Here is a 57,671-nt window from a genome sequence, read left to right on the forward strand (position 1 = left end):
CACGGCCGGACTCATCTTCCTCATCAGGGTGGTTCAGTTCGGCCGGGGCCGGACTCCCGTCCGTGACCTCGATCCGAAGCTCGTCCTCGCAGTGCCGCATCCGGAGGCTCACGATCCCGTGTCCGTGCTTGATGGCGTTCGTGACCAGTTCGGAGATGACCACCCGCACATCCTCCGCAAGCGTGTCGGCGATTTCCCACAGCCGGAGGAGCGCGGCGGCGATACATCGTGTCTGGGCGACACAGAACGGGTCTGGGGGCATGACGACTTCTAAGGCGCGCGTGGCCTCGGCGGCAGTCGTGACGACAGGCCCACCGGAATGTTCGAGGGCCGGACGCACGGTGCCCGCCGCGTCGGATGTGCCAACGGAGGAGTTCATATGAGTGCTTCCGCTCGTCGAGTGACTGACTCGATGAGCGAACAGGGTCACGGGAACGATCGACATGGGGTCGGTGGTCCCGAGGTGGTCAAGGTGGTCAAAGATCGTCCGAGTAGTGCACCGACCGGCGAGCGGATTTGCCCAACCGGGTGACGTTGCGCTACTTACTGCACACCATCCGTCAGTTGGGCGCTAGGTTGGCCCTGTTCGTGCCCGAGGCCATCGACCAGATCGGGCCGGACGGCGTGGTCGGATATCGCTTACGTGGCGGGGGCGCACGATGACGCGGGAGCGGAACGAGCGGCTGGTCGCCCTCCTTCAGGAAGCCGACTGGTCACGAGCCCAGACGGCGGCCGCGTACAACCGTGTCGCCGTCGAGACGCTGAACGGCGAGGTCCGTGAGAACTCCAGGATCGGTCGCTCTCATGTGAGCATGTGGGTGAGCGGGGTCCAGCCATCGGGGATCGCGCCCGCCATCCTGTGCCAGACGTTGTCCCGTCGTCTGAAGCGTGAGATCACGTACCGGGATATCGGGATCGCAGCCAGCACCTCACCGGCTCATGGGACGCTGGACTGGCGCATCGATCCGTTGATCGCGCTGAGTGATTTGGGGAGTGGCGTGGACTCGGACCGGCGTCAGCTGCTGGCGGACGGGGTGTACTCCGCAGCGGCCTTGGTCCTGCCGGACGAGACGTGGTGGGATGCCATGTCCCGGCCCCCGTCGAAGGAGTCGGTAAAGGCACACCGCGTCGGTCGCGGGGACGTCGAGACCGTACGGGAGCTGACTCTGGGCTTCTCACGTATGGACCAGCGGCGCGGAGGCGGCCACGGCAGGCGGGCAGTCGACGCGTATCTCCGGCATGAGGCTCACGACTTGCTCCAGGGGCGGTTCACCGACGACGCGACTCGGCGCGCGATGTTCGCCGCGTCCGCCGAGCTGGCATATGTATCGGGCTGGATGGCCTTCGACAACAGCGAGAACGGGGTGGCGCTCCAGCGCTTCAACACCGCCGTGAAGCTGGCCGCCCGGTCCGGTGACGCACCGCTGAGTGGGCACATCCTGCGTGCCATGGCGCATCAGGCGCTCGACATGGGTTTCCGGCGCGAAGCCCTGCAGATCGCACAGGCTTCGGTACGTGGTGAGCGGTACGCGGCCGCGACGCCGCGCGAGCGAGCACTCCTCGGGGTGGTGCATGCGCGGACCCTGGCAGCGACCGGACAGCGGCACGCCGCGGTACGGGCCCTGCTGCGCGCGAATGACGACTTGTCCCATGCCCACGACGGGATCAGAGAGCCGGACCGGACGTTCTTCTTCGGCGAGGCGTCCTTGGCACATGAGACCGCGTGCACCCTCCGAGACCTTGGCGATCACCAGCGGGCGATCAAGGAGTTCCGACGCTCGGTGCGCACGCGTGGTGCGGCCTTCCGGCGGACTCATGCGATCACCCTCGGCTACCTGGGTGCCACGCAGATCGCCCAGGGCAGCGTCGAGGAAGCGTGCGCCACATGGACCAGTGTCCTGGACGCCATGGAAGATGGGATCCATTCCGGCCGGGCCCGGCAGCGGGTCGTCGAGATGCGCTCGCTGCTGTCGCCCTACCGCAAGCGGGGCATTCCCGCAGTAGGTGCGCTCGACGCCCGTGCGGCCTCGTGCCTGATGCACCTGGCGTGACCGCATGTGTCGTGGGGACCGAGGCGAAAGGCTGAGGCAATGGTGTTGGAGATCAGGGCGATCGGGAAAGTCGTCGAGGGCCGCACCGAGGTCGCCGACGACTACTGGGGCGGGGTCGAGTCGGTGATTCAGCTCGACGAGGGTGAGTTCCCGCCCGATGCCGTGCGGGGCTTGGAGGAGTTCTCCCATCTCGTTGTCGTGTGGCACTTCGACCAGGCGTCTCCCGATGACGTCGAGTACCACGCTCGCAGCCCACGCGGGAACACCCGATGGCCCGCGACGGGGACATTCGCCCACCGGAACCACCGGCGCCCCAACCAGCTCGCGCAGAGCTTCCCGCGGCTGGTCAAGGCCGACGGGCTGAGGCTGCACGTGGCCGACCTGGACGCCGTCGTCGGCACCAAGATCTATGACCTCTCGCCGTACTTCGAGGAGATGGGTCCCCGCGGTGCGTTGCACCAGCCCGCATGGCCGGGCGAGATGCTGAAGGACTACTGGGCGCACAGGCCCTGATCCACGAGTCCGCGGCTGACGGGGAGAGAGATGGCATCCATGGGCAGGGACAGCGGACGCGGGCGCCGGTACGGGTCGTGGCGCGTCGTCGTGCGGGGCGGGTGCGGGGGTGCGGCGGGGCTGGCCGTGGTGGGCGGGGTGGCCGTCGGGGACGCGGCCGGATGGGTGGCCGCGTTATCGATGGTGGTGGCCGTCGGGGCCACGCTGGTGACGGTCGGCTGGTGGCCGCGGACCCGGGCGCGGCTCGGGGTGGTGGCGGCGGTGGTGGCCGTGGTCTCCGGGGTGGCGACGGTGCTCACCGGGGACGCCGGGGAGGACTCGCCCGTCGGGGTGCTGATGCTGGTGGAGTTCGCTGCGGTCACGGCGCTGGTGTTCGTGGTGGCCCGGTTCGCGCCCGCCCCGCAGGGGGTGCCGCTGGTGCTGCTGCTGTCGGCCGCCGGGTCCACGGTGATCCTGCGGGTGGGGGCGTACGGGTCGTTCCTGGAGGCGTTCGGGCAGTGCGCGTTCATGGGGCTCGGGGCGATCGGCGCCGTCCTGGTCGGGGGGTATCTGCGGGCGCTGGACGTGCGGCGGCTGAACTCGGTGCGGGTGGCGCGGCGCAGCCAGCGGCTGGAACTCGCCCGCGATCTGCATGACTTCGTCGCCCATGACGTCTCCGGCATCGTGGTGCTCGCGCAGGCGGCGCAGCTCGTGGGGGCCCAGCAGCCGGACCGGCTGATGCCGCTGCTGCGGCAGATCGAGGAGGCCGGTCAGCAGGCGCTGCGGTCGATGGACCGCACGGTGCGGATGCTCGGCGACAGCGACACCGCGGGCGGCGAGGCGGCGGAGGACCGGCCGCGGGCCTACGGTCTGGAGGACATCACCGACGTGGTGGAGCGGTTCCGCTCCTCGGGGCGGGCCGAGGTGCGGCTCGAACTGGAGCTGACCGCCGAGGCGATCGGCCGGGTGCCGCGCGAGGTGGCGAGCACCGCGCACCGGATGGTGGTGGAGGCGCTCACCAACGTCCGCCGGCACGCCCGTACGGCGGCCAGCGTCCGGGTGCGGATCGCGCTGGAGCGAAGCGGCAGGGCGCTGTCCGTGAGCGTGGTCAACGGCGCCGAGGCGATCAGTTCGGGCTCCGGCGGCCATGTGGCCGAGGACGGCCGCCGGGGCGGCACCGGGCTGCTGGGGCTGACCGAGCGGATCGAGGCGCTGGGCGGCACGCTCAGCGCGGGGCCGGAGCCGCGGGGTGGGTGGCGGACGGCCGCCGTTCTGCCGCTCGCCGACGCCGGTAGTACGCCACGGTGACGAAGCCCAGCAGCGGGCCCCAGGCCAGCAGCGGCGCGTAACAGGCGGTCTGGAGCCAGTAGAGCGGGCCGTACGGATCGCTGATCTCCGCCAGGTTCTCCGGCGCGTTCCAGGTGAACGCGCCGAGGATGGTGATGGAGGTGACCGCGAGCGCGCCCAGCGAGGCCGGGATCACCGCGCACAGCACGGGGATCCGCCGACCGCCCAGGAAGGGGATCCAGCGCGGCACCGTCTCGCCCCACGGCTGGATCAGCCCCAGGGTGAGCAGTCCGAGCGCCTCCGCGAACACGCTCAGCGCGATGACGTACAGCGTCATCCAGCCCGGGAAGTGGCTCTCGTGCAGGTCCGAGGTGGAGGCGAAGCCCAGGGGTACACCGAATCCCATCGCGCACCGCCACAGCCCGGTGGGCAGCAGGGTGAACGGCACGGTGTGCGCGGCCCAGCGGGCCGGCCGGGAGGGCCGCGAGGGGCGGGGGGACGGGGCGCCGTCCGCGTCGGCGCGGGGCGGCGGGGACGCCAGGTCCCGTTCGGCGCTCATCGTCATGGTGTCCTCCGTCGTTCCGCCGGTCCGCGCTCAGCGTGACGGAGCGGGACGGGTCGGCACATCCGCCGTTCGGCAGGTCACGGCGGGCCGGGGACGGGGACCGGATGTGCCGTTCGGCAGAGCCCGTTCCGGGCACGGCGCACCGGATTCGGCCACGGAATTCCACCCGTATTTCCGTCGTCCGGCCGCTCGACCCGTGGCCCCGAATAGCACGGCTTTCCGCACCCGGCAATTCCACTTCGACGTCTGTGATAGCCCCGCCCCGGGGCGCAGAACGCCACCTACCGTATATCCGGTGGACACGATGATGATCGACGTCTCGCATATCTCGAAGCGATTCGGGACGATGACCGCGCTCGACGATGTGAGCCTCGCGGTGCCGCGGGGCTCGGTCCTGGGTCTGCTCGGCCACAACGGTGCCGGGAAGACCACCCTGGTCAGCATTCTCGCCACGCTGACCCGCCCCTCCTCCGGACGGGCCCGGGTCGCCGGGCTCGATGTGACCGGACGCGCCGAGGAGGTGCGCCGCCTCATCGGACTCACCGGCCAGTACGCGTCCGTGGACGAGACGCTCCCCGGGCGCGCCAATCTGATCCTGCTGGCCCGGCTGCTGGGCGCCACGCGCGCGGAGGCGGCCGGGCGGGCGGATGAACTGCTGGAGCTGTTCGACCTCACCGGCGCCGGACGCCGCAACGCCAGGAACTACTCCGGCGGGATGCGGCGGCGGCTGGACCTCGCGGCCAGTCTGGTCGGCCGCCCCGAGGTGATCTTCCTCGACGAACCGACCACCGGACTGGACCCGGTGGCCCGCCGCGGGCTCTGGGAGATCGTGGAGCGCCTGGTGAAGGACGGCACCACGGTCCTGCTGACCACGCAGTACCTGGAGGAGGCCGATACGCTCGCGGACTCCATCACCGTCCTGGCCGAGGGCCGGGTCATCGCCTCGGGCACCGCGGCCGAGCTGAAGGAACGGGTGGGGCGGCGCAGCGTCTCCGTCACCCTGCGCCGGGCCGAGGACCGCGCCCGTACCGTCGAGGCGCTGCGCCGGGCCGCCCTGGTACCGGCCCATGACGAGGACGGGCTCGTCCTCACGGTGCCGGTGGCCGACTCCACGGACATCGCGGTGGTGGTCCGGGCGGTCGACGAGGCCGGTACGGACATGGCGGGGCTCGCGTTCTCCGAACCGACCCTCGACGACGTGTACCTGGCGCTGAACCACCCCACGGCCGCGCACCACGCCACGGCCGCCGCCACCGCCGCCACCACCGGCCATCCGACCGAGGCAGGGACGTCCTCATGAGCATCACCGCCGACCATCCGCGCTCCCCCGCGAACGCCGGGACGACGACGGGGTCCGGGGCCGCGCCGCCGCGCTTCCGCGGTTCGAGCGCGCTACGGCAGATCCAGGTGCTCTCCGGGCGGTCGCTGCGGGCGCTGCGCGAACCGGCCCTGGTGCTGCCGGGCATCCTGGAGCCGATCCTGATGCTGACCGTCTTCAGCCAGGTGTTCCGGAGCGTGTCGCAGACGCAGTCGTTCCCGGCGGGCGTCAGCTATATCGACTACCTGCTGCCCGCGTTCCTCATCACCAGCGCGGTGAGCGCGGGGCTGAAGTCGGGGGTGGCGCTGACCACCGAGCTGAACAACGGGATCGTCGCCCGCTTCAAGTCCATGCCGATCCACACCGGCACCATCCTTATCGGCCGCAGCATCGCCGACACCGTGCTGAACGCGGTGAACATGGTGGTGATGCTGGTGGCCGGAGCCCTGGTGTTCGGCTACGGCCCGGCGGGCGGAGTGCTGGGCTCCCTGGGGGCGCTGCTGGTGGCGGTGGTCCTCGGCTGGTCGCTGGGCTGGGTGTTCATGGCGCTGTCGGCGTGGCTGCGCAAACCGGAGGCGATGCAGCCGGTGGGCGGCATGGTCAACATGGTGCTGCTGTTCGCCTCCAACGCCTTCGTGCCGACCGATGGACTGCCGTCCTGGCTGCGGGCGTTCGCCGAGGTGAACCCGATGTCCCATGCCATCACCGCGGCGCGGGACCTGGCGCTGGGCGATCCGGACGCCGGTACGGTGCTGGCCACCTTCGGCATCTGCGCGGTGGTCGTGGCCGTCATCGCCCCGCTGGCCATCCGCAACTTCCGCCGCGCGAGCTGAGCCGGGAACTTCAGGGAAGGTCCGTGAGCCCCGGACGGCCGCCGACGCGGTCATCCGGGGCTCATGGCCGTTGGAGGGGCTCACAGCCGTCCGCAGCGCTTGCAGCGGCCCCGGCGGCGCAGGTGGTAGGCGAGGGTGGCGGCGGCCAGCGCGGCCCCCCACAGCGGCCAGAACATCTCCGGCACGGTGGTGCCCCAGTCCTCGCTCTGGTTGTCGAACTTCCCCTGGATCTCCAGCCGGATGTACATCACCCCGGCGATCGTGATCAGCAGCGCCACCAGCGAGGCCGGGACGATGGCCAGCAGCGGCGGCACCCGCTTCCCCCGCAGCCCCACCATCCAGCGCGGGAACACCTCGCCCCAGCGCCGCACCAGGCCGAGGGTCAGCAGCGCGCCGAGGGCGCCGAGGGTGGCGAGACCGGCCCCCCAGTACCAGAGGTGGTCCTCCTTGCCCTCCTCCCACAGTTCGTCGGAGATGCCCAGTGGAATGCCCAGGGCCCAGGCCCAGCGGGTGCTGGCGTACACGAACGGGACGATCACGGCGATCCGTACGGCCTTGCGGCCCCAGCGGGCCGCCGCCTCCGGGCTGGTCCAGCCCGGCTCCCCGTCGGTGCGCCCGCACGAGCCGCAGGCGTCCCGCAGCCGCCGCTGATAGGCCAGCGCCGTGACCGCCATCAGCCCCGCACCGGCGACCAGGAAGAACTGGTTGAGCACCGTCCAGTTGATGGCACCGAAGCGGAGCATCAGCGCATAGGCGACATTGCCCAGCAGCCGGAAGTCGGCGAACGCGGCGAGCGCCACGGCGACGAAACACCAGGTGTAGCCCAGCAGCAGGTTCCGCGGCACCCGGCGCCGGCCCGGGAGCGCCATCAGCAGCGCCACGGCCGCGCTGGGCAGCAGCAGCGCGGCCAGTACCGGGGCCAGGGTGGACGCCGGGGTGTGCTCGAAGGCCGAGTACTCCGGGTTGGCGTCCTCCGCGCCGAACGGGAAACCCCCGCCGCCCAGCGCCCAGTAGACGTTGGCCAGGCCGTAGAGGAAGAGCGCGGCCGCGGCCGCGTAGCCGACCCGCTCCGGCCGGCGGAAGCGGGAGCGGGCGGTCGCCCGGACCTCCGGCGGCCCCCCGTCCCTGTTCGCCACCTGGGTCATGCGCTGTCCCTCCACTGCCGAATGCCCGATTACCCGGTCAGGATCGCCGTCCGGAGCGGCCTTCCACATCTGCCGATCGGGAGATTTCCTCCCGGCCGCTCCACACCGGAACCCCGGAAAAGGAACGGTGCTCCCGGGCATACGCCCGGGAGCACCGGCCAAAAGGGGGAAAGGCCCGCCGTGGGAAGCGATCTCAGCAGGTGACGAGGCCCTCGTAACGGCTTGCCTGGAAGATGGCCGCGTTGGCGTGGCCGACCTGCCCCGGCGCCAGGGTCATACAGCTGCTGAAGTAGTTGTTGTTGAAGTCGACCTTGACCTTCTGGGTGGTCGAGCAGTTGTTGGTGACATCCACCATGATCGTGACCAGGTAGGTGACATCGGCCTTGACGCAACTGGGGGCCGCGGCACGGGTGGTGGACGGGGCCGCCTGGGCGGCGCCCTGGGTGGCACCGACGAGGGCCATCGCGCTGATCGCGGTGGCGGCGGCAGCGGCTATTTTCTTCATGATTTCTCCTGGGGAAATGAATGGGTCAGGGAATGACGTCCATTGACCCGAAAGCTACCCGAACGAATACTCGAAGTAATTCCTGGTTCAGGAAATTCGATCCAGGATCTCCCGCACCACACGGCCGATTTCGGCCAGCGGTCCGGGCTGGAGGAGCTGCCGGTGTTCGCAGTCCACCTCATGGGTCGTCATCCCCCCGTCGACGTACGGGGTGAGCCGGTCGGTCCAGCTCGCCACCTTGCCCGCGGGGTCACCGGGGAAGTCCTCGGACTCGGTGGCCACGAACAGCGTCACGTCGCCGTCGTAGACCCCGGGCTCATGGCCGAGCGTCAGCTCCCAGTTGTTGTTGTTGACCCGGCCGATACGGAGGATGTCCCGCTCCTCGAAGGTGGCCAGGGCGCTGCCCTCGGCCCGCAGCACCTCCATGACCGCCGCGTACTCCAGCGGGCCGGTCCCGAACGCCCTCGGGTCGTGTCCGGCGAAGTCCAGCAGCACCGCCAGCACCTTCTGTTCGTCCGCCGCCACGAACGCGTCGTCGAACTCCTCGCGCGGCATGGGCGGCTGGTCGAGGTTGGCCAGCAGTCCGACCTCCTCGCCCTCCCGGCGCAGCCGGACCGCCATCTCATGGGCCACCAGCGCCCCCATCGACCAGCCCAGCAGGTGGTACGGGCCGTGCGGCCGGATGGCGCGGATCTGCTCGACGTAGTCCGCCGCCATCTCCGCGATCGAGCCGGGCAGTGGCTCCTCGCGGGCCACACCACGGGCCTGGATGCCGTAGACCGGCTGGTCGGCGGGGAGGTGGCGGAGCAGCCCCGCGTACATCCAGCTCACACCGCCGACCGGGTGCACACAGAACAGCGGCGGCCGGTCCCCGGCGGTGCGCAGCGGCAGCACCACCTCGAAGCCGGTGTCACCGCCCGCGGAGTCCCCCTGGCCCATCAGCGCGATCAGTTCGGCCACCGTGGGGGCCTGGAAGACGGCCCGGTTGGAGACCTCCGCGCCGAACACCGCGCGGATCCGGCTGACGAGCTGGATGGAGACGATGCTGTCGCCGCCGAGCTCGAAGAAGTTGTCGTCGATCCCGACCCTCGGCACCCGCAGCAGTTCGGCGAAGAGCGAGCACAGCAGCTCCTCACGGGGGGTGCGCGGTCCGCGGCCGGCACCGGCGGACGATCCGAAATCGGGCACCGGCAGCGCCGTACGGTCCACCTTGCCGTTGGGGGTGAGCGGCAGCGCGGCGAGGGTGACGAAGGCGTCCGGCACCATGTACTCCGGCAGCGCCGCGGCCACCCGCTCACGCACCGCCCGGACGTCCACCTCGCCCCGGCCCGCCGTGGGCACCAGGTACGCCACCAGCTTCTTGGCGCCCGGCCGGTCCTCCTGGACCACCACCGTCACCTGGGCGACCTCCGGACCGGCGGCCACCGCGGCCTCGATCTCGCCGAGTTCGATCCGCAGACCGCGGATCTTCACCTGGTGATCGGCCCGGCCGACGAACTCCACCCGCCCCCCGTCGTCCCAGCGCACCAGGTCACCGGTGCGGTACATCCGGGAGCCGGGCGGTCCGTACGGATCGGCGGTGAACCGCTCGGCCGTGAGGCCGGGCAGATCCGCGTAGCCGCGCGCCACTCCGGCGCCCGCCACGTACAGTTCGCCCACCACGCCCGGCAGGGCGAGCCCCAGCCGCTCGTCCAGGACATAGACCCGCATCCGGTCCATGGCCCGGCCGATCGGCACGGTCTCCCCCGTCCGGTACGCATCGCGCACGGGATGGCAGGTGGCGAAGGTGGTGGTCTCGGTGGGTCCGTAGACATGCACCAGACCGGTGTCCGGGCAGGCGTCCAGCACCCGCCGGAAGGCACCGGGCGACACCTGCTCACCGCCGGTCCACACCTGCGCCAGACCGGCGAAGCAGCCCGGGTCCTCCTCGGCCATCAGGTTGAACAGTGCGGTGGTCAGGAACACCGCGGTCAGCCCGTCCCGTTCGGCGTGGCCGCGCAGCCGGGCCGCGTCGAGCTGCCCCGGCGCGGCCACCACGGCGGTACCACCGCCGAGCAGCGGCGCCCACAGCTCGTACGTCGAGGCGTCGAAGGCGTGCGGCGAGTGCACCAGCACCCGGTCGTGCGCCCCGCCCCGCCACCGGCCGTCGGCGGCCAGCGCCACCACGTCCGCATGGCTGACGGCGATGCCCTTGGGCCTGCCCGTGGAACCGGAGGTGTACATCAGATAGGCCAACTGGCCCGCCAGCAGTGGTACGTCCGGGTTGTCCGCGCCACCGCCGGCCGCACCGTCCGGCCCGGCTCCGTCACCGTCTCCGTCCACCACCAGCACCCGCGCGGTGTGGGTGAACTCCACCCCGGCCATGGCCCGGTCGGTCAGCAGCACGCCCGCGCGGGTCTCCGCCACGATGGTCTCCAGCCGCGCCCTCGGCGCGCGGGAGTCCAGCGGTACATACGCCGCTCCCGCCTTGAGCACGGCGAGCGTGGCGACCACCAGCTCCACCGAACGCTCCTGGAGGAGTGCCACCCGGTCGTCGGGCCGGACCCCCAGCGCGATGAGGCGGTGGGCCAGGACATTGGCGCGGGCGTTGAGTCCGGCGTAGTCGAGACTCACCCCGTCCGCGATCACGGCGATGGCCCCAGGGGTGTTCACCGCACGTGCCTCGAAGTGCGAGACCACCGTGCCCGCCGGAACCGTGTCCTCCTCCGTCCCGGGCAGCAGCCGCGCCCGCTCGTCGGCCGACATCAGCCCCAGCCGGGCCAGCGGCCGTTCCGGATCGGCGACCGCCGCCGTCAGCAGCCGCACCAGCCGCCCGGCCATGGTCTCGACCGTCGTCCGGTCGAAGAGCGCGGCGTTGAACTCGATCCCCGCGCCCAGCACCGGACCTGAGCCATCCGTCCCCGGCTCCTCGCTGAAGCCGAAGGTCAGGTCGAACTTGGCGCGTGCGGAGTCCAGCGGGTACGGCACGGCCGTAAGACCCGGCAGCTCCAGATCGGCGCTCTCGTTGTTCTGGTAGCTGATCGCCACCTGGAACAGCGGGTTGCGGGACAGCGAACGGACCGGGCTCAGCTCCTCCACCAGCCGCTCGAACGGCACGTCCTGGTGGGCGAAGGCCGCGAGGTCCGCCGTCCTCACCCGCTCCACCAGCTCCCGGAAACCGGGGTCGCCGGAGGTGTCGGTGCGCAGCACCAGCGTGTTGACGAAGAAGCCGACCAGATCCTCCAGCGCCGCGTCGGTCCGGCCCGCCACCACCGTGCCCAGCGGGATGTCCGTCCCCCCGCCGAGCCGGGTCAGCAGTGCGGACACCGCCGCCTGGAACACCATGAACAGACTCGCCCCGGTGCGCCGGGCCAGCCCGGTGAGCCCGGCGGCCAGCCCCTCGGGCAGGACGACCGGCACCGTACCGCCGCTCGCCCCGGCCCCGGCGGTGCGCTGCCGGTCCAGCGGCAGGCCCAGCTCCTCGGGCAGTCCGGCCAGGGTCCGCCGCCAGTGGTCGAGCTGCCGCCCGACCGCACTGTCCGGATCGTCCTCGCTGCCCAGGGTCCGCCGCTGCCACAGGGCGTAGTCGGCGTACTGGACGGGCAGCGGCGGAAACTGCGGCGCCCGCCCCTCGCACCGGGCGCGGTAGCCGGTGCCCAGGTCGCGGACGAGCGGGGCCAGCGATCCGCCGTCCCCGGCGATGTGGTGCAGCACCAACAGCAGGACGTGCTCGTCGGGCGCCAGCCGCAGCAGCCGGGCCCGCAGCGGGATGTCGGCCGCCAGGTCGAAGTCCCGCCGCGCCTCGGCCTCCAGGGTCCGGTCGAGCCCCGCCCGGCCGGTGTCGGTCACCTCCAGGGCGAGGGTCACCTCACCGGGCGCCAGGACGTGCTGGGACGGTACGCCGTCGGACACCGGGAAGACGGTCCGCAGGCTCTCGTGCCGGGTCACCACGTCCGCGAGCGCGGCGCGCAGCGCGGCGGCGTCCAGCTCGCCCCGCAGGGTCACCGCGAGCGGGATGTTGTAGCCGCCACCGCCCTCGACCTGGTTGATGAACCACAGCCTGCGCTGGGCGTAGGACAGCGGGACCACCGACGGCCGGTCCACCGGGCGCAGTTCCTCGCGTGCCCCGCCGGCCCCGGCCAGCCGTCCGGCCAGGGCGGCGACGGTCGGCGCCTCGAAGACGGCCCGCACCGGGAGTTCGGCGGCCAGCTCGGTGCGGATCCGGTTGACCAGCCGGGTCGCCAGCAGCGAATGGCCGCCGAGGTCGAAGAAGCCGTCGTCGATCCCGGGCGGCTCGATCCCCAGCACCTCCGCGAAGAGTCCGCACAGGGTCTCCTCGCTGGGGTCGCGGGGCGCGCGCCGCTCCCCGGCCGCGCCGTACTCCGGCACCGGCAGGGCCTTGCGGTCCAGTTTGCCGTTCGACGTCAGCGGCAGGGCGTCCAGCACCACGACGGCCGCGGGGACCATATAGCCGGGCAGTTCATCCGCGAGGTGGCCGCGCAGCGCGGCGGGGGTGACGGACGGACCGGCCACCGCGTAGCCGACGAGCCTGCGGTCACCGGGACGGTCCTCCCGGACCACCACGGCGGCCTGCTCGACGGCGGGGTGTCCGGCGAGCCGGGTCTCGATCTCGCCGAGTTCGATCCGGAAGCCCCGGATCTTCACCTGGTCATCGGCGCGGCCCACGAACTCCAACTGACCGTCCGCCCGCCAGCGCGCCACATCCCCCGTGCGATACATCCGCGACCCGGACGGGCCGAACGGATCCGCGGTGAACCGCTCCGCCGTCAGCGCCGCCCGCCGCAGATAACCCCGCGCAAGACCCGGACCCGCCACATACAGCTCACCCGCCACCCCCGGCGGAGCCAGCCGCAACGCACCGTCCAGCACATAGGCCCGGGTGCCGGGCAGGGGTGTGCCGATTGGCGGAAGCCCGGTGTCGGCGCTCAGCGCACCGCTGGTGGTCACCATGACGGTGGACTCCGTCGGGCCGTAGGCGTTCACCATCCGGCGCCCCGGCGCCCACCGCTCCACCAGCTCCGCCGGGCACGCCTCACCGCCCACCACCAGACACCGGAAGTCCGGCAGTCCGGTGGCGGGGACGGTCGCGAGGGCGGCCGGGGGGATCAGGGCATGGGTCACCCGACGGGAGGCGAGCACGTCGGCGAGGGGTTCACCCGCGAGCGGACCGGGCTCCGGAACGACCAGCGTGGCACCGGCCGTCAGCGCCATGCACAGCTCCAGCACCGAGGCATCGAAACTCGGCGAGGAGAACTGCAACACCCGGCTCTCCGCCGTCACCACGAACCGCTCCCGCTCAGCCGCCGCAAAAGCAGCGAGCCCACGGTGCGAGACCACCACACCCTTGGGCACACCCGTCGAACCCGAGGTGTAGATGACATACGCCGGAGCGTCGAGCGCCACCGCCACCTCGGGCGCGGCGACCGACAACTCCTCGTCCCCATCGAGCAGCACGACGGTGTGGCCGTCGGGCACCACACCCGCATACGCCTCCGTGGTCAGCACCACCACCGGACGGGCGTCATCCAGCATGAACGCCACCCGCTCCGCCGGATAATCCGGATCCACCGGCAGATACGCCGCACCCACCCGCATCACCGCAAGCGACGCCACCACCGACTCCACCGAACGCCCCAACACCAGGGCCACCACATCCTCCGCACCCACACCCGCCACGGCCAACCGCCCCGCAAGCACCCCCGCACACGCATCCAACTCCGCATACGACAACGCCACCCCGGCCGACTCCACCGCCACCGCATCCGGCGACACCGCCACCCGCTCCGCGAACAACTCCGGGAACGTCGCCGGTGCGACGGCGCCACCGGTATCGGTCCACCGTGCCAGCCGGTCCCGTTCCTCCGCCGACAGCGGATCGACGGCGGCCACCGGTCGCTCCGGGTCCTCGGCGAACGCCTCCAGCAGCCGTACCAGCCGCTCCCCGAGCGCCCGTGCCTCCGTCGCGTCGAAGAGGTCGGGGCGGTGGTCCAGTTTGAGGGTGAGGGCGTGCGCGGTGTCGGTGACGGCGAGCTGGAGCGGATAGTGCGTACCGTCCTGGATCTCGGCGTCCACGACCCCGAGTCCCTGGGCGGCCTCGGCAAGACCGCCGGAGTCCACCGGGAAGTTCTCGAAGGCGGTCGAGGTGTCGAACAGCGCCCCGCCGACGTCCACCAGCCGCTGGATGTCGGTGAGCCCCAGGTACTTGTGCGGCATCAGGTCGAGCTGCCGGTCCTGGAGCCGGGTCGCCACGTCCAGCAGGGTGTCCCCGCGCTCGACGGTCACCCGCACCGGGAGGGTGTTGATGAACAGGCCCACCATGGTCTCGACGCCGGGGAGTTCGGCGGGCCGGCCGTTCACCGTCTCGCCGAACAGCACATCGTCCCGGCCGGTGGCGGAGCACAGCAGCAGTCCCCACGCGGCCTGCACCACGGTGTTCTTGGTCAGCCCGTGGCGGCGGGCGCGCGCGGTGAGCGCCGCCACGGCCTCCGCCGTCAGCGCGCCCTCCCACGCCTCGGACCGCACCGGGCGGCGGCCCGGGTCGGCGGGGGCGACGAGGGTCGGCTCGTCCACCCCGGCCAGCGCGGTGCGCCAGGCGTCCTCGGCGGCCGGCCGGTCCTGTGCGGCCAGCCAGGCCAGGTGGTCGCGGTACGGGGTCACCTCGGGCAGCCCCGAGGCGTCACCGCGCCGTCCGTACAGCTCGAACAGCTCGGCCATCACCAGCGGTCCGGACCAGCCGTCGAGCAGGATGTGGTGGTTGGTGAAGAGCAGCCGGTGGGCGTCCTCGCCGAGCCGGACCAGGGTGAACCGCAGCAGCGGGGGCCGCCGCAGATCGAACCGGGCGGCCAGGTCGTCGGCGAGCAGCCGGTCCAGCGCCGCGGCGCGTCCGGCCTCGTCCAGTCCGCTGAGGTCCACCTCGGTCCAGGGCGGTTCCACCGTGTGCGGAATCGTCTGGAGGGACTGTCCTCGGGCACCGGTGCGGAAGGCGGCGCGCAGGTTGTCATGGCGGCGCAGCACCGTGCGGGCGGCGTCGCGCAGGACGGCGGGGTCCAGCTCACCGCGCAGGTCCAGCGCCATCTGGACGTTGTAGACATCGGCCCCGCGCTCGTCGTAGAGGGCATGGAAGAGCAGCCCCTCCTGGAGCGGGGAGAGCGGGAGGACATCGGCCAGACCGCCGGGGTGCGCGGCCTCCAGCCGGTCGATCTCGTCCTGGCCGAGGTCGGCCAGCGGCAGATCGGATGGGGTGAGTCCACCGCCCTCGGGGCGTCCGGCGTGTGCCACCAGGGCGCGCAGCGCGCGGAACCAGGCGCGGGCCAGCTCCCGTACGTCGGACTCCTCCAGCAGCCGGGTGGGATACACCCAGTTGGCCACCAGGCGCGGGCCGTCGGGGTGACTGACGGCGGTCGCGGTGAGGTCGAGGGTGTGCGGCAGAGGCATGGCCGCGTCGGCGACGGACGACAGGTCGCCCGCGGCCTCCGGCTCCTCCAGGACCTCCGTGTCCGGTGCCTCGCCCAGCCGTCCCAGGTAGTTGAAGCCGATCTGGGGTTCGGCGAACCGGCCGAGGGCGCGGGCGGTCTGCGGGTTGAGATGGCGCAGCAGACCGTAGCCGACGCCGTTGTCGGGGATGGCGCGCAGCCGTTCCTTGACCCGTTTGAGCGCACCGCCGACGGCCGGGCCGGCGGCGGCGAGCTCCGCCGCGGTGAGCTCGCCCGCGTCCAGCCGTACCGGGTAGAGGCTGGTGAACCAGCCGACCGTACGGGACAGATCGGCGCCCGGCACGATCTCCTCGCGGCCGTGGCCCTCGAGGTCGATCAGCACCTCCGGGCCCGCTCCGCGTCCGGTGGCGCGCCGCCATCCGGCGACGGCGAGGGCGAGCGCGGTGAGCAGCACGTCGTTGACCCCGGCGCGGAACGCGGCGGGCACCCGGCCCAGCAGCGGTCCGGTCACCTCGGCGGGAAGGGTGAAGCGCAGCATGGCCGCGGTGCCCATGGTGTCGCGGGCCGGGTCCAGCGGTTCATCGGTCAGCAGGGGGTCGGGGCCGGTGAGGGTCTGCCGCCACAGCGCCACCTCGCGCATCCGCTCCGGCTCCCCGGCGGCCTCGGTGAGCTGCCGGGACCAGCGGCGGAAGGAGGTGCCGACGGGGTCGAGGGCGACCGGACGTCCCGCGCGCAGCGTGTCCAGGGCGGCCTGGAGATCGGGCAGCAGGATCCGCCAGGACACCCCGTCGACCACCAGGTGGTGGGCGATGACGGCAAGCTGGCCGGGGGCGTCGGGTCCGGCGTCGAACCACACGGCCCGCACCATCCGGCCCTCGTCGGGGGCGAGTTCGCCCTGGGCGGCGGCGATCTCCTCGGCGGCCCGGGCGTCGAGCCCGTCCTCGGTGAGCCCGGCGCGCACCAGCGCGGCGGCGTCCACCCGGCGCAGACAGTCCCCGGCCCGTACGGCGCCGGGCGGCGCGGTCTCCAGCGACCAGCCGATGTCGTCCGCGATCCGGGTCAGGGTCATCCGCAGCGCGTCATGGTGGTCCAGGACCGCCTGGAGCGCGGTGCGCACGGTGTCCAGGGTGGTGCCGGACGGTACCGGCATCGACATGGTCTGGTTGAACTGGTCGATGGTGCCGCCGCGTTCACGCAGCCAGTGGATGATCGGGGTGAGCGGGACCTCGCCGACGCCGTCGGAGACGGGCGCCCCGGCGGCCGCTCCCCCGGTGGTGTCGGGCACGGCGACGGCCGCGGCCAGCGCGGCCACCGTACGGTGCGCGAACACATCGCGCGGGCTGAACCGCAGCCCCTCCGCACGGGCCCGGCTGACGAGCTGGATGGAGATGATGCTGTCGCCGCCCAGCTCGAAGAAGCTGTCGTCGACCCCGACCGACGCGACGCCCAGCACCTCGGCGAAGAGCGCGCACAGCGTCTCCTCGGCCGGGGTGCGCGGCGCCCGGTCGCCCTCCCCCTCCGTGCCGAACTCCGGTGCGGGCAGCGCCCGGTGATCCAGCTTGCCGTTGACGGTCAGCGGCAGCGCGTCGAGGGTGACGAACGCGGCCGGGACCATATGGTCCGGCAGCGCGGCGGCCGCGTGGTCCCGCAGCGCGCCCGCGTCCGCCGTACGGCCCGCGGCGGGCACCACATAGGCGGCCAGCAGCCGGTGGCCCGGCCGGTCCTCGCGGACCCGCACCGCCACCTGGCCGACCGCCGGATGTCCGGCGAGCACGGCCTCGATCTCACCGGGTTCGATACGGAAGCCGCGGATCTTCACCTGGTCGTCGGCGCGCCCCAGGTATTCGAGCTGTCCGTCCGGACCCCGGCGGGCCAGATCGCCCGAGCGGTACATCCGGCTCCCGGGCGGGCCGTAGGGGTCGGCCACGAAGCGGCCCGCGGTGAGGTCCGGGCGGCCGAGGTAGCCACGGGCCGGTCCGGCCCCGGCGATGTACATCTCGCCCGGCGCGCCGGGCAGCACCGGCCGCAGCGCGGTGTCCAGGAGGTGCACCCGCAGATCGGGGATGGCCTCGCCGATGACACTGCCGGCCGCGGCGGCGGCGCCCGCCCGGTCCAGGGCGGCATGGCTGACGTGCACGGTGGTCTCGGTGATCCCGTACATGTTGACCAGCCGGGGCGCGGTGTCGTCGTGCCGCCGGTACCACTCCTCCAGCCGCCGCGGGTCCAGCGCCTCACCGCCGAAGACGACGGTGCGCAGGGCCAGTTGGTCGCCGAGGGCAGGGTTGTCCCAGTCGGCGGCCATGAGCTGGTGGAAGGCGGACGGCGTCTGGCTGAGCACGGTGACCCGCTCGCGGACCAGCAGTTCCAGGAAGGCTTCGGGGGAACGGCTGACGGCGTGGTCGACCACGACCAGCCGTCCGCCGTGCAGCAGCGGGCCCCAGATCTCCCACACCGAGAAGTCGAAGGCGTAGGAGTGGAACATCGTCCACACGTCGTCCGGGCCGAAGCCGAACCAGGGGTCGGTGGCGGTGAACAGCCGCACCACATTGCGGTGCGGGACCACCACACCCTTGGGGCGGCCGGTGGAACCCGAGGTGTAGATGACGTACGCCGGGGAGTCCGGGGTGAGGGCCGCGGTGCGGTCGGCGTCGGTGGGGTCGGTGGCGGGGCGCCCGGCCAGCTCCGCCCGGACCGCCGGGTCGTCCAGGGCCAGGACCGGCACCCCCGCGGGCAGCGTCTCCGGTGCGGCGCCGGTGGTGGTGACCACCAGCGCGGGCGCCGCGTCGCCGACCATGTAGGCCAGCCGGTCGGCCGGGTAGTCCGGGTCGAGCGGCAGATAGGCCGCGCCCGACTTGAGGACGGCCAGCAGCGCCACGACGGTCTCCGCCGAGCGCGGCAGCGCCAGCGCCACCAGCCGCTCGGGTCCGGCGCCATGGGCGATCAGCTCGTGGGCCAGCCGGTTGGCGCGCGCGTTCAGTTCGGCATAGCCGAGCGCGGTGTCCCCGTACACCACGGCGGTGGCGTCGGGGCCGGCCGCGGCGGTGGCCTCGAAGACCTCGGTGAGGGTGCGCGCCCCGGCCTCGGCGACGAGCGCCCCGGCCTCGGCGAGAGGTTCGCCGGACTCGGCCGTCCGCTCTTCTGCGGTGCGCAGATCGATCCGTCCGACGGGCGTGGCGGGGTCGGCGGCGAACGCCTCCAGCACCCGCAGATACCGCCCGGCCAGGGTCCGGACCTCCGCCGCGTCCAGCAGGTCGGGGCGGTGGGACCAGGTGAGGGTCAGTTCGTCCCCGCGCTGGGCGGCCAGCAGCCCCAGCGGGTAGTGCACCGCGTCCCGGACGTCGGCGTCGACGACCCCGAGGTCACGGGCGGTGGACTCCAGGGTCTCCGCGTCCACGGGATAGTTCTCGAACACCACCAGGGTGTCGAAGAGTTCACCGGTGCCGGTGAGCTTCTGGAGGTCGGCCAGGCCCAGGTACTGGTGGGCCAGCAGCCCGGACTGCCGGGTCTGGAGCCGGGTGGCCGCCTCGGCGAGGCTCTCCCCGGGCCGGGTGTCCACCCGTACCGGCAGGGTGTTGATGAACAGCCCGATCATGGATTCCACACCGGGCAGCTCCGGCGGGCGTCCGGACACCGTCGAGCCGAACACCACGTCCTCGCGGCCGGTGAGCGCGCCGAGCACCACACCCCACGCGGTCTGCACCAGGGTGTTGACGGTCAGCCCGTGCGTCCGGGCGGCGGTCAGCAGCCCGGCGCTCAGCTCCGCGGGCAGCTCCTGGGTCCAGCGCTCCGGCGCGGCGGGGGCACGGTCCGCGGGGGCGTCGCCCCGCAGCAGCGTCGGTTCGGTGACCCCGTCCAGCGCGGCCCGCCAGGCATCCTCGGACACCGTGCGGTCCCGCGCCGCCAGCCAGGCCAGATAGTCGCGGTACGGAACGGCCGGGGGCAGCCCGGTGTCCTCGCCGCCGCGCCCGTACAGCTCGAACAGCTCCCCGATGAGCAGCGGCATCGACCAGCCGTCCACCGCGATGTGGTGCACGGTGAGCACGAAGCGATGCCGGTCCGCGCCGAGCCGGACCAGGGTGCAGCGCAGCAGCGGGGGCACGGTCGGATCGAACCGCTCGGCGCGGTCGGCGGCCAGCAGCCGGTCCAGTTCCGCCCCTTGCGCCTCGCCGTCGAGACCGCCGAGGTCCACCTCGGTCCAGGGCACCTCGGCCTCGCGGGGCACGACCTGGAGGGCGTGGCCGGACGCGGAGGTGAGGAACGCGGCGCGCAGATTGGCGTGGCGGCGCAGCAGGGTGCCGGTGGCGGTGCGCAGGGCCGCCACATCCAGCGGGCCGTGGAGTTCCAGGGCGGACTGGATGGTGTAGACGTCGGGCGCCGACTCGTCGTAGACGGAGTGGAACAGCAGTCCCTGCTGGAGCGGGGAGAGCGGCAGGACGTCGGCGAGGCCACCGGGTGCCGCAGCCAGCCGGTCGATCTCGTCCTGTCCGATGGCCACCAGCGGCAGATCGGAGGGGGTGAGCCCGCCCGCGTCCGGCCGATCGGCGGCCACGGCCAGGGCGCGCAGCGCGTCGAACCACAGCCGGGCGACCTCGCCGACCTCCGCCTCGGTGAGCAGTTCGGCGGAGAAGGTCCAGGAGGCCACCAGCCGCCGGCCGTCGGGGTAGTCCAGGGCGGCGGCGTTGACCTCCAGGGCGTAGCCCAGGGGCATCGCGGGGTCGCCCGCCCCGGTGAGGTCGCGCACCGTCACGGTGTCGGCGGCGGCCGCGTCACCGGCGTCCGCCTCGCCCATCCGGCCCAGGTAGTTGAAGCCGATCTGGGGTTCGGCGAAGGCGGCCAGCTCCGGGCCGGTCCCGGGGTTGAGGTGGCGCAGCAGCCCGTAGCCGAGCCCCTTGCCGGGGATGGCGCGTAGCTGCTCCTTGACGGTCTTCAGGGCGGTGTCCAGGGCCCGGCCGCCGGTCCACAGCTCGTCCTCCGGCAGTGCGCCGGGGTCCAGGGCCACCGGGAAGAGGCTGGTGAACCAGCCGACGGTACGGGAGAGGTCGATGCCCTCGGCGATCTCCTCGCGGCCGTGGCCCTCCAGGCCGACCAGCACCGCCGAACCGTCGCCCCGGCCGCGCTCGCGCCGCCAGCGGGCGACGGCCAGCGCGAGACCGGTGAGCAGCACCTCGTTGATCCCGGTGTGGTACGCGGCGGGCACCCGGCCCAGCAGCGGTTCGGCCACCTCGGCGGGCAGGGTGAGCGTCAACTGCCGTGCCGCGCCGATCACATCGCGGACCGGGTCCAGCGGCCGGTCGGTGAGCGCGGGGTCCTCGGTGGCGGCGATCGCGCGCCACAGCGGGAGTTCGGCGACACGCTCCGGCGTGGTGGCGTTCTCGGCCAAAGCCTGTGTCCAGCGGCGGAACGAGGTGCCCACCGGCTCCAGTTCGGGGGTCTTGCCGTCGGTGAGCGCGTCGAACGCCGCCTCCAGATCGGGCAGCAGCACCCGCCAGGAGACCCCGTCCACGACCAGGTGGTGGGCGATCACGGTGAGCCGTCCCGGGGCTGCCCCGGCGTCGTACCAGACGGCCTGGAGCATCCGGCCGTCCTCCGGGGCCAGCCGCCCCATGGCGGCGAGCAGTTCGTCCGCGTCGTCGGGGTCCTCGGTGCGGCGGACGCAGTCCTCCGCCCGTACGGCGCCCACCGGGGCCACGGTGAGGGCCCAGTCGGCGCCGGGGGCGCGGGTGAGCCGCAACCGCAGCGCGTCGTGCCGGTCCAGCAGCGCCTGGACGGCGGCCCGTATCCGCTCCTCGTCCAGCCCGGCCGGGACCGGCAGGGTCATGGTCTGGTTGAACGCGTCCACCGGACCGCCGCGGGCCTGCTGCCAGCGCATGATCGGGGTGGGCACGACCTCGCCGACACCGTCCTCGGCCCGCACGGCGGGCTGCCGGGGGCCGGGGTCCAGGGCGGCGAGCCGGGCCACCGTGCGGTGCTCGAAGATCTCCCGCAGGGTGATCTCCACACCCGCCTTGCGGGCGCGGTGGGCGAGCTGGATCGAGGAGATGCTGTCCCCGCCCCGTTCGAAGAAGCTGTCGTGGACACCGACCCAGTCCACCCCCAGCACCTCGGCGAACAGCCCGCACAGCGCCCTCTCGCGCTCGGTGCGCGGTGCGCCGCCGCCCTCCGCCGCCACGGACTCGGGCATGGCGGGCCGGGCGGTCACCAGCCGGGCCCGGTCCTCGGGGGTGAAGGCCGGTACGGACCCGGCGGGCCGCCCCGGATCCTCGGCGAACGCGGCCAGGACGGCGAGGAAGCGGTCCAGGATCTCCCGTCCGGCGCCGTCCGCGAACAGGTCGGGGCGGTGGTCCAGCCGGACCGTCATCCGCTCGCCGCGGACCGTGCCCTCCAGGTTGAGGGTGTAGTGGGTGGCGTCCACGGTGGTGGCGGCCACCGCCCCGATGCCCTCGGCGGAGTTCTTCAGGGTGTCGGTGTCGATCGGGTAGTTGGCGAAGATGGTGATGGCGTCGAACAGCTCGCCGCCGCCGACCAGTTGCTGGATCTCCGCCAGCCCCAGGTGCTTGTACGCGATGAGTTCGCTCTGCCGGTCCTGGAGCCCGCGCATGAGCTCGGCCAGCGGCCGCTGCGGATCGATGCGCAGCCGCACCGGCAGGGTGTTGATGAACAGCCCCACCATGGACTCCACCCCCGGCAGCTCCGGGGGCCGGCCCGAGACGGTCTCGCCGAACACCACGTCGTCCCGGCCGGTCAGCCCGGCCAGCACCAGCCCCCAGGCGGTCTGCACCACGCTGTTGAGCGTCAGCCCGTGGGCGCGGGCCCGCCGCGCGAGTCGCGCCGACAGCTCCGCGTCCACCTCCTCGATCAGCGTGGCGGGCAGCGCCGGGCCGCGCGCCGGATCGGGCGGCGCCACCAGCGTCGGCCCGTCCAGACCGGCCAGCGCGTCCCGCCACGCCTCCTCCGCCTCACCCCGGTCCTGCCGGGCCAGCCAGGCCAGGTAGTCGCGGTAGGGGGCGACCGGCGGCAGCGCCGTCTCGTCGCCGCCGCTGGTGTAGAGGGCCATCAACTCGCCCAGCACCAGCGGCATGGACCAGCCGTCCAGCAGGATGTGGTGGGCGGTGAAGACGAACCGGTACTCGGCGTCGGCCAGCCGCACCAGCGAGAACCGCAGCGGCGGACGGGCCAGGTCGAACCGGCGGGTGCGGTCCGCCTCCAGCAGCCGGGCGAGCTCCGCCTCCCGGTCCGCGTCGGCGACCTCGCGCAGATCGTGCGCGGACCAGTCGGGTCCGGCCTCGCGCAGGATCACCTGCACCGGCTCCCCGCTGGTGCGGTTGCGGAAGCTGGCCCGCAGGTTGTCATGGCGCCGCAGCACCGTCGCCACGGCGTCGCGCAGCCGTCCGGCGTCCACGTCCCGGCGCAGGTCGAGGGCCATCTGGATGACGTAGACATCCGCGCTGTGCTCCTCGTAGAGGGCGTGGAAGAGCATGCCCTTCTGGAGCGGGGACAGCGGCCACACGTCCACGAAGCCCGGCTTCGTCACTTCGCTGTGTCCTTTCATCTCTAGAGCCCACTCTCGAACGCGTCGATCTCGTCCTGCGACAGCGACAGCAGGGAGAGGTCGGACGGGGTGAAGCCGCCCGCCTCGGGGCGTTCGGCGTGTGTGACCAGGGCGCGCAGCCCCTCGAACCAGTAGTCGGCCACTTGGCGGACCTCGTCCTCCGCCAGCAGGTCGCCCGGCCAGGACCAGATGGCCACCAGCCGCACCCCGTCGGGGCGGTCCTGGGCGACGGCGCTGACACCGAGGGCGTGGGCCAGCGGCAGGGCGGGGTCACCGCCGGAGCCGAGGGTCTCGGTGGCCTCCGGCGGTGCGGCCCAGTCCTCGGCCCGTACCGCCGCGGGGTCCACCGCCGGGAACCGGCCGAGGTAGTTGAAGCCGATCTGCGGGGCGGGGAGCGCGGCAAGCTCCGGACCGTGCTCGGGGTGGAGATGGCGCAGCAGCCCGTAGCCGAGCCCCTTGTCGGGCAGGGCTCGCAACTGCTCCTTGACCGCCTTGAGCGCGGTGCCCAGCGCCGCGCCCCCGGTGCGCAGATCCTCCCCGGACACCGGCCCGGGGTCGACGGCGACCGGGTACAGGCTGGTGAACCAGCCGACCGTACGGGACAGGTCGAGCCCCTCGGCGATCTCCTCGCGGCCGTGGCCCTCCAGACCGATCAGCACCGCCGACCCGTCGCCCCGGCCGCGCTCCCGCCGCCAGCGGGCCACCGCCAGCGCCAGACCGGTCAGCAGGACGTCGTCCACCCCGGCGTTGAAAGCGGCGGGCACCGTGCCCAGCAGCGGTCCGGCCACCTCGGCCGGCAGCGTCACGGTGAAGCTGCGGGCGCTGCCCACCACATCGCGGGCCGGGTCCAGCGGACGGTCCGCGAGCGCCGGGTCGTCGGTGGCCAGCACCGCACGCCACCGCTCCAGTTCAGCGGTGCGCGGCCCGGCCGTGGCCTGCTCGGCCAGCAGCCGCGCCCAGCGGCGGAAGGAGGTGCCCACCGGGGCGAGCCGGACGTCCTCCCCGGCGGTCACCGCCCGCCACGCGGTCTTCAGGTCCTCCTGGAGGACCCGCCAGGACACCCCGTCCACGGCCAGGTGGTGCACCACGAGCAGCAGCCGCCCGGGGCGGTCATGCCCGGCGTCGAACCACACGACCCGCACCAGTTCGCCGTCCTCGGGGGACAGTTCGCCCTGGACCCGGGTCTGTTCCGCGGCGACCCGTCCGATCAGCTCGGACGGCGCCACTCCGGTGATGTCCACCCGGCTGGTCAGCTGGGCCGCCTCCACCGCGCCCTTGGGCGCGATCTCCAGCCGCGGTCCGGCCCCGCCACCCGCGGGCAGCACCCTCGCCCGCAGCATGTCGTGGTGGTCCAGGACGGCCTGGAGGGCGGCGGCGAGCAGGCTCTCGGAGCAGTCCGCGGGCACCTGCACCAGACTCGCCTGGTGCACGGTGCCGGTCGGCCCGCCCCGTTCGTAGAGGTCCAGCATCACCGGGGTGAGCGGCAGTTCACCGAGGGCGTCCTCGGGCGCCTCACCGGGGGCGGCGGCCGTCTCCTCACGGGCGACCCGGGCCAGCGCCCGGACCGTCTTGTGCCGGAACACCTCCCGCAGGCTGATCAGCAGCCCGGCCTTACGCGCCTTGCTGGCGAGCTGGATGGAGACGATGCTGTCGCCGCCCAGCTCGAAGAAGTCGTCGTCCGGACCGACCTCCTCGACACCCAGCACCTCGCGGAAGAGCGCGGTCAGCAGCTCCTCGCGGGAGCCGCCGGTGTCCTCCCCGACGCCGGTGTCCTCCCTGACGCCGATGTCCTCCGCGGCCCCGGCCACGGCCCCGGTGCGGGCGCGGGCCTCCAGCTCCGGGCGCACCGCGGCCCACCAGCGGGCGGGCGCGTCGTCCCCGAGCTCTCCGAGCGGGCTGTCCGGTGCGGCGGCCATGGCCTCCAGCACCCCGCGCAGCGCGGCCATCAGCCCCTCGATCTCGGTGGCGGTGAACAGATCGGGCCGGTAGCCGAGCCGGCAGTGCAGCCCGGCGCCGTCCAGACCGGCGTCCAGCGTGAGCGGGTAGTGGGTGGCGTCGTTCATCTCCACGTCCACCGCGCGCACCCGGCCGTCGTCCTCGCCGCCGAACCCGGCGCCGTCGGTGGGCACGTTCTGGAACACCAGCAGGGTGTCGAAGAGTTCACCGTGGCCGGTCTCGCGGCGCAGCTCCACCAGTCGGACGTGCTCATGGGGCAGCAGCGCGGTCTGCCGGTCCCACAGCCCGCGCAGCAGCGCGGCCGGCGATGCGGCCGGATCGATACGCACCCGCACCGGGACGGTGTTGATGAACAGCCCCACCATCCGCTCGACCCCCGCCACCTTCGGCGGCCGTCCGGCCACCGTGGTGCCGAAGACCACGTCCTCGGAGCCGGTGATCCGGCTGAGCAGCAGCCCCCACGCGGCCTGGACGACGGTGTTCATGGTCACCCCGAGCCGCTGGGCGGTGGCGGTGAGCGCGGACACCAGCGCCTTCGGCAGATGGGCGGAGACCTTCTCCGTCATCACCGGCAGCCGGTCAGGATCGGCGGGCGCCAGCAGGGTGGGTCCGGTCAGCCCCGCCAGCTCCGCGCGCCAGGCGGCCCGGGTGGTTTCCCGGTCCTGGGCGGTGAGCCAGCGCAGATACTCGCGGTACGGACGGGCCGGGGGAAGCTGTGAACCGTCGCCCTCCGCCGCGTACAGCCGCATCAGCTCGTCCAGCAGCACGGGCGTGGACCAGCCGTCGAGCAGCAGGTGGTGCCAGGTGAGCACCAGCCGGTGGCGGCCGGTGGCCAGCCGCACCAGGGTGCAGCGCAGCAGTGGCGGCCGGGCCGGGTCGAAGCGATGGGCGCGGTCCTCGGCCATCACCCGGGCCAGCTCCGCGGCCCGCTCCGGCTCGGGGAGCCCGCTCAGATCCCTTTCGGACCAGGGCAGTTCCCCTTCGGCCAGCACGATCTGCACCGGCTGGGCCAGCCCGTCATGGGCGAATCCGGCGCGCAGGTTCTCATGACGGCGCAGCAGCCCCGCCACGGCCGCCCGCAGCGCCCCCGGGTCCGGCTCGCCCTCCAGGTCCAGACCGAACTGCACGGTGTAGACGTCGAGTTCGGCCTCGCTGTAGAGGGAGTGGAAGAGCAGCCCCTCCTGGAGCGGTGCCAGCGGCAGGACGTCCACCAGGTCCGGATGGGCCCGCTCCAGGGTGTCCACCTCGCCCTGGGTCAGGGAGACCAGCGGGAAGTCGGACGGGGAGCGGCCCCCGGCACCGGTGGCCGAGGCCAGCGCCTCCAGGGCGGTCCGCCAGCCGTCGGCCAGCTCCCGCACCTCGTCCCCGGCCAGCAGATCGCCCGCCCAGGTCCAGCGGGCGGCCGGCTCCTCACCGTCCGCCGTCCACTCGATGTCCAGCGCGTACGGCAGCGGGGCGTCCGGCGCGCCGAGCGGGGTGGCCACGGCAGCGCCGGGGGTGACCCGGATCTGCGGTGCGGCGAACCCGGCGAACACCGCAGCAGTCTGCGGGTTGAGATGGCGCAGCAGACCGTAGCCGACCCCGTGGTCGGGCACCGCGGCCAGCTCTTCCTTGATCCGCTTCAGTGCGGCGCCCGGCTCCCGGCCGTCGCCGGTGTCCAGGCGGACCGGGCGGGTGGCGGTGAACGGGCCCACGGTGCCGGACAGTTCCTCCGGGGCGCGGCCGCGGCCATCCGCCGCGAGGTCCAGCAGCAGCCCGGCCGGGGCGGGCCGGCCGTGCCGGTCGCGCCACGCGGCCACCGCGAGGGCCAGCGCGGTCAGCAGCACCGTGTCGGGGTCGGTGGCGAACCGCCGGGAGATCTCGGTGAGCGCCGCGGCGGGCAGGGCCGTCTCCAGGGTGCGGGCGGTGGCCGTGAGGTCGCGGGAGGGGTCCGGGGTGCGGGCGCCCAGCGGGGTGTCCCCCGCGCCCAGCACCCCGGTCCACACCGCCACTTCCCCGATCCGGGCCGGGTCCACGGCCTCGGCGGCCAGCCGCTCGGCCCAGGTGCGGAAGCCAGTGGCCACCGGGGGGAGCTCCGGGCTCCGGCCCTCGTCTGCCGCCCGCCACGCCGCCTCCAGACCGTCCAGCAGCACCGGCCAGGAACCGGGGTCGGCCGCGAGCTGGTGGACGACCAGCAGCAGCCGGTGGACGGCGCCGGGTCCGGCGTCGAACCACACCGCCTGGACCACCACACCGCGCTCCGGGGCGAGCCGGGCGCGGGCGGCCGCGGCCTCCTCCCGTACGGCGGCGTCCAGCGGTTCGCCGGTCAGCTCCCGGGCGTCGACCCGGGTGAGCGCGTCGGCGGCGGACACCGCGCCGCGCGGCAGGGTCTGAAGGCTCCACACGTGGTCGCCCACCTGCCGGGTGAGCCGCAGCCGCAGGGTGTCGTGATGGTCCAGCAGCGCCTGGAGCGCGCCGGCCGGTCCGTCCCCGCCGGTCGCCGTCCGCGTCACCAGGCCGTGGCGGCCGAGGTGGTCGGCCGGGCCGCCGGTGCGCAGCACATGCAGGGCGGGGGTCAGCGGGATCTCGCCGACCCCGGCGTCCGGGGCGGTCCGGTCCGGTTCCCCGGTGGCCACCGCCGCCGCGGCCAGCTCCTCGACCGTACGGTGACGCAGCACATCGGCGGCGGTGAACTCCAGCCCCGCCTCCAGGGCCCGGCTGACGAGCTGGATGGAGACGATGCTGTCGCCGCCCAGCTCGAAGAAGCCGTCGTCCGGGCCGACCCGCTCCACTCCGAGGAGTTCGCCGATCAGCGCGCACAGCAGCCGTTCCTTGGCGTCGCGCGGCTCCCGGCCGCCGCCCCCGCCCAGCCGCGGTTCGGGCAGCGCGGCCCGGTCCACCTTGCCGTTGGCGGTCAGCGGCAGCTCGTCCAGCGTCATCAGCGCGGCCGGCACCATGTACGCGGGCAGCCGCGCCGCCAGATGGGCGCGCAGCGCCTCCGGGCCCGGCGGCCTGCCGCCCCTGGCCACCGCGTAGCCGATGAGCCGGTCGCGGCCGTGTTCATCGGGGCGTACGGCCACCGCGGCGCGGTCCACCTTCGGATGTGCCGCCAACGCCGCTTCGATCTCGCCGAGTTCGATGCGGAAGCCGCGGACCTTGACCTGGTCGTCGGCGCGGCCGACGAACTCCAGCTCGCCGTCGTCGCGCCAGCGGACGACGTCCCCGGTACGGTACAGCCGCTCGCCCGGTCCGCCGAACGGATCGGCGACGAACCGCTCGGCGGTCAGCACCGGCCGGTTCAGATAGCCGCGGGCCAGTCCGGCCCCGGCGATGTACAGCTCACCGGCGACCCCGGCCGGGACCGGGGCCAGCCGGTCGTCCAGGACGTAGACGCGGGTGTTCCACACCGGGCGGCCGATGGGCGCGCGCACCGCCCCGGCCAGCGGACGGCTCAGGGTGGCCGCCACGGTGGCCTCACTGGGCCCGTAGGCGTTGACCATCCGGCGCCCGGCCGACCAGCGCGCCACCTGGTCCGGGGCGCACGGCTCCCCGCCGACGGCCACCGTGCGCAGGGCGGGCAGATCGGTGTCGGGCACGGTGGCCAGGGCGCCCGCGGTCAACTGGAAGTGGGTGATGTCCCGGTCGCGCAGCAGCGCGGCCAGTTCGGCGCCCACGGGCGCGCCGTGGCCGTCCGGCAGCACCAGCGCGGCCCCGCTGAGCAGGGTCATCGCCAGATCGGCCAGCGAGACGTCGAAACTGGGCGAAACGGCTTGCAGCACCCGGCTGTCGGCGTCGAGACCGAAGGTCTCCCGGTGGGCACCGGCCATGGACGCGATCCCGGTGTGCGGGACCACGACGCCCTTGGGACGGCCGGTGGAACCGGAGGTGTAGATGATGTACGCGGGGTGGGCCACGTCCAGCGGCCGCACCCGGTCGGTGTCGGCCGGGTCGCCGTCGGCCGCGGCGGCCAGCTCCACGAGGGTCCGGTCCGCGTCGACGACCAGCGGCTCCGGTCCGGTGGCCGTCCCGATCCGCTCGGCCTCGGCCGCGGTGGTGAGCACCAGCGCGGGCCGGGCGTCCCGGGCGATGAACGCGATCCGCTCATCCGGGTAGCCGGGGTCCACCGGCAGATACGCCGCCCCCGCCTTCAGCACGCCCAGGGTGACCGCGAGCCAGTCCAGCGACCGGGGCACGGCCACCGCGACCGGGTCCTCGGGGCCCGCGCCCCGCGCCATGAGCAGCCGGGCCCACCGGTTGGCGCGCGCGTTCAGCTCCGCGTAGGTCAGGCTCCCGGCGTCCGCGACCACGGCGGTGCGCCCGGGGGTGCGGGCGGTCTGCGCCGCGAACAGCTCCGGGAACGTGGCCGGTCCGGCCTCGTGCGTGGTGTGGTTCCACTCGACGAGCACCCGCTGCCGCTCCGCGCCGCGCAGCAGCTCCACGCCGCCCACCGGTTGCCGCGGATCCTCCGCGACGGCGGCGAGCACGGCGCCGAACCGCGCCGCCAGGGACTCCACGGTGGTGTGGTCGAACAGCTCGGTGCGGTAGGTGATCTGGCCGCGCAGCCCGGCGGGCGCACCGTCCGCGTCGAATGTCTCGCCCAGCTCCACCCCGAGGTCCACCTTGGCCGAGGTCAGCTCGAACGCGGCCGGGGAGGCGGTGAGTCCGGGCAGCTCCAGCCGCGGGGCGGCGTTGTTCTGGAACGCCAGGAACACCTGGAACAGCGGGCTGTGGGCGCTCCCGCGGTCGGTGCCGAGCGCGTCGACCAGCTTCTCGAACGGCACGTCCTGGTGGGCGTAGGCCGCCAGGTCCGCGGTCCGGACCCGGTCCAGCAGCTCCCCGAAGCCCGGGTCGCCGCTGAGGTCGGTGCGCAGCACCAGGGTGTTGACGAAGAACCCGACGAGGTCCTCCAGCGCCTCGTCCGCGCGTCCGGCCACGGCGGTGCCGATGGGGATGTCGTCCCCGGCGCCCAGCCGGTGCAGCAGGGTGGCGAGTCCGGCCTGGACCACCATGAACAGGCTGACCTGGTGCTCACGGGCCAGTCCTGCCAGCCGTGCGTGCAGTTCAGCGCTGTACGTGAACTCCACCACCCCGCCCTCGTGGCCGGGTTCGGCAGGACGCGGCCGGTCGGTGGGCAGGGCCAGTTCGGCGGGGGCGCCGTCGAGGGCGTCCCGCCAGAAGCCGAGCTGCCGGGAGACCAGGCTCTCCGGATCGTCCTCCGCGCCGAGGAGAGTGCGCTGCCACAGGGTGTAGTCGGCGTACTGGACGGGCAGCGGGGTGAACTCCGGGGCGTGGCCCCTCACCCGGGCCGCGTAGGCGGTGGACAGATCGCGGGCCAGCGGGGCGTTGGACCATCCGTCGCTCGCGATGTGGTGGACGGTCAACAGCAGGACGTGCTCGTCCTCGGCCACCGCGAACAGCTCGGCGCGCAGCGGGAGCTCGGCGGCCAGGTCGAAGCCGCGCGCCGCGGCCTCGCGCAGCGCACCGGCGAGCCCGTCCGCGGGCACATCCGCCGTCCGGAGCGGGACGGTGATCTCCTCCGGGGCCAGCACCTGCTGACGGGGCCGCCCCTGGGTCTCGGGGAAGACGGTCCGCAGACTTTCGTGGCGGCTGAGCACATCGCCGAGCGCGGCGCGCAGCGCCTCCCGGTCCAGGGTGCCGCGCAGCCGGATCGCGATCGGCACGTTGTAGGTGCCGCTCGGACCGTGCAGCCGGCCCAGGAACCACAGCCGCCGCTGGGCGGAGGACAGTGGGATCTCCGCGGGCCGCGCGGCCGGGACCAGCGCCGGGCGCGTGCCGCCGGTGTCCGCCAGCCGCCGGGCCAGCAGCCGCGCGGTGGGCGCCTCGAACACCGCCCGGACGTCCACCTCCGCGCCGAAGGCCGAGCGGACCCGGCTCAGCAGCCGCACCGCGCTGAGCGAATTGCCGCCGAGCGCGAAGAAGTCGTCGTCCACGCCGACGCCGGGCAGCTCCAGCACCCGGGCGAACAGCCCGCACAGGATCTCCTCGCGCGGATCGCCCGGCGCCCGCGCGGCCGTGTCCCCGGAGCGGAACTCCGGCTCCGGCAGCGCCGCCCGGTCCAGTTTGCCGTGCGTGGTCAGCGGCAGCGCGTCCAGCACCACCACCGCGTCCGGGACCATGTACGCGGGCAGCGTCCGGCCCGTCCATGCGCGCACCGCGTCGCCGTCCAGGGTCCGCCCCGGACGCGCGGTGGCGTAGGCGACCAGCCGCCGGGTCCCGGGGCTGTCCTCGCGGACCACCACGGCCTGCGCGGCCACGTCCGGATGGGACGCGACGGCCGCGGCCACCTCGCCGGGTTCGATGCGGTGGCCGTGCAGCTTCACCTGGTCGTCGGCGCGCCCGGCGAACACCAGGTTGCCGTCGGGCAGCCGCCGGGCCAGATCGCCGGTGCGGTACATCCGGCTCCCGGCCCGGCCGTACGGATCGGCGGTGAACCGTTCGGCGGTCAGCGCGGGGCGGCCCAGATAGCCGCGGGCCAGTGCGGTCCCGGCGATGTACAGCTCGCCCACCACCCCGGCGGGCACCGGCCGCAGCGCGGCGTCCAGGACATAGGCCCGCACATTGCCCTGCGGACGGCCCATCGGCACCGGCCCGCCGGGCAGTTCCTCCCCCGGCGCGATCCGGTACTCGGTGCAGTTCACGGTGGCCTCGGTGGGCCCGTAGACGTTCCACACGGTGGCCGCCGGATGGCGCTCCCGCCACTCCGCCAGCGCCTCCCCCATCAGCGCCTCACCGCCGAGCAGCAGCTCCCGGGCGGGCGAGAAACCGTCGGGCAGCGCGCCCAGCAGCGGCAGATGGCTCGGGGTGGCCTTCAGGAACGTCACCGGGGTGTCCGTCAGCCGGGCCGCCACCGGGTCGTTCTCCTCCAGCGCCCCGACGAGCACCGTGCCACCGGTCATCAGCGGGGTGAACAGGGCGGTGACGGTGAGGTCGAAGGAGACCGGCGAGTGCAGCAGCGCCGCCCCGGCCGCGCCGGAGTACGTCCGCGCGGTCCACGCCAGGTAGTCGGCGACCGAACGGTGCGCCACCACCACGCCCTTGGGGCGTCCGGTGGAGCCGGAGGTGTAGATGACATACGCGGGGTGGTCCGGGCCGAGCGGGGCCGTACGGTCGCCGTCGGCCGGCGCGTCCGAGGGCAGCGCGGCGAGGGCCGCGGCCGTCCCCGGGTCGTCCAGCACCACCCGTTCCACCGTGTCCCCGGGCAGCGCGGCGGCCGACTCCGCGGTGGTCACCAGCAGCACCGGGGCGCTGTCGGTGAGCATGTGGCCGATCCGCCCGGCCGGGTACGCCGGGTCCACCGGGACGTACGCGGCACCGGACTTCACCACCGCGAGCAGTGCGACGACCAGGTCGGCCGAGCGCTCCATCGCCACCGCCACCAGCCGCTCGGGACCGGCGCCACGCGCGATCAGCTCATGCGCCAGCCGGTTGGCACGGGCGTCCAGCTCGGCGTACGACAGCGTGGTGGCGCCGTGGACCAGCGCGGTCGCCTCCGGTGTCCGGGCCACCTGCGCCTCGAACAGCTCCGGCAGCGTCCGCTCCGTGGCCGGGAGTTCGGGCCCGGCCCACTGGGACTCCAGCAGCGCCCGCTCCTCCGAGCCGAGCAGATCGACCCGGCCGACCGGCAGATCGGGAGTGGCGGCGATGGTCTCCAGCAGCCGCCGCATCCGCCGGGTGACGGCGGTGGCGGTGTCCGCGTCGATGAGATCGGGGCGGTGGTACCAGTGCAGCGCCGTCCGCCGCTCGTCCGCCATCACCACCATGCCCAGCGGGTAGTGGTTGTCGCCCTTGGTGTCCACCTCGGACAGGGTCAGTCCGTGCACCGGTCCGCCGGAGCCGTCCGCGCCGTCGGAGGGGAAGTTCTCGAAGACCACGGCGGTGTCGAAGAGGGTGCCCAGACCCGTGAGCCGCTGGAGGTCGGCAAGCCCCAGATAGTGGTGGCCCAGCAGGCCGACCCGCCCCTCCTGGACCCGGACGAGGGTCTCCAGCAGGGTGGCGGCGGGGTCGATCCGCACCCGTACCGGCACGGTGTTGCTGAACAGCCCCACCATGGACTCCACCCCCGGCAGCTCCGGCGGGCGGCCCGAGACGGTCTCGCCGAACAGCACGTCGTCCCGGCCGGTCAGCCCGGCCAGCACCAGCCCCCACGCGCCCTGCACCACCGCGTTCATGGTCAGGCCATGGCGGCGGGCGAGCGCGCCCAGCGCGGCGGTCAGCTCCGCGGGCAGCTCATCGGTGATCCGGCCGGGCAGGACGGCCGTCCGGCCTGCCGCGTCCGGCGCCACCAGCGTCGGCGCCTCCACCCCGGCCAGCGCGGCGCGCCAGGCGTCCTCCGCCGCGCCCCGGTCCTGCCGGGACAGCCAGGCCAGGTAGTCGCGGTACGGGACGACCGGCGGCAGCGCCGCGTCCTCGCCGCCGCTGCCGTACAGCGCGAACAGCTCACTCGCCAGCACCGGCGCCGACCAGCCGTCCAGCAGCAGGTGGTGGGCGGCGAACAGCAGCCGGTGGGTGTGCTCACCGAGCCGGATCAGGGTGAAGCGCAGCAGCGGCGGACGCTCCGGATCGAAGCGGTGGGCCCGCTCCGCGCGCAGCAGCCGGTCCAGTTCGGCGGTGCGCGCGTCCTCGTCGAGACCGCTGAGGTCGATCTCGTTCCAGGGCAGTGCGGCCTCGTCCGGGATGAGCTGCAACGGCCGTCCGTCGGCGGTGCGGTGGAATCCGGCGCGCAGGGTGTCATGGCGGCGCAGCAGCCCGCTCACGGCGGCGCGCAGCGCGCCGGTGTCCAGCGCACCGGACACATCGACAGCGAGCCGGGTGATGTAGACGTCCTCGGCGTCCCGGTCATACGCGGTGTGGAAGAGCAGCCCCTCCTGGAGCGGGGAGAGCGGCAGGACATCGGTGAGTCCGGGCTGGGCGGCGGCCAGCCGGTCGATCTCGGTCTGGTCCAGCTCCACCAGCGGCAGATCGGACGGGCTGAGCCCGCCGCCACCGGGCCGCCCGGCGTGTGCCACCAGCGCCTCCAGCGCGGTGAACCAGCCGCGCGCCACCTCCGCCACCTCGTCCTCGGTGAGCAGCTCACCCGGCCAGGTCCAGGTGGCCGACAGCCGCGGGCCGTCGGCGTGGGTCTCGGTGACCGCGTTGACGGTGAGCGCGTACGGCAGCGGGGTGGCCGCGTCCGCGCCGCCGCCCAGACCGCCCCCGGGGCCGTCCGTGTCGTCGGCGGTGCCGATCCGGCCCAGGTAGTTGAAGCCGATCTGCGGTGCGGCGTACGTCGCCAGGGTCACGGCGGTACGCGGGTTGAGGTAGCGCAGCAGCCCGTAGCCGATGCCGTGGTCCGGGACCGCCCGGAGCTGCTCCTTGACCCGCTTCAGCGCCCCGGCCAACTCCGCTCCGGCGGCGGACACCTGGTCACCGGGGACCGTCCCCGGGTCCAGCCGCACCGGGTAGAGGCTGGTGAACCAGCCGACCGTACGGGACAGATCGGCGCCCGGCACGATCTCCTCACGGCCGTGGCCCTCCAGGCCGACCAGCACCGAGGAGGTGTCCCCGCGGCCGTGGCGGCGCCGCCAGTCGGCCACGGCCAGCGCCAGCGCGGTCAGCAGGACGTCGTTGACCTCGGCGCGGAACGCGGCGGGCACCGGTCCCAGCAGCGGTCCGGTCACCTCGGCGGGCAGCCGCAGGGTCAGATGTCCGGCGGTGGCCAGGGTGTCCCGGGCCGGGTCCAGCGGACGTGCGGTCAGCGCCGGGTCACCACCCTCCAGCACCCCGCGCCACAGCGGCAGTTCCCGCATCCGCTCCGGCTCCGAGGCGGCGGCCGTCAGGGCCCGCGCCCAGGCGCGGAAGGAGGTGCCCACCGGCTCGGGGACAAAGCGGCGGCCGGTGGCGGCGGCCTCCAGCGCGGCGGTCAGCTCGGGCAGCAGGATGCGCCAGGAGACCCCGTCCACCGCCAGGTGGTGGATCACCAGCAGCAGCCGCCCCGGCCGCTCCGGGCCCGCGTCACACCACACCGCCTGCACCATCCGGCCCTCGCCGGGCGCCAGCCGGGACTGCGCGGCGCCGGACTCCTCGGCGGTCAGCGCCGCCAGGGCGGTGTCGTCCAGACCGGGGGTGTCCACCCGCCGCAGACAGTCCTCGGCGCGCACCGCTCCGCGCGGCGCCACCTCCAGGGTCCATTCGCCGATGTCCTCGATGCGGTGCAGCCGCAGCCGCAGTGCGTCATGGTGGTCCAGCAGCGTCTGGAGCACCTGGCCGACGCGCTCGGTGTCGAGCCCCGCGGGGACGGGGACGGGCATCGCCTGGTTGAACTGGTCGACCGGACCGCCGTGTTCACTGAACCAGTGGATGATCGGGGTGAGCGGCACCCCGCCGATCCCGTCCGAGGGCGCGGTGCGCCGTGCGGGGGCCTTGCCCTCGGTGGCCACCCGGGCCAGCGCCTCCACCGTCTTGTGGGTGAAGACATCACGGGGGCTGAACCGCAGTCCGGCCTTGCGGGCCCGGCTGATGAGCTGGATCGAGCCGATGCTGTCGCCACCGAGCTCGAAGAAGGACTGGTCCGCGCCGACCCGTTCCACCCCCAGCACCTCGGCGAAGAGCGCGCACAGCAGCTTCTCGCGGTCGGTGGCCGGTTCGCGTCCGGTGTCGTCGGCGCCGAAGTCGGGCGCGGGCAGGGCCTTGCGGTCGAGTTTGCCGTTGACCATGAGCGGCAGCGCGGCCAGCGGGATGAACAGCGCCGGGACCATGTACGCGGGCAGCAGCCCGGCGACGTGGTCGTGCAGCGCCCCGGCCGCGGGCGTCGCACCCGGCGCGGGGACGACGTACGCCACGAGCTGCCGTACGCCCGGCTGGGACTCGTGGACCACCACGGCCGCGCCGTCCAGTTCCGCGTGGCGGGCGAGCACCGCCTCGATCTCGCCGAGTTCGATCCGGAAGCCCCGGATCTTCACCTGGTCATCGGCGCGGCCCACGAACTCCAACTGACCGTCCGCCCGCCAGCGCGCCACATCCCCGGTGCGATACATCCGCGAGCCTGCCGGACCGAAGGGGTCGGCGGTGAACCGCTCCGCGGTCAGCGCCGCCCGCCGCAGATAGCCACGCGCAAGACCCGGACCCGCCACATACAGCTCACCGGCCACCCCCGGCGGAGCCAGCCGCAACGCACCGTCCAGCACATAGGCCCGCGTGCCATGGACCGGTGCGCCGATCGGCGGTGTTCCGGCGCCGACGGTCAGCGGTTCGCTCATCGACACGGCGACGGTGGACTCGGTCGGCCCGTAGGCATTCACCATCCGGCGCCCCGGCGCCCACCGCTCCACCAGCTCCGCCGGACAGGCGTCACCACCGACGATCAGGCAGTGGAAGTCCGGCAGTCCGGCCTCGGGAACGCTCGCCAGCGCGGCGGGCGGAATCAGGGCATGGGTCACCCCGCGGGAGGCGAGCACGTCGGCGAGCGCCTCCCCCGCGAGCGGACCGGGCTCCGGAACGACCAGTGTGGCACCGGCCGTCAGCGCCATGCACAGCTCCAGCACCGAGGCATCGAAACTCGGCGAGGAGAACTGCAACACCCGGCTCTCCGCCGTCACCGCGAACCGCTCCCGCTCAGCCGCAGCAAAAGCAGCGAGCCCACGGTGCGAGACAACAACCCCCTTGGGCACACCCGTCGAACCCGACGTGTAGATGACATACGCCGGAGCATCCAACGCCGCCGCCACCTCAGGCGCGGCGACCGACAACTCCTCGTCCCCATCGAGCAGCACGACCGTGTGACCGTCGGGCACCACACCCGCATACGCCTCCGTGGTCAGCACCACCACCGGACGGGCGTCATCCAGCATGAACGCCACCCGCTCCGCCGGATAATCCGGATCCACCGGCAGATACGCCGCACCCACCCGCATCACCGCAAGCGACGCCACCACCGACTCCACCGAACGCCCCAACACCAGAGCGACCACATCCTCCGCGCCCACACCCGCCGCGGCCAACCGCCCCGCCAACGCCCCCGCACGCGCATCCAGCTCCGCATACGACAACGCCACCCCGGCCGACTCCACCGCCACCGCATCCGGCGACACCGCCACCCGCTCCGCGAACAACTCCGGGAACGTCGCCGGTGCGATCACACGGTCCGTGGTCCGGCCGCCGCCCAGCTCCCGGAGCTCGTCGTCGGAGAGCAGCGCGATCCGTCCGGCCGGGCGGTCCGGCTCGTCGACCAGCGTGCGCAGGATGCGCACCAGCCGTTCGCCCGCGACCGCGACCTCGGCCTTCTCGAAGAGGTCGGGACGGTAGTTGAGGACCAGCCGCAGCCGTCCCTCGAAGACATGCGCCACCAGGCACAGCGGATAGTGGTTGGCGTCCAGTACGTCGAAGCCGTCGATCCGCAGCTCGCCCGCGAGTGCCCGCAGTGACTCCAGGTCGAAGGGGAAGTTCTCGAACGCCACGTAGGTGTCGAAGAGTTCGCTGTGCCCGGCCAGCCGGTGGATCTCGCTCATCCCCAGGTGCTGGAACGGCATCAGCTCCATGTGTTCGCGCTGGAGCCCGGCGAGCGCGTCGGCCAGCGGGGTGGCCGGGTCGATCCGCATCCGCACCGGCAGCGTGTTGATCAGCATGCCGACCATCCGCTCCACCCCCGCCACCTCCGGCGGGCGGCCGGAGACGACCGTGCCGAAGGTGACGTCGTCCCGCCCGGTCAGCGCGGCCAGCAGCAGCGCCCAGGCGCCGTGCACGGCGGTGGAGAAGGTCAGGTCACGGCCGCGCAGCCGGGCCGACAGCGCCTCGGTCTCCGCCTCCGTCAGCTCCAGCGCGAGCTGTTCGGGGTGGACGACCGCACGGCCCGGGTCGGCCGGGGCCAGCCGGGTGGGTGCGTCGACGCCCTCCAGCGCCTGCTTCCACACCTTCCCGGCCCGGCTGTCGTCCTGACCGGCCAGCCACGCCAGATGGTCGCGGAACGGGGTGACGGCGGGCAGCGCGGCGGTGTCGCCCCCGCTGCCGTACAGCTCGAACAGCTCACCCAGCAGCACCGAGGTGGACCAGCCGTCCAGCAGGATGTGGTGGAAGGTGCACAGCAGCCGGTAGGCGCCGTCGCCGAGCCGCACCAGCAGGAACCGCATCAGCGGCGGCCGGGACAGATCGAAGCGGTGGGCCTTCTCGGCGGACTGCAACCGCTCCAGCTCCGCGGTGCGCGCCGCCGCGCCGAACCCGCCCAGGTCGGCCTCGGCCCAGGGCAGTTCGACCTCCCGGGAGACCACCTGCACCGGACGGCTCTGCTTGGGGTGCAGAAAGCCGACGCGCAGATTGGCGTGGCGGCGCAGCAGGGCCGCGGCGCTCTCCCGCAGCGCGGCCACGTCCAGCGTCCCGCCCAGGTCGAGGACGACCTGCACGGTGTAGACGTCATGGCCCTTCTCGTCGTACAGCGCGTGGAAGAGCAGCCCCTCCTGGAGGGGCGACAGGGGAAGGATGTCCTCGGGGCCCGACTTCGTCATTGCAGCGTCCTCCACTCGGCTTCCAGGCCGTCGATCTCGTCTTGGGATAGCTCCACCAGCGCCAGGTCCGACGGTGCGTAGCCGCCCGCCTCCGGCTCCTCGGCGTGGTCGGCCAGCGCGCGCAGCGCGCGGAACCAGCCGTCGGCCAGTTCGCGGACATCGGCGTCGGACAGCAGCCGGCCGGGCCAGGTCCAGGAGGCCAGCAGCCGGTGGCCGTCCGGGTGCCGGTGGGCGATCGCGTTCAGCTCCACCACGTGCGACAGGGGCTGGTGCGGATCGCCGTCACCGAGCACGGCGTCGGATTCGGCGGCGGGGGTCCAGTCCGCCGGGGCGGAGCCGGGCGCGTCGGCGCGGCCCAGGTAGTTGAAGAGCAGATGCGGGGTGGCGAGTCCGGCGAGCCGGGACCGGGCCGTGGGGTCGAGGTGGCGCAGCCGTCCGTAGTCCGCGCCCTCACCGGGCAGGGCGCGAAGCTGTTCCTTGACGGCGCGCAGCGCCGCCCCGGCCGCCGGTCCGCCGGACCACAGTCCGGCCCAGTCGCCGTCGGCCACACCGGGGTCGAGCCGGGCGGGGTGGATGCCGGTGAACCAGCCGACGGTACGGGTGAGGTCGAGGCCGTCGCCGGAGTCGTGGCGGCCGTGGCCCTCCAGGTCCACCAGCGCGCCGGGGCCGCCGGGCCGTCCGCGCCGGGCCCGCCAGTCGGCGACGGCGAGGGCGAAGGCGGTGACCAGCACCTCGTGCACGGTGGCGCGCAGCGCGGTGGGCACGGTGGTCAGCAGGGGCTCGGTGCGGTCGGCGGGCAGGGTCATGGTCAGCCGCCGGGCCGTCCCGGCGGTGTCGGTGGCCGGGTCCAGCGGGGTGTCCACCAGTCCGGGTGCGGGCCGCCGCAGGGTCCCGGCCCAGGTCCCGGTTTCGGCATCATCGGTGGTCCGGTCGGCCAGGGCGGTGGCCCAGTGGCGCAACGAGGTGGTGGCGGCCGGGAGTCCGGGTGCGCGGCCGTCACCGGCGGCCTCCCAGGCGGTGCGCAGATCTGCCAGCAGGATCGGCCAGGACACCCCGTCCACCGCGAGGTGGTGGACGGCGAACAGCAGCCGTCCGGGGGCGCCGGGACCGGCGTCGCACCAGACGAGCTGGGCCATCACCCCGGCCTCCGGGTCCAGCCGCCGCCAGGCGGCGTGTGCCTCCTCGGTGACGGTGGCGCGCAGCGCAGCGGCGTCCTGACCGGCCACCCCGACCCGCCGGACCAGGTCCCGCGCGGCCACGGCGCCGCGTTCGGCGATCCGGTACGTCCAGCCGTCGCCATCCCGCCGGGCGCGCATCCGCAGCGCATCATGGTGGTCCAGGACGGCGGCGAGGGCGGTGGTGAAGCGGTCGCCGTCGCCCGCACCGGGCGGCACCCGGGTGAGGGTGGTCTGGTGGAACGAGGTGAACGGGCCGCCGGGTCCGCCCCGTTCCTCCAGCCAGCGCATCATGGGCGTGGCCGGGAGCTCCCCGGTGGCGCCGACGGCCGTCCCGGGCGCGGGGGCCGCGGCGGGGCCGTCGTCCGGGAGCGCGGCGGCGATCCGGGCCACCGTCTTGTGCTCGAAGACATCCTTGGGCGCGAGGTCCAGGCCCATCCGGCGGGCCCGGGCCACCAGTTGGATGGAGACGATGCTGTCGCCGCCCAGTTCGAAGAAGGAGTCGTCCGGGCCGACCCGGGCCACCCCCAGCACCTCGGCGAACAGCCCGGCGAGCGCCTCCTCGCGCGGGGTGCGCGGTGCCCCGGAGGCGCCGTCGTCGTCCCGTTCGCCGGTGTCCGGGGCGGGCAGTGCCCGGGTGTCCAGCTTGCCGTTGGGGGTGAGCGGCAGCTCCGCCAGCGCCACGAACGCGCCGGGCACCATATGGTCGGGCAGCACTCCGGCGGTGTGCTCGCGCAGCTCCGCCGCGTCCACCGCCGCGCCCGGCGCGGCCACCGTGTAGCCGACGAGCCTGCGCAGCCCCGGCTGGTCCTCGCGGACCACCACCGCGGCCCGCGCCACGGCGGGGTGGCGGCGCAGCACGGCCTCGATCTCACCGGGTTCGATCCGGTAGCCGCGCAGCTTCACCTGGTCGTCCACGCGGCCGAGGTAGTCGAGCACCCCGTCCGGCCGCCAGCGGGCCAGATCGCCCGAGCGGTACATCCGGGCGCCGGGGGCGCCGTAGGGGTCGGCGACGAACCGTTCCGCGGTCCGGCCGGGGCGGCGCAGATAGCCGCGGGCGAGCTGGCCGCCCGCGATGTACAGCTCACCGGGGACCCCGGGCGGTACCGGCCGCAGCGCGCCGTCCAGTACGTACACCGCCGTGTTCGCCATCGGCCGGCCGATCGGCACCGGTCCGGCCGGGATCTCCTCGCCCGGGCCGATGCGGTGTGCCACACAGCCGACGGTGGCCTCGGTGGGCCCGTACTCGTTGACGACGGCGGCGCCGGGCCGCTGCTCCCGCCACTGCGCCACCACCTCACCGAGCAGCGCCTCACCGCCGACGACCAGGTCACCGGTGGGCGAGAACTCCTCGGGGAGCACACCGAGCAGTCCGAGGTGGGACGGGGTGGCCTTGAGGAAACCGGGCCGGGGCGCGCCGTCGCCGGGACCCTCCAGCGCGGTGACCCGTATCCGGCCGCCGCTGATCAGCGGCGCGTACAGGGCCGTGACGGTCAGGTCGAAGGAGACGGGTGAGTGCAGCAGCGCGCTCTCGGCCACCGACGGGTAGCGCTCCCGGGCGCAGTCCAGGTACACCGCCACCGAACGGTGTGCCACCACCACGCCCTTGGGGCGGCCGGTGGAGCCGGAGGTGTAGATGACGTAGGCGGGGTGGTCGGCGGTGAGCGGGGCGCGGCGGTCGGCGTCGCACGGGTCCCGCTCCACCGTCCCCGTGGTGCGGGACACATCCAGCACCGGCAGTCCGCCGTCCACCGCCGCGGCGGTGGACGGGGTGGTGAGCACCAGCGCAGGAGCCGCGTCGGTGAGCATGTGGGCGATGCGCTCGGCCGGGTAGCCGGGGTCCACCGGGACGTACGCGGCACCGGACTTGACCACCGCGAGCAGCGCCACCACCAGTTCGGCCGAGCGCGGCAGCACCACGCCCACCAGCCGCTCGGGTCCGGCGCCGCGCGCGATCAGCTCATGGGCCAGCCGGTTGGCCCGCGCGTTCAGTTCGGTGTAGCGGTAGGTGACCGCGCCCTCGACCAGGGCGGGCGCGTCCGGGGTACGGGCGGCCTGGGCCTGGAACAGCTCGGGCAGCAGGGCGCGCGGGGCCACGGCGGGGGCCTGGTTGAAGCCGTACAGCACCTGTTCGCGTTCGGCGGCGGTGAGCAGTCCGACGGTGCTGAGCGGCTGATCCGGTGCGGCGGTCACCGTCTCCAGCAGCCGGACGAACCGGTCGGCCATCCGCTCGACGGTGTCCCGGTCGAACAGGTCGGTGGCGTACTCCAGCCGTCCGTCGATCCCGGTGGCGGCGCCCCGGTCGGCAGCCCGCTCATCCAGGCCGAACAGCAGGTCGATCTTGGTGACTCCGGGGTCCACCTGCTGCGGGGTGGCGGTCAGTCCGGGCAGTTCCAGGGTGGACTCGGATGGTGTCTGCACATCCATCATCACCTGGAACAGCGGATTGCGGGACAGTGAGCGCTCCGGGTTGAGCGCCTCCACCAGCCGTTCGAACGGCACGTCCTGGTGGGCGTGGGCGGCCAGCGCCATCTCCCGGCTGCGGTCCAGGAGTTCACCGAACGCGGGGTCACCGCTGAGGTCGTTGCGGAACACCACGGTGTTCACGAAACAGCCGATGAGGTCGTCCAGCGCCGGATCGGTGCGCCCGGCCACCGCGCTGCCCAGGGGGATGTCGTCGCCCGCGCCCAGTTTGCCGAGCAGCACGGCCACCGCGCTCTGGAAGACCATGAACAGACTGGCGCCGTGCGCGCGGGCCAAGCCCGCCAGCCGCTCATGCAGTCCGGCGCCGATGGCGAACCGCACGATGTCACCGCGCTGGCTGAGCACGGGCGGCCGGGGCCGGTCGGTCGGCAGCGACAGCTCCTCCGGCAGCCCCTCCAGGGCGCGTGTCCAGTAGGCGAGCTGGCGGGCCAGCGGGCTGTCCGGGTCGTCCTCGTCGCCGAGCACACCGTGCTGCCACAGCGTGTAATCGGGGTACTGCACGGCCATCGGTGTGAACGCGGGCGCCTGCCCCGCCGCCCGTGCGGTGTACGCCCGGCCCAGGTCGCGGGCGAGCGGGGCGAGCGAGAGGCCGTCGGCCACGATGTGGTGCAGCACCACCAGCAGCACATGCTCCCCGGGGCCGAGCACCAGCAGCCGGGGCCGCACCGCCGGCCCGGCCGCCAGGTCGAACCCCTCGGCCACCACGGCGGCCACGGTGGCGTCCAGCGTGTCCTCGGTGGCCTCGGTGGCCGTCAGCACCACCCGCGCGTCCGCCTCGGCGGGGGTGAGGACGTGCTGCCGGGGGCGGCCGTCGGTGTCGGGGAAGACGGTGCGCAGGCTTTCGTGGCGGGCCAGTACGTCGGACAGCGCACGGCCCAGCGCGGCCCGGTCCAGCCGTCCGGACAGCCGCAGCGCGAGCCCCATGTTGTAGGCGCCGGTGGGGCCTTGGAGCCGGTTCATGAACCACAGCCGCTGCTGGGTGAGGGACAACGGCAGTTCGACGGGGCGCGCCATCGGCGTCAGAGCGGCCCGCGCCCCGTCGGCGCCCTCCAGCCGGGTCGCCAGCCGGGCCACGGTCGGCGCCTCGAAGACGGTGCGCACCGACAGCTCGGCGCCCAGGGTCTCGCGGATCCGGCCGAGCAGCCGGATGGCGGAGAGCGAGTGGCCGCCACGTTCGAAGAAGTCGTCGTCCACACCGACGCGTTCGGTCTTCAGCACCTCGGCGACCAGGGCGCACAGCGCCTCTTCCCGCGGGGTGCGCGGGGCACGGTAGGGCGCCCGCGCGGCCTCCGGGGCCGGTGGCGCGGGCGCGGCCACCGGCGCGGTCCAGCCCTCGGGCAGCGGCAGGTCCAGCGCGCCGACGGTGTCGCCGGGGTCCGCGTCGGCCAGGGTGGCCAGGAAGTCCACCAGCCGCTGCCGGTGACCGGCGACCGCGTCGTGGTCGTACAGATCGGCGTTGGCGTGGAAGTCGATGAGGAAGCCGTCGCCCGGCTCCCGGTTGTCCACCACCAGCGACAGATCCTCCTCCGGGCCGATGGAGAAGCCGCGCACGGTGGACGGACGGCCCGCGAAGGTCAGCGGGGTGCCGTACATGATGAGGTTGATCTCCGGGCCCCACAGCCGTTTGCACGCCCCCACCCGGCGCAGATCGCGGTGCACGTCCTCGTAGCGGTAGCGCTGGTGGCGCAGCACCTCGTGGAGTTCACGGCTGACGGAGGCCAGCAGCGCGGCCACCGTGGTGTCCGGGCCGACCCCGGTGCGCAGCGGAAGCGCGTTGGACACCATGCCGGGGGTCCGCCGGGCGGCCTGGCCGGGGCGGGCGGCCACCGCCAGACCCAGCACCACATCGGTGGCGCCGGTGAGCCGGTGCAGATACGCGGCGATGGCGGCGACCGTCACGGCCGGCCAGCTCACCCCGGTCTCCCGGCCCAGCGCCCGCAGTCCCTCCGCGGTCTTGGCGGGCACCTCCCCGGCCAGCCGTACATGGTCGGTGGGCACCCGGTCCGGCCGCGGTGCCAGGCTCACCGGCTCGCCGAGCCCGGCCAGCCGTCCGGTCCAGAACTCCCGGTCCTGCGCGAACCGTTCGGACTCCCGGTACGCCACGTCCTGGGCCACCAGGTCGCGCACCGAGCCGAAGGGGCCGCGCGACGGCTCCTCCCCGGCCACCAGCGCGGTGTACACCTCGGCGACCCGGGCCACGATCAGCGACCAGCTGTAGCCGTCCACGATGGCGTGGTGCACCCGGCTGAACCAGATGTACCGGTCCTCGGCGAGGGTGATCAGCCCGAACGTGAACAGCGGCCCCGCGGACAGGTCCACCGGGGCCGCCACCCGCGCGAGCATCCACTCCTCCGCCTCCGCGGAAGGATCGGCCGCGCCACTGACGTCGAGCGTGTGCAACGGCCAGTCCACGGCCTCCTGGACGATCTGGCGCGGTCCCCCGTCACCGGGTACGAACCGCAGCCGCAGGGTGTCGGCCTCGTCCACGGTGCGCCGCAGCGCGGTCTCGAACAGCGCGGTGTCGACCGGACCGGAGATCTCGACGCATTCGGCGATGCTGTACATCGGGTTGTCCGGATTCACCTGCTGGGCGAGCCACATTCCGGACTGGGCGGCCGTCAGCGGCACATGGGGACCATTCTGATCGGCCATTGCCATTCACCTCGATTGGGTAGGCTCATCGATCGGGCCCAACCCTACGGAGCTTCGGGAACGGCCCCACGGGCTCATGAAAAACTTGAAATCGCCGAGAAACGCATATCGAAGAATGCGTATCGCGCTGTACCGGCGGCGGGCCGGACCGCTACCGTCGCCCGGCTCCCCCGGCATGGACGAATGCCCCGGCCACCAGCGTGGCCAGGGCATTCCTACGGCGCCAGAAGGCGGTGGTTCAGCCGGTGGCCGGGGTCAGCGCCACCGGCAGGCTGCTGTAGCCGTGCAGGAAGTTGGAGTGGATCGGCCGGCCCGGTCCCGTCAACTCCGCGGCCGCCACGAATGAGCGCAGCGCGGTGAGCATCGCATGGATTTCCGCACGCCCCAGATAAGCGCCGAGACAGAAGTGCGGACCGTATCCGAACGACACATGCTTGTTGGGCGTGCGGCCCAGATCGAATACCTCGGGTGCGGTGAACACCTCCTCGTCGTAATTGGCCGAGGTGTTCCACAGGGTGGCGATGTCCCCCGCCCTGATCCGCTGACCGCCGACCTCGGTGTCCACCACCGCCCGTCGTCCGAAGTGCATGGCCGGGGTGACCCAGCGCAGCACCTCCTCCACGGCGCTGTCCACGGAGACCTCACCGTCGCGCAGCCGCCGCCACTGCGCCGGGTGCCCGATCAGCTCCCGCATCCCGCAGATCATCGACAGCCTGCTGGTCTCGTCACCGCCCAGGATCAGGCTGTAGCAGTTGAAGACGATCTCCTCCTCGGTGAGCGGTTCACCGTCGACCGCCGCCGTGGCCAGGACGCTGATCACGTCCCCGGTGGGCTCCTCGCGCCGCTCCTCGGCCAGTTCGGCGAAGTACAGCAGCAGTTCGTTGCGGGCCACCAGTGAGTCCTGGACGCTCTGCCCCGCCTCCTCCGCGCTCAGCGCCTGTTTGGTGAGGCTGAGCAGATAGCCCCGGTCGGACTCCGGGACCCCGAGCAGATCGGCGATGGTGGCCATCGGGATGTGCTCGGCCACGTCCTGGGCGAAGTCGCACGCGCCACGTTCGACGGCGGTGCGCACCAGCCGCTCGGTGCGCCGCCGCACACCCGCCACCACCCGCTCCAGCACCCGGGGCGCGAACGCCTTGAGCAGCAGGTTGCGGATCTCGCGGTGGCGGACCCCGTCGGTGACCGCGAGCATCTTGCCGCTCGCGGAGTCACCGCCCTGGAGCAGGGTGGTGAGGACGTTGCCCTGCTCCGAGGTGAAGGCGCGGTTGTCACGGTAGACCGCCATCACGTCCCGGTGGCGGGAGAGCACCCAGAAGCCGGGCATCAGCCCCTCGGTGGGATGCCAGTGGACCGGGCTCTCCTGCCGGAACCGGCGCCACATCGGCACCAGTTCACGGTCCAGGAAGGTCTGCGGATCGGTGAGGTCGACCTCGCCGGGAGCGGGGCCGGGGCCTGGGCCGGGGCCCGTGAGTTCCGGCCCGTCGAGGGTGGCGACGGCGTCGTGCGGCTGACCGGACATCCCGCGCCTACCCCTCGCGCCGGGTCATCGACACCAGCACCTTGCGGTCCCCGGTGAACGGACGGCGCCCATGCGTGGTGAGGATGTTGTCGATCATGATCAGATCACCGTCCTCCCACCGCTCGGCCAGGGTCGTGGCGGTGTACGCGTCCAGGATCACGGCCAGTTCCTCCGCGGTGATCGGCGTGCCGTCGCCCACATAGGCGTTGCGCGGCAGCCCGTCCTCGCCGCAGATCTCCAGCAGCCCCTCGCGGACCGCCTCCGGCAGCGCGTGGACATGGAACAGATGCGCCTGGTTGAACCACACCCGGCGCCCGGTGAGGGGGTGTTCCACCACCGCCGGACGGCGCTGCCGGGTGCGCAGCACCTCGCCGTCCCACTCCGCCTCGATGCCGTGCTCGGCGCAGTAGCGGTCCACCTGCGCCCGGTCGTCGGTCTGGAACCCCTCCTGCCAGGACAGCCCCATCCCGGTGCGGTAGGTGCGGGTGTAGAGCACCCCGTGCTCCTCGAACCGCGCCACCAGCTCCCCGGGCAGCCGGTCCAGCACCGCGCCGCTGTCCGCCACCGGTGTCTCCCCGCCGGTGGCCGCCGCCTTGGCGCAGTACAGGAAGAGGTTGTGCGGCCAGTTGTGGGAGTACGCGCTCTCGTTGTGCTGCGGAATGGACTGGTCGGCCGGGTACTCGGTCGAGGTGTAGACATTGCCCTTGACCCGGCTGCGCGGGGTGGAGCGCTCGTTGTACTCCAGCGTCCGGCCGCCGATCAGCTCGGCGAGCCCCGCGAGTTCGTCCTGTTCGCCCAGGCCCAGGTTCTTCACCATCACCGCGGCGTGGTCCAGCATCGCCGCCCGCAGCCCATCCAGGTTGGCGGCGATCCACCCCGGTCCGTCACCCCCGTGCCGCGGGGTGACCCGGACCAGTCGGGTGCCGTGGTGTTCCAGCAGGTCGACGTCGGCGTCCTCGAAATACTTCTCCGTCATTCCTTCTCCACCTCCAGGCTGAAGCCGTCGATGCTCACGTGGTCGACCGGATCGCCGGCCGCGTACTCGTAGGCGTTCAGGAACGGTCCGCCGGAGACCGGCTGGGTGAACCGTCCGAGCGCGTTGTTCAGCAGCCGGGTGTCCAGCACCGTGGCGTACTGCCCGCCCGCGTGCTCGGTCCCGCGCTGGTACCGGCCGAGCCAGCCGTAGTCGTAGTCACCCGGCAGGTTGTCCGGGACGTGGTCGGGGTCCACCGTGCCGTCGGCGGTGAGCGGTTCGCCGTACGGGCCGTAGCGGTACACCCCGCCCCGCTGGTGTCCGTCGTCCCCGGCGACGGCGAACACATCGCCGCGCACGGTCGGATAGCTCCAGCTCGTGCGGGCCCCGTCCACGGCACCCTTGCGCACCTGCACCACCCCGCCGGGCAGGGCCACCACCCGGGCCAGCACCCGCTGGTCGGCGCGGAGCACGAAGTCGATGTCCGGGTCGGTCAGCGAGGTGTGTCCGTAGAGCTGTCCGGTGTCACCGGCGCCGGTCGAGCTCCGCCGGACCAGATGGTCGGCGGTGTCCGACGCGTAGACCACCTCGGCCGGGTCCTTGCCCGTGAGCTTCGTCCCCAGGTAGCGCTCGGCCGCGTCGTGGCGCTGCGCCACCGTGGCGCCGCCCTGCCGGTAGCCGGTCATATGGCCGTTGGGCGCGTAGGTCACCCCGCTCACCGGGGTGTCGCCGGTGGTGGCGAGCAGCCGGTCGGCTGCGTCGTAGCAGTAGCCGGTCTCCGTGGTGCCGTCCGCCGTGCGGTCGGTCAGCCGCAGCCGGTTGCCGTTGTCCCCGGCGCCCTTCGCGGTGCCGTCGGGGCAGCCCGTGGGCGCGGTGGCGAAGTCGTAGCCGTAGTGATGTCCGGTCACCCAGGCATCCACCAGCCGGCCCGCCGCGTCGTAGCGGTAGTCGGGCCCGCCCTTCCGGCCGCCCCCGCCCGCGGTGGACTCATCGGTCACCACACCCGAGCGGGCGCGGCTCACCGTGCTCGGCAGCTCGCGGCCGTCGGCCATGGTCCAGTCCTTGGCGGTGATCCGGCCCGCGGCGTCCCGGCGCACCGCCAGCTCCGAGCCGTTGCCGTACGACACCTTCGCTATCCGGCCGCCCTCGTCCAGCGCGACCGTGGCCAGGGTCCGGCCGTCCAGCGCGACACCGGTCTCCCGGCCCGCGTCGTCGTACCGCACCGTCTTCACCTGCGCGCGGTCGCCGGGCGGGGTGGAGGTCTCGCGCACCATCCGTCCGGCCCGGTCGTAGCGGGTGTCGGTACGGACGCCCTGGACATCGGTGAGCCGCACGGTCCGCCCGAGCAGATCGACCGTGTACACCAGATCGCCCCCGGGCTCGGACGCCCTGGTGGTCAGCGGGTCCCCGCCGTACGCGGTGTCGTAGGTGATGGTGCGCGCCGGGGCGTCGTCATTGCCGGGCACGTGCATGGCCAGGATCTGGCCGCGCTTCCCGTAGTCCACACAGGCCCACTTCGGCCCGCCGAAGTTCACCGCGACCGGCAGCCCACGGGTGTTGTAGACGAACTTCTCGGCCCGCGGTCCGCCCTCGGCCGGTGCCGCCGAGGTGACGGCCTTCGGCAGCCCCGCCTGCGGCAGCGGATCGTCCCCGTCGGTGCACGGGTTGTCGGCCTTCTCGTCCGCGCCGTAGTACGTGTACGTCTGCCGCGCACCGCTGGGCATCACCTTGGCGGTGGGCCGGAACATCTCGTCGTAGGAGTAGCCGGTCCTGAGCTTCAGCCCCTTGGGGTCGGTGACGGTCGCCACCGGTATGCCCATCTCGTTGAGCTGGGTCTCCACCGTCCGGTCCGGCACTCCGTCGGAGCCCGCGGTGACGGTGGTCATGCCGGCGGCGCCGTACGTCGTGGTCTCCGACGGCACCTTCGCGCAGCCGTCCGGGGCCGGGGTCACCAGCCGCCCGTCGTCGGCGAAGCACTTCCGCGGGCCGGGGCCGAAGGTGCCGACGGGACGGCCCGCCTCGTCGTGCACCGTGGTGGTCAGCCGCCCGGCGGCGTCGAGCCGGGTGGCGGGGCCGCCGTCCGCGGTCCAGGTGGTGCGCACGGTACGGCCCGTGGCATCGGTGTCGGCGCTGACCAGGCCCGCGGGGTCGTACGCCACCGTGCGGACTCCTCGCAGCCCGGCCACCTCGATCCGGGTGGAGCCGGAGCCGTAGCGGTAGGTGCGCTCGGGGCGGTCGGATCCGCCGTCCGCGGAGCCGGTGGGCTCGGGGCCCTCCAGCCGTGTGGCCTGCCGGGCCGTATCGGCGTAGCCGAGGCGGTAGTTGGCGGTGGTGTGGTCGCGGCGGTCCGGATCGGCCGCGATCCAGTCCATCACCAGCGGGGTGCGGACATCGGTGAGCCGGTGGTCGGCGGTGTAGCCGAAGTCGGTGGTCTCCTCACCGGGGTTGACGATGCGGGCCAGCTTCCCGGCCGCGTAGCGGAGCTGGGTGGTGCCCACGCCCGGTACGGTGACGGCGCAGACGAAGCCTTGCGGGGCGTGGTCGTCGGCACAGGTCTCATCGCCCGCGTAGGCGAACGTCAGCCCCGCGTCCTCGGCCGCCTTCGCCGCCGTACGCCGGGCGGTGTCGCCAGTGCCCTTGGTCTTGCGCTTGCCCTTCGGTGCGGCGAGCGGCGCGGACCCTCCGGAGGCGGTGGCGCCCTGGCTCAGCGGGTCCGCAACACCGTTGACAGCCCCCGGCGCGCCCGCCGATGTCGTCGTACCCGCGCCCGGCGCGCCGGCGTCCGCGCCCAGCGGGAGCGCACCGTCCCCGGTGCCCTCCTTGAGCGCGCTTGCGCCCTGCGCACCCGTGGCGGCCGGGGTCACGCTCCAGCCGGGCGGCAGTACGGCGCCGTCGGGCGACAGCCACGACGAGGGCACCGGCAGAGCGCCCTTGCCGGACCGCTCGGCCCACAGGGCCACCTGGCCGCCCTTCGCGGGCCGTTGGTACTCCATCCGGACCCGGTAGGTGTGACCGGCCTTCAACTGGCGGACCGCCCCGAACCGCGGTGCCGGTCCGCCCTTCTCGCCCGTCCAGTCGTCCACGACCGGTCTGCCGTCCAGCCAGATCCGCACCCCGCCGTCGTAGACGCCGCCCAGGCGGTAGCCGCCCGAATCGGGCACGCGCAACTGCCCGGTCCAGCGCGCCCGGAACCGGTCGCCGGACGCGGCCTGCGGCCACGGCGCCCGGTCGCCGCCCCAGCCGAACGAGGGCTGGGTGTCGGTCCGCACGGCCGCCGGGTCCTCCTTGCCGCCGATACCGCTGCCGGAGGTGCCGGTGTAGTACCTGCCGGTGAGTCCCGTCTCGGCGGTGGCCAGCGAGTCATAGGTGAAGGTGGCGCCCAGCGGCCCAGCCGGGGTGGCGGCCTGCGGAGTGGCCACGGAGGCTGTGGCGTTGCCGTTGGCCAGGTTCACCGACACCGGGCCGAGGGTGTCGGCGGGCACCGGCCCGTCGGCCGCCTGTGCGCCGAGCCGCAGGTCCACCGCCAGGGAGCGAGCCGGGGCGTCGGCGGTCACCGTGTCACCCGCGCGGTCCCTGGCCCGTACCGTCCAGCGGTACCGCTCCCCGTCCTTGAGCAGGCCGTCCGGCACCGTCCAGCGCGGGGTCCGCAGCCAGCCGGAGGAGACGGTCTGCCCGGTGCGCGGGGAGTCACCGGTGCCGATCACGAACTCGTAGGCGGCGCCGCCGGAGACGCGTGCGGCGCTGAGCACCGGACGGCGGGCGGCCGTGGTCACCCCGTCGGCGGGCGCGGCGGGTTTCGGCGCCGCGGTGGCGCCCCGCCCATCCGACTTCCCGCCCGGAGCGCCGCTGTTGTCGAACGTCCCGGCGGGCCAGGCCGGCCGCACCGGGTCCCCGGCCTCCGCCGCCATCAGGGCCACGTCCGAGGGGGACCCGTGTGCGGCGCGGCCCAGCCAGTCCGGGGCCGCCGAGGCCAGGGTGCCGCTCGCGATCATCGCCACGGAAGCGGTCACGGACACCGCACATGCCGCCGCCACTCTGAGTGTTCTGGTGCGAGCCATGCTCAGTCACCACTCCAACCTGAAAAGCACCGCACGGGGCCGCACGGCGTCGAGAGGGGGGTCCGGCCGTGTCATAGGAGTCACCTCGGGCCCGCGACACCGCCTGGCGGCATGCTCCCAACCGCCTCCACGGCCCCAAAGCCCTTAACGAAACTTTCGATACGGGCCCGCGGACCGTCCCGGTGCGGAGAGTGTGCTCTTCCGGCTACGGTGAGTGTCGTGACCACCCGTATCCTGCTGGCCGATGACCAGGACACCGTCCGGATCGGCTTCCGGCTGATCATCGACTCACAACCGGACATGGAGGTCGTGGGGGAGGCCGGGGACGGTCTGGAGGCCGTCGAACTCGCCCGCAAACTACGGCCGGACGTGGTGCTCGCCGACATCCGGATGCCGCGGATGAACGGGCTCGAGGTCACCCGGCTGCTCACCGGCCCCGGGGTCGAGGACCCAATCAAGGTGATCGTGGTGACCACCTTCGACCTGGACGAGTACGTCCACACCGCGCTGCGCAACGGCGCCTGCGGCTTCCTCCTCAAGCGCTCAGGACCCACCCTGCTGGTGGAGGCGATCCGGGCGGCGATGGCCGGGGACGCCATGATCAGCCCTTCGGTGACGGTCCGTCTGCTGCGCCAGTTCCAGGAGCCGGAGAAGCCACGGGCCAAGCAGCCGCTCGAGGCGCTGACCGAACGCGAGGTGGAGATCGCGGGGCTGGTCGCCCAGGGGATGACCAACGCCGAGATCGCGGGCGAGCTGTTCATCTCGGCCGGCACGGTCAAGACCCATATCGCCAACGTCCAGCGGAAGTTGGACGTCCGGAACCGGGTCGGGATCGCCGCCTGGGTCTGGGACAGCGACCGCGTCGGCTGACCGCCCGCCGACTTAACCGTCGGTTGTGTTCGCTGCACCTTCCTGCCATCCACACCCTGTGGACAGACGGCGCCGGATCGGCTTCCCCTCGCAGGACCCCGGGATCACCCCCGCCAACGGACAAGGGCCCGGCCCCCGTTGTGCGGGGGACCCGGGCCCTAAGGCGTGCCAGGAGGAGTCAGGCGGCGCAGACGCCTTTCATGCTGTCGATAAGAGCCAGTACGGCACGGGCCGACGGCAGGATCATGCGCCCTTCGCGGGTGAGCTGGGCGCCGGTGGAATCGCGAGTGAAGAGCTTTGTACCGAGCATTTGTTCCAGGCACTTGATCTGATAGCTGATGGCGGGCTGTGAATAACCGAGGACCTTCGCCGCCTGATCCATACGGCCTATCTCCGCTATAGAGACGAAGGCGCGAAACTCCCGCTCGTGCATTTTGCCCCCTGTCCGATTCGGCTGCCTTCTGGGCTGCCGAGAACCGGTTCCACAGCACCGGTCATCCGATCTGTCCCACCCATATCAACGTAACTGATCTCGCATGGCAACAGCCGGTGCAGGAAGCTGCAATGCGGTGCGCCGCACTATGGGTAGGACCGCCCCGCGGTGCCTCGTCGGGGGAATTTTCGAGGCACCGCGGGAGTCTTTTCGGTGTTTCCGCGACACGTTCCGGAAGAGCGGAACGCACGGTTCGTCACCGCCGGAGTCTCACTCCTGGGTGACCGCCCTCAGCACATTCAGCCGGGCCCCTCGCCGGGCCGGTCCCAGCGAGGCCAGCATTCCGATCAGCGCGGCACCCGCCAGATAGACCGCCATCAGCGCCCAGGGAAGCGACAGACTGCTCACGCCCTGGGACTTCATCGAGCGGGCCACCGCCAGACCGAGTCCGGAGCCGACCAGTACGCCGAGCACCGCGCCGAAGAGCGAGATGACCACCGACTCCGTCATGATCATGCGGATGGTCTGCCCCCGGCCGAGCCCGATGGCGCGCAGCGCGCCCAGCTCCTTCGTCCGCTCCATCACCGACAGCGCCAGGGTGTTGACGATGCCCAGCACCGCGATGATCATCGCGACCGCGAGGAGCGCCTGCACCACGTTGAGCATCATGTCGAAGCCGTCGTTGAACTTCTGCGCGACCTGCTCCTTGGACTGCACCGTCACCTCGGGGCTGTCCCGCAGCGCCTTCTCCACCCGCGGCTGCACCGAGTCGGCCGAGGCACCCGGCGCCAGCTTGATGTACGCCTGCGACGGCTGGGCGTAGCGGAAGCCCTTCGTGGCGTCGGCCCAGGGCACCACCACACTGTTGGCCAGCGCCATCTCCGCGAAGGTGCCCGCCAGCCGGTAGCTGCGCCGCTCCCCGCGCTGGAGCTGGACGGTGACCTTGTCACCGACCTTCACCCCGCGGTCCTTCGCGGTGTTCTTGTTCATCAGCACCGAACCGGGGGCGAGTTCACCGATCGACCCGGTCTCGGCCCGCAGGCTCAGCAGCCCGCGCGCCGCCTTCCAGTCCTCCCACGAGGAGACGGTCTGGGTGGCGCCGCCGACCTTCGCGGTGTCGAACGAGGCGCCCGCCGCCGCGTCCACCCCGTCGATCCCGCGCACCGCGCGCAGCGCCGCCGGGTCGATGGAGGCAGACATACCCGCCCCGGTGTCGCCCATGGCGACCAGTTCGGCCTTCAGCTTGCCGGAGATCTCGTTGTTGACGCTGTCCTTCGCCGACGCGGCCACCGTACTGAGCGTGGTGACCAGCGCGACGCCGATCATCAGGGCCGAGGCGGTGATCGCGGTCCGCCGCGGATTACGGGCCGAGTTGCGCCGTCCGAGCTGGCCCGGGAGCGAACGGGAGAACATCCCGCCCAGCAGCCACACCGCGGGTCTGCTGATCAGCGGCGTGAGCAGCGCGACCCCGATGAAGGCCAGCAGCACCCCGGGCAGAACGGCGGAGACCGCCGCGTCGCCCGAGCCCATCAGCCCGGTGAGCAGCAGCCCCGCGCCCAGCACCAGCAGGATCGAACCGGTCCAGGTCTGCTTGCGGTGCCTGCGGTCCGGGGCCGCGGCGGCGCGGATCACCGCGATCGGCGGCACCTTCGCGGCGCGCAGCGCCGGGAACAGCGCGGCCAGCATCGTCACCCCGACGCCCACCACCAGCGATACGATCACCGCGCTCGCGGGCACCGCGAGATCGGCGACCTCCAGACCCGCCATGGTGTCCGCCAGCAGCGAGGCGCCCAGCGCCCCGAGGCCGACCCCGAGCCCGAGGCCGACGCCCGCCGCGACCAGCCCGATGAGCATCGACTCCAGCAGCACCGAGCCGATCATCTGGCGGCGGCTGGCGCCCAGCGCCCGCAGCAGCGCCAGCTCCCGCATCCGCTGGGCGATGATGATGGAGAAGGTGTTGATGATCAGGAAGACGCCCACCAGCACGGCCACGGCGGCGAAACCCAGCAGCACCTGGGTGACCAGGTCCAGGACGTCCCGCGAGCGGTCGGCCGACTCCTTCGACAGCTCCTCACCGGTGCGCACCTCGAAACCGGCGCCCAGTTCCTTCTTCAGCGCGCTCTGCACGGAGGCGGCGCCGGCGCCGGAGTCGAGGGTCACGGTGACGGCCGAGTACTCACCGCTCCCGCCCAGCATCAGCTTCTGCGCCACCGGTTCGGTGAACGCGACCGTCTGCTCACCGCCGATGGAGTCCCGGTCACCGGAGTACCCGAAGACACCCGCGACGGTGAACGTCCGCTTCGGCTCCCCGGTCAGCACCGCGATGGTGTCGCCGACCGCGAAGTGGCCCTTCTCGGCGAGCCCCGCGTTGATCGCCACCTCGCCCGGCTTCACGGGGGCGTGCCCCTCGCGCAGCTTCAGCAGCGAGGTCTCCCCGGTCCAGCTCCTGCCGTACCGGGGGCCGCCGGTGGACGGGACCACCTTGCCGTCCGCGCCGAGCGCCCGCGCGCCCTCGACCCGTACCTCCCCGGCGGCCTTGCCGACCCCGGAGACGTCCGCGACCTCGCGCACCGTCGCCCGGTCCAGCCCCACCGGCGCACTGGCCGCGTCGCCGACCCCGGCGTCGACCCGCGGTTTCGCGGCGACCTGGAGATCGATGTCGTCGTACGCGCCCGCGAACTGGGCGTCGAACGAACGGCCCAGGGTGTCCTGGAGGACGAAGGCGCCGGAGACGAAGGTGACGCCCAGCACCACCGCGAGCCCCGACAGCAGCAGTCTGAGCTTGCGCGAGAGCACGCTCTTGAGAGTCGCCTTGAACATCAGGCCACCTTCTCCAGCGTGTCGATCTTCTTCATCATGTCGAGCACGGTCTCGGCGGTCGGTTCGGTGATCTCGCCGACGACCTGGCCGTCGGCGAAGAAGACCACCCGGTCCGCGTAGGAGGCGGCGTTGGGGTCATGGGTGACCATCACGATCGTCTGGCCCAGCGCCCGCACCGAGTCCCGCAGGAAACGCAGCACCTCGGCCCCGGCCCGTGAGTCCAGATTGCCGGTCGGCTCATCCGCGAAGATCACCTCGGGCTGGGACACCAGCGCCCGCGCGCACGCCACCCGCTGCTGTTGGCCACCGGACAGCTCCGACGGCAGATGCCCCAGCCGTTCGCTGAGCCCCACCGTGTCGATCACCCGTTGGAGCCACTCCGGCGACGGCTTCCGTTTCGCGATGGCGAGCGGCAGCAGGATGTTCTCCTCCGCGGTCAGCATCGGCAGCAAATTGAATTGCTGGAAAATAAATCCGATGCGCTCTCTGCGAAGGCGGGTCAACTCCTTGTCGCTCATTCCGTTGACCTTCATGTCGGCGATGTACACATCGCCTTCGGTCACCGAGTCGAGACCGGCGATGCAGTGCATCAAGGTCGACTTGCCGGAACCCGAGGGTCCCATGATCGCGGTGAATTGACCCCGGCGCAGTTCCACATCCACCCCTCGCAGGGCGGCGACTTGCGCATCGCCCGTGCCATAGGTCTTGTGGACGTTCACCGCTCGGGCGGCCAGTTCCGTATCCGTCGAAATCGTCGCGCTCACGCGGCTCACTCTCCCTGTGCCGGGCGGTGCTTACGCTGTCGAGCCGAGACTAGGACGGGCCCGGGGGCGGCCACCTCTGCCGAATGGCAGAGATCGGGGCGGAGTTGACGCCAGGGGTGCGCTTCGAAGTCTTTGCATCACACCTGTGCGGACCGGAGGCCGGACCTAGGGTCCGGGGAGCAGGAGCGCCGACCGGACAGCGCCTACCGGACAGTCGAGGGGGACGGCATGGCCGCCACACGGACACTCTCCAAATACTGGATGCTCACCAACGAGTTCACCCAGAATCCCTATCCGGTACTGGAACACGTCCGTGAGGAACGCCCGGTCTGCGAGATCGCCCTCCCCGACGGCGGCCGCGCCTGGGTGGTGACCCGCTACGACGACGCGCGGGCCGCGCTCGCCGACCCCCGCCTCAGCCGCGACATCCACGTTCACTACCAGTTGATGTCCCGCCGCTCAGGGCGCACCCTCACCCCTCCCCCCGAGGAGGCCAACCACCTGGCCAACCTCGAACCGCCGCGCCACACCCCGCTGCGCAAGGCCATCAGCTTCGCCTTCACCCCGCGCCGCGCCGAGGCGCTGCGACCGCGGATCGTGGAGATCGCGGACCAACTCCTCGACCGGCTGGCCGCCCGTGCCCGCCCCGACCTGATCGCGGGCTACGCCGACCCGCTGCCCGTCATCGTCATCGCCGAGCTGATGGGCGTCCCCGCCGACGCCTGGCCGGACTTCCTGCGCTGGTCCCAGGCGCTGCGGACGTTCTCCCCGACCGACACCTCGGGGGTCCTGGACCGCAACATCCAGGACCTGTCGGCGTATATGTCCTCGCTCATCGCGGCGAAGGAGCGGGAACCGGGCGAGGACCTGCTGTCCTCCCTCATCCACGCCGACGCCGAGCGGCGGCTGACCCCCACCGAGATCCTCTCCACCGGCTTCGCCCTGATGACCGGCGGCAACGACACCACAGCGAGTCTTGTCGGCGGGGTCATCGCCGCCCTGCTCACCCACCCCGGGGAACGGGAGCGGCTGCTCGCCGAACCGGGCCGCTGGGGCGCCGCGATGGACGAACTGATCCGCTACGTCAGCCCGATCAGCAACGCCCTCCAGCGCGTGACCACGGGCCCCGTGGAACTCGGCGGCGTCACCATCCCGGCCGGCGAGGTCGTCATCATCTCGGTGATGTCCACCAACCGCGACCGCGGCCAGTTCCCCGACCACCCCGACGACCTCGACCTGGACCGCGCCAAACCGGCCCATCTGAGCTTCGGCTTCGGCATCCACTACTGCTCCGGGGCCCATCTGGCGAAGATCATC

Annotated in this window: 20 protein-coding genes (2 of these 20 cut by a window edge); 7 read left to right on the forward strand and 13 right to left on the reverse strand. The window is 73.2% G+C overall.

Annotation, left to right across the window (positions count from 1 at the left end; all coding sequences use genetic code 11):
- Nucleotides 1-445, reverse strand: partial view of an ATP-binding protein gene (locus NMK44_RS07285; RefSeq protein ID WP_254739598.1) — the 5' portion only. Its footprint begins 86 nt before the window's first position; only the first 445 of its 531 coding nucleotides appear in the window; its start codon is at nt 443-445; its stop codon lies off the left edge, out of view.
- 214 nt (nt 446-659) lie between these two features.
- Here NMK44_RS07285 and NMK44_RS07290 point away from each other — a divergent pair, with 214 nt between their 5' ends.
- From NMK44_RS07290 to NMK44_RS07300, 3 genes are read left to right on the forward strand one after another with little or no spacing between them, the layout of a single operon-like run.
- Nucleotides 660-2,051, forward strand: a complete 1,392-nt coding sequence (locus NMK44_RS07290) for a tetratricopeptide repeat protein (protein WP_254739600.1) — start codon at nt 660-662, stop codon at nt 2,049-2,051.
- Nucleotides 2,052-2,090: 39 nt separating this feature from the next.
- Nucleotides 2,091-2,564: a TrmO family methyltransferase domain-containing protein gene (locus NMK44_RS07295; protein WP_254739602.1), complete on the forward strand. Its 474-nt coding sequence runs from the start codon at nt 2,091-2,093 to the stop codon at nt 2,562-2,564.
- A gap of 39 nt (nt 2,565-2,603) precedes the next feature.
- On the forward strand, nt 2,604-3,851 hold the full coding sequence (locus tag NMK44_RS07300; RefSeq protein ID WP_254739604.1) for a sensor histidine kinase: 1,248 nt from the start codon (nt 2,604-2,606) through the stop codon (nt 3,849-3,851).
- Here NMK44_RS07300 and NMK44_RS07305 read toward each other — a convergent pair.
- The gene (locus NMK44_RS07305) at nt 3,769-4,389 is read right to left on the reverse strand and encodes a hypothetical protein (protein WP_374215252.1); all 621 of its coding nucleotides are present in this window, start codon (nt 4,387-4,389) and stop codon (nt 3,769-3,771) included. The two genes, NMK44_RS07300 and NMK44_RS07305, sit on opposite strands and share 83 nt — an antisense overlap.
- Nucleotides 4,390-4,699: 310 nt before the next feature.
- Here NMK44_RS07305 and NMK44_RS07310 point away from each other — a divergent pair, with 310 nt between their 5' ends.
- Both NMK44_RS07310 and NMK44_RS07315 read left to right on the forward strand, forming a co-directional pair.
- Complete coding sequence (locus NMK44_RS07310; RefSeq protein ID WP_254740150.1) at nt 4,700-5,695, forward strand: ATP-binding cassette domain-containing protein; 996 nt, start codon at nt 4,700-4,702, stop codon at nt 5,693-5,695.
- The gene (locus NMK44_RS07315; RefSeq protein ID WP_254739608.1) at nt 5,692-6,546 is read left to right on the forward strand and encodes an ABC transporter permease; all 855 of its coding nucleotides are present in this window, start codon (nt 5,692-5,694) and stop codon (nt 6,544-6,546) included. Before NMK44_RS07310 ends, NMK44_RS07315 begins: the two co-directional genes overlap by 4 nt.
- A gap of 80 nt (nt 6,547-6,626) precedes the next feature.
- Here the strand turns inward: NMK44_RS07315 and NMK44_RS07320 are convergent, their stop codons facing one another.
- The 8 genes from NMK44_RS07320 to NMK44_RS07365 form a co-directional block, all read right to left on the reverse strand.
- The gene (locus NMK44_RS07320) at nt 6,627-7,691 is read right to left on the reverse strand and encodes a hypothetical protein (protein ID WP_254739610.1); all 1,065 of its coding nucleotides are present in this window, start codon (nt 7,689-7,691) and stop codon (nt 6,627-6,629) included.
- Between the two features lie 193 nt (nt 7,692-7,884).
- Nucleotides 7,885-8,196 (reverse strand): alpha-amylase inhibitor, encoded by a 312-nt coding sequence (locus NMK44_RS07325; RefSeq protein ID WP_254739612.1) that lies wholly within the window; start codon nt 8,194-8,196, stop codon nt 7,885-7,887.
- An 87-nt stretch (nt 8,197-8,283) separates the two neighbouring features.
- Nucleotides 8,284-23,160, reverse strand: coding sequence for a non-ribosomal peptide synthetase (locus NMK44_RS07330; RefSeq protein ID WP_254739614.1), 14,877 nt, complete (start codon nt 23,158-23,160; stop codon nt 8,284-8,286).
- A 20-nt stretch (nt 23,161-23,180) separates the two neighbouring features.
- A complete protein-coding gene (locus NMK44_RS41995) occupies nt 23,181-38,606 on the reverse strand; it encodes a non-ribosomal peptide synthetase (RefSeq protein WP_302887914.1) in 15,426 nt (5,141 codons plus the stop codon).
- A complete protein-coding gene (locus NMK44_RS07350; protein ID WP_254739616.1) occupies nt 38,603-44,917 on the reverse strand; it encodes a non-ribosomal peptide synthetase in 6,315 nt (2,104 codons plus the stop codon). Before NMK44_RS07350 ends, NMK44_RS41995 begins: the two co-directional genes overlap by 4 nt.
- 238 nt (nt 44,918-45,155) lie before the next feature.
- Nucleotides 45,156-46,436: a cytochrome P450 gene (locus tag NMK44_RS07355; protein WP_254739618.1), complete on the reverse strand. Its 1,281-nt coding sequence runs from the start codon at nt 46,434-46,436 to the stop codon at nt 45,156-45,158.
- Nucleotides 46,437-46,443: 7 nt separating this feature from the next.
- On the reverse strand, nt 46,444-47,412 hold the full coding sequence (locus NMK44_RS07360) for a TauD/TfdA family dioxygenase (protein ID WP_254739620.1): 969 nt from the start codon (nt 47,410-47,412) through the stop codon (nt 46,444-46,446).
- Nucleotides 47,409-51,419: a PA14 domain-containing protein gene (locus NMK44_RS07365; RefSeq protein WP_254739622.1), complete on the reverse strand. Its 4,011-nt coding sequence runs from the start codon at nt 51,417-51,419 to the stop codon at nt 47,409-47,411. Before NMK44_RS07365 ends, NMK44_RS07360 begins: the two co-directional genes overlap by 4 nt.
- 267 nt (nt 51,420-51,686) lie before the next feature.
- On the opposite strand from NMK44_RS07365, the gene NMK44_RS07370 reads away from it, so the two are divergent.
- Nucleotides 51,687-52,337, forward strand: coding sequence for a response regulator (locus NMK44_RS07370; protein ID WP_254739624.1), 651 nt, complete (start codon nt 51,687-51,689; stop codon nt 52,335-52,337).
- A gap of 178 nt (nt 52,338-52,515) precedes the next feature.
- Here NMK44_RS07370 and NMK44_RS07375 read toward each other — a convergent pair whose 3' ends face one another.
- The 3 genes from NMK44_RS07375 to NMK44_RS07385 all read right to left on the reverse strand — a co-directional run bounded on the left by NMK44_RS07375 (nt 52,516) and on the right by NMK44_RS07385 (nt 56,354).
- A complete protein-coding gene (locus NMK44_RS07375; protein ID WP_176182264.1) occupies nt 52,516-52,770 on the reverse strand; it encodes a LysR family transcriptional regulator in 255 nt (84 codons plus the stop codon).
- Between the two features lie 270 nt (nt 52,771-53,040).
- Nucleotides 53,041-55,590 carry an ABC transporter permease gene (locus NMK44_RS07380; RefSeq protein ID WP_254739626.1) on the reverse strand — a complete coding sequence of 850 codons (2,550 nt, stop codon included), beginning with the start codon at nt 55,588-55,590 and terminating at the stop codon, nt 53,041-53,043.
- Complete coding sequence (locus NMK44_RS07385) at nt 55,590-56,354, reverse strand: ABC transporter ATP-binding protein (protein WP_254739628.1); 765 nt, start codon at nt 56,352-56,354, stop codon at nt 55,590-55,592. The genes NMK44_RS07380 and NMK44_RS07385 overlap by 1 nt, the downstream gene beginning before the upstream one ends.
- A 228-nt stretch (nt 56,355-56,582) precedes the next feature.
- On the opposite strand from NMK44_RS07385, the gene NMK44_RS07390 reads away from it, so the two are divergent.
- Nucleotides 56,583-57,671: the 5' portion of a cytochrome P450 family protein gene (locus NMK44_RS07390; RefSeq protein WP_254739630.1), read on the forward strand. The gene runs 129 nt beyond the window's last position; 1,089 of the gene's 1,218 nt are visible here — the first part of the coding sequence; its start codon is at nt 56,583-56,585; its stop codon lies off the right edge, out of view.

Source organism: Streptomyces cucumeris (assembly GCF_024295805.1).
In the GTDB taxonomy this organism is placed as follows: domain Bacteria; phylum Actinomycetota; class Actinomycetes; order Streptomycetales; family Streptomycetaceae; genus Streptomyces; species Streptomyces cucumeris.

Excerpts from the sequence above, each read along its gene's own strand:
- NMK44_RS07290 (WP_254739600.1), top strand. The coding sequence starts at position 660 with ATGACGCGGGAGCGGAACGAGCGGCTGGTCGCCCTCCTTCAGGAAGCC.
- NMK44_RS07295 (WP_254739602.1), top strand. The coding sequence starts at position 2,091 with ATGGTGTTGGAGATCAGGGCGATCGGGAAAGTCGTCGAGGGCCGCACC.
- NMK44_RS07300 (WP_254739604.1), top strand. The coding sequence starts at position 2,604 with ATGGGCAGGGACAGCGGACGCGGGCGCCGGTACGGGTCGTGGCGCGTC.
- NMK44_RS07305 (WP_374215252.1), bottom strand. The coding sequence starts at position 4,389 with ATGAGCGCCGAACGGGACCTGGCGTCCCCGCCGCCCCGCGCCGACGCG.
- NMK44_RS07310 (WP_254740150.1), top strand. The coding sequence starts at position 4,700 with ATGATGATCGACGTCTCGCATATCTCGAAGCGATTCGGGACGATGACC.
- NMK44_RS07315 (WP_254739608.1), top strand. The coding sequence starts at position 5,692 with ATGAGCATCACCGCCGACCATCCGCGCTCCCCCGCGAACGCCGGGACG.
- NMK44_RS07320 (WP_254739610.1), bottom strand. The coding sequence starts at position 7,691 with ATGACCCAGGTGGCGAACAGGGACGGGGGGCCGCCGGAGGTCCGGGCG.
- NMK44_RS07325 (WP_254739612.1), bottom strand. The coding sequence starts at position 8,196 with ATGAAGAAAATAGCCGCTGCCGCCGCCACCGCGATCAGCGCGATGGCC.
- NMK44_RS41995 (WP_302887914.1), bottom strand. The coding sequence starts at position 38,606 with ATGACGAAGTCGGGCCCCGAGGACATCCTTCCCCTGTCGCCCCTCCAG.
- NMK44_RS07350 (WP_254739616.1), bottom strand. The coding sequence starts at position 44,917 with ATGGCCGATCAGAATGGTCCCCATGTGCCGCTGACGGCCGCCCAGTCC.
- NMK44_RS07355 (WP_254739618.1), bottom strand. The coding sequence starts at position 46,436 with ATGTCCGGTCAGCCGCACGACGCCGTCGCCACCCTCGACGGGCCGGAA.
- NMK44_RS07360 (WP_254739620.1), bottom strand. The coding sequence starts at position 47,412 with ATGACGGAGAAGTATTTCGAGGACGCCGACGTCGACCTGCTGGAACAC.
- NMK44_RS07375 (WP_176182264.1), bottom strand. The coding sequence starts at position 52,770 with ATGCACGAGCGGGAGTTTCGCGCCTTCGTCTCTATAGCGGAGATAGGC.
- NMK44_RS07380 (WP_254739626.1), bottom strand. The coding sequence starts at position 55,590 with ATGTTCAAGGCGACTCTCAAGAGCGTGCTCTCGCGCAAGCTCAGACTG.